Here is a 56,597-nt window from a genome sequence, read left to right as displayed (position 1 = left end):
GCAAGCAGAAGGCAATCGCCGCCAAGGCGCCGGAGCGCCCGGCCAGCGACCAGGCAAAGCTCTCCTACGACACCGGCGCCTCGGCGCTGACATCGGCCGATGCGCTGCTCAAGGATGAAGATTACGAAAAGGCGCTTCCGGGCTTCCAGACGGCAGCCATCAACCTCGGCAATGCGCTGATCGGCATCTCGAAGGAGAATGCCGAGAAGGCGAAGGCTGCCGCTTCGGCCGCAGGTGGCGACAAGGCGCCAGGTTTTGCCGAGGCCGACGCCAAGATGAAGACTGCTGCCGACGCCGCCACCGCCAAGCAGATGCATGCTGCCGTCGACGCCTATGACGCGTCGAAAACGACGTTCGACGATCTCGCCAAGGCGCTCACCGCGCTGGCGGCGGCCGAAAAGGACGCGGCGGCAAAACGCGAAACGGTCAATCGCATCGGCGCCGGCGACAGCCCCGATGTCGCCAAGGCGAGCGGGCTGATGACCGAGGCCAAGGCCAAGGCCGAGCAATGGCAGATGCCGGCCGCGACGTCAGGCTATGGCGACGCCGCCAAACTGTTCGACGCCGTCATCGCCGACGTCATGGCGGCGAAGGATGAGGCGACGGCGCTGAAGCAGAAAGTTACCGATCTCAGCGCCTCGATCGCGACCCGCGCCGGTGCTGCCGATCCGACGCTTGCGGCACTCGCCCCGAAGATCGGCGAGGCCGACGGCCGCTACACCGCGGAGGCCTATAAGCTCGCCATCGTTGCCTACCAGCCGATCCTTGCCGATCTCGAGGCGCTGTCGGCGCGCGGCTTCTGCCCGGTTTCGCAGACGCTTGCCTTCGAGACCGTGCCGGCGGGAAGTTATTCGCTGGAGAATGTCCGGCTGATGACCTCGTCGATGCAGGAGCTCGGCGGCATGCTTGGCGTTGCCAATGGCGCCGTGAAGATCGACAAGTCCTTCTGCATGCAGACGAAGGCCGTCACCCGTGCCGAGATGGCGGAATATTACACCGCCAATTCCGATCCCGCCGCAGCACAGGCCTATGCCGACAATCCGCAGCAGCCGGCCGACGACGTGCCGCTTGCCGTGGCGCAGAACTATACGGCCTGGCTGTCGAAGCAGTTGAACGCGCCCGTCCACCTGCCGTCGGCGACGGAATGGATGGCAAGTGCGGCGAAGATCACGCCGGAGAAGCTGCCAGACAATGGCGATATCATCCTGCAATGGAGCGCCACCCCCTGCGAAGCCGGCGGCAATGTCGCCTTCATGGCGCAGGAAGGCTCGACCTTCGTCGTCTGCTCCGACGCGTCGGCCGGCGGCATCTTCCGCGTCACCGCCGAATTGCGGTGAGCGCGGCGAAAAATGGGAGCGAACAGGGGAGCGCGTGCGCCCTTTCTGCTTCATTCGGCGGCTCGCGTTCAAGCCGTACGCTTCTACAAATTTCAATTCCAAATTACAAAATACGCGCGTATATTGAACTGGGGACTGCGGTATCCGTGCCTTGAGGGGTCGAGGACAATGTGCTGGAACACATCATCAGCATTCACGCCGGTTGGGTTTGCTTTGCGAGGCCCGGCATCTCGCAAGATCGTATGGACGCTGGGCGACGCGGCGCGTCTCCTGATCAACGACTGGCCTTGTGATGACGGCGAGGAATATGTGGCTGCCGTGAAAGCCTGCGTCGACGCGTTGAGCGGCAAAATTGCCCCGGAACAATTCCGGGAAGCGCTTCTGCGTGCGGCCGATGAGGCGGGTATAGCTGCTCTATCGCTCGTCCGGCAGGGGGTTGGAGAGCGACGACCGGACCTTCCCTCAAGCGCGCAAAGATAGCACGTATTTCGGGGGCTACTCGCCTCTCGACGTCACGTTTGCGCCCCAGCCGCGGACATTAGTCCCAAAGCTAGAAAAGCACAAAATGCAGGATGATGAGGCCGGTCCTAGTTTGTCCCTTGGTCTTTTCAGACTCAGTGGCCTCTTCGCCTGTGTCGTTATCGTCATATATATTTTCTGGGAAATGTTCAGCCAAAGCGCAGCCCTTATTCGGCTTTCGATGACAGCAAAAAATTTCCCTTATGCTGAGAGATGTGATGCTAGCGCCAATCCGATTACTACAGGAGAACCCAATTGCGTCGACCTTGGCTATCAGGTCGTCTACGGCCCTGTCATCAAGGTCTTCCGCAGGGCCTGTTCCGGGAGTGACGGAGCCCCCGAGACGCTCATACTAGACAAGGCGTCGAGGATCGAAATCAGCTTAGGACCGATCGACATTCAGGATTGAACGAAGCCGCTATCGCGGCATTTGGAGCGCGGGATTGCATGATGCGCTTCTGATTTGAAGGATTGGGCTGTTTTAGCCCGACCTTTGAACAGGAGATGACGATGACAGAGATAAGCCCGCTACGCCGGCGCATGATCGATGACATGACGATCCGCAATCTTTCGCCAGCGACGCAACGATCGTATTTGCATGCGGTGACGAAGTTCTCGCGCTATTTCGGGCGATCGCCAGACCGTCTTGGACTGGAAGACGTGCGCGCGTTTCAGGTGCATCTGGTCTCATCGGGCCTATCATGGCCGGCCTTGAACCAGACAGTTTGTGCCCTGCGGTTCTTCTTTGGCGTCACGCTTGGTCATGGCGAGATACCGGAGCGCATTGCTTATGCCCGGACACCCGCCAAGCTTCCGACGATCCTAAACGGCGACGAGATCGTGCGGTTTCTGGAAGCGGTTCCGAGCCTGAGGACCCGCACCGCATTGACGACAGCTTATGCGGCGGGGCTGCGCGCCTCGGAAGCTGTCCATCTCAAGGTCCGCGACATTGATGGCGAGCGCGGCATCATCCGCGTCGAGCATGGCAAGGGCGGAAAGGATCGCAACGTCATGCTGTCAGCGCAGTTGCTCGCGATCCTGCGGGTCTATTGGCGGCTGGCGAGACCCGAGGTCTGGCTGTTTCCGGGCCGGGACGAGACCAAGCCCATTGACGTCCAGGTTCTGTATTCTGCCTGCCGTTCGGCGTGCACTGCTGCCGGCATCGACAAAAGGGTGACGGTACATACGCTGCGTCACAGCTTTGCCACCCATCTTCTGGAAAGCGGAACCGACATCCGCATCATTCAGGTTTTGCTCGGCCACAACAATCTGTCCACCACGGCACGCTACACGAAGGTTTCCAATACGCTGATCCGCAGCACGACCAGCCCGCTCGACCGGCTGACGCTAGAGGTGGTGCCGCCAGGCTGAGCATAGCTTCGCTATGGCGGCGGGACTGCAGGTGGCGGACATTTTTCGCCGCCACGGGGAAAGATATCGCCAAACACACGACGCTCATCTCGGGCGTGTCGAACGCCGGGTCATGAGTGCGGTCGAGATGTGCCGGACCGCTCGCCTGGGCGGGCATGTCCAGCAATGTCAGGACTGCGCGGCGTTCCGCATCGCCTATAATTCCTGCCGCAACCGGCATTGCCCGAAGTGCCAGGGACAGGCGAGCCGTGACTGGCTTGCTGCCCGGCAGGCCGACCTTCTGCCGGTCGGCTATTTCCACGTGGTTTTCACCCTACCGCAGCAGATCGCCGCAATCGCCTTCCAGAACAAAAATGCCGTTTACACGATCCTCTTTCGCGCTGTCGCCGAGACGCTGCGCAGGCTTGCTGCCGATCCCAAGCATCTGGGTGCAGAGATTGGCTTCATCGCGGTGTTGCACTCCTGGGGCCAGACGCTCCATTATCACCCGCATATCCATTGCATCGTGCCGGGCGGCGGATTGTCGGCCGACCAGTCCCGCTGGGTTGCCTGCCGGGCAAACTTCTTCCTGCCCGTGCGGGTTCTGTCACGCCTGTTCCGGCGGCTGTTTCTCGAAGAGCTGAAGCAGGCCTACGACCTGGGCCAGCTTCGGTTCTTTGGCGATATCGCCGGCCTGGCCGATCCGGCCGCGTTCAATCGCATCGTCAAAGAAGCGCGGCGTGTCGACTGGGTGGTCTACGCCAAGCCGCCATTTGCCGGACCCGAACAGGTGCTGGCCTATCTCGGGCGCTATACCCATCGCATTGCCATCTCCAATTCCCGCCTCGTCAGCATCGATGGCGATCGCGTCACATTCCGATGGAAGGATTATCGAACGGGCGGCAGGCAAAAGGTAATGACGCTTGATGCCCACGAGTTCATCCGCCGTTTCCTGCTTCACATCGTTCCGGACGGCTTCCACCGCATTCGTCACTTCGGCTTGCTTGCCAATGGCCATCGGCAACTGAAGCTGGATCTGTGCCGAAGCCTGCTCGACGTCCCGCCGCCGGAACACCCGGTCGAAGAACCGGACGCAAAGCCACCACCCTTGGCGCATCGCTGTCCCTGTTGTGGCGGAGCCATGACAATCATCGGCGCATGGACCCCGCTCCAGCCGGTACGCCGGCCAGCATGGAAAGACAGTTCATGATCATATCACGCGCAGCATCATTGCAACGATCAGCGTCGGCATGCCGGGAGCCGCGAGGCGAGTGTTTTGGCCAATGCGTGCCTGAGCGACGTAAACCGCCACAGAACCAAGGGGTCGGCCGATGCAAACCAGCCGACAGGAGCGTCAAAGACACCGCATACCGGCAAGAATCTCCTTCCAGACCTGTCCAGGTGCTCCGGCAAGGCTCGATTCTGCCAAACGCCATCCACCGCTTCGACTAAATCCCCATAGCGCCAAACAACCCGCGCCTTCGCTCAATCCGGCTTCAATGAGGTCCGATCAGTGAATGCCGCACGCATAGCGAACGGACCTCACAGAACCCTCCAGATTCCCAAATCGGTTGATCACTGATTCATAGGGTACCGTGTGAAGCGCGGAGGCCTTTGATGGGAGTGAAGCGATACGAGTTGAACGAGGCGCAATGGTCGAGAATTGCGCCTTTGTTGCCAGGCAAGGCCAGCGATCCAGGTCGGACGGGGGTAGATAACCGGCTGTTTGTGAACGGGTGTTTGTGGGTGCTGCGCTCGGGCGCACACTGGCGGGACCTGCCGGAGCGCTACGGGAAATGGAAGACGGTCCATCGCCGGTTCAGTCGCTGGTGCCATGCCGGCGTATGGGAGCGGGTCTTTGATGCCCTCACTGCTGACCGGGACAATCAGTACTTAATGATCGACAGTACCATCGTGCGTGCCCATCAACAGGCGGCGAGCGGAAAAGGGGGGCCAAGGATCAGGCGCTGGGGCGTTCCAGAGGTGGACTGACGACTAAGATCCATATGCTGGCCGATGCACTCGGGCGTCCCTTGCGCTTTATCGTGACGGCCGGCCAGGTCGGCGACATCACGCAAGCTCCTGCTCTTCTTCATGACCAGACCGGTCAGGCCGTTCTGGGCGATAAAGCCTATGATAGCAACGCCTTGCGCGCAACAATCGCGAAGATGGAGGCCGAGGCGGTCATACCCTCAAACCGTTCCCGAAAGATCATCATCCCGCATGATCCGATCATCTACAAGCATCGCAATCGCATCGAAAGGTGCTTCAATCGCCTGAAACACTTCCGACGCTTTGCCACCCGCTACGAGCGTCGAACTATCCATTTCACAGGATTCATCCATCTCGCTGCAGTCATGATCTGGATGCAATGAATGTCGATCGGTCCTAGTGGAAAAGTCGTTGAGTTTTCGAGCTCGCAATGAAGTGAGCGTACATTGTATTCCACCTAATCTCAGCCCCGAGCGAAGTAACTAAACTCCTCACCAACGACCGCTTCGGGCCGAACTCCGCCATGGCTCAGATGCACCAAAAGGCAAATCCCCCGGCGAAGTCGGCTGCCATAGGCTTGCGGGCGGTGGAGTTCCGGCAGCCAGCAGAGTCAACCAGTCGCCCGCCCCGGTCAAAGTGGGAGCCGCATCGCGGCCCCCGCGATACAGCACCGTTTCACGATCCGGGTGATGCGTATCGAGAGGCTGGTTCTCATTTTCGCCGGCTACCGACCAGAGCGCGTGGCCGGTAAAATTTCCCCATTCGATCAAGCATTTCGCTTGATTGCCAACCGGCACACTCGGTGTCGCGGAGACCAGGGCTCGGTGACGCAACTTCAAAAGGGTGAACATTATGGACAGACTTTTCTATATTGGCGTGTCGGCCGCTCTCTTTGCGGCCTTTGCCTTTTCGCTCAACTTCGTGGTGCCCTTCATCATCGGTGACTATTCCACCTTTGATTTTGCTCTCATCCGTCACGTCGTCTCGGCACTCGTCGGGCCTTGCATCCTTTTTTCCGAGAAGGGTGTCATGCGCCACCTCACGCTTCGAAACTGCCTGCATGCCATCTGGCTCGCCTTCGTCGGCTATGTCGGCTACTTCCTGACAGTGACGGGAGCGGCCCTCTTTGCCGGCCCAGTCATCGCTCCGGCCTTTCTCGGGCTGGTACCAATCGTATTGATGGTCATTGGCAATCAGGGTCAGGCATCATTGCCATGGCGATCCCTCATGGTGCCTCTGGCACTGGTGCTGGTCGGCCTTGTTCTCGTCAATGGCACGGCATTCACGGCCGAAGGACTGGACTCTGTGCAATCATTGTGGATTGGCGTGCCGCTGGCGCTTGCTGCCGTGGGCCTTTGGGTCTGGTTCGCGCTTTCCAATCAGGCAGCACTCGCCGCACGGCCGGACATGCCCTCCGGAGTGTGGTCGGCGCTGATACTGGTTGGCGGCGGCGTCTTGATGCTGGCCTTCTATCCCATCGGTGCCGCGATGGACCTCTTCCGGCTTCCTATATTGGGTTTCGGCTGGAGCGCTGCCGGCAACCTCTATGTCTGGGGCACAACTCTCGCGCTACTGGCCACCGTGGGCGGCGTCTGGGCCTGGAATATTGCCTCGCGCAGCCTGCCGGTTGCCTTGGCCGCGCAATTGATCGTCTCAGAGACTGCCTTCGGCGTGATCGGCGGACTTTTCGTGCATGCGCGCTGGCCAACGCCGATCGAAGTCGCCGGGGTTGTTGTCCTGATCGCCGGCGTCGTTCTATCGGTTCGGATTTTCTATGATCGCCAATTTGCATCGGGAAAGACAGTGCTTGCGAACGAGTGACCCGCTGGACACAGGCCAAAAAGCAGGCGCAGGCATCAGAGATGCAATCACGATCAACGTAAATCCGCTTTTGACGCAAACATGCGCCTCGCCAGTCCAATGCGTTGTCCGCTTTCAAGCCGCCGCTTGGCTGGGCTCTACGACTGATATGGTTTAGGGCGCAAAGCAGCCTTATCCTTCGGCAACGAAGAAAGTCCGCTTAAGGCCGAACTCCGCCATGGGTCAGATGCACCAAAAGGCAAATTCCCCGGCGAAGTCGGCTGCCACAGGCTTGCGGGCGGTGGAGTTGCGGCGGCCAGTAAAATCAACCGGCCGCCCTTCACATTCAGCACGGGAGCCGAGGGGCCGGCTCCCTGTTCGATACCATGGCGGCGGCGTCCCGGAGTTCGAGCCTTCGCCGCTGTGGGCCGTCTCTCAGGCCTCGGATTTCAGCTTGCCGCCGACCGCCCAGTAATCCTTGGCGATCTCCGTTATCAGGATTTCCAGCGATTCCGGCGGGCACGCCAGGGTTTCGACGGCGGCCTTAGTCGCTTCGCGCGCGAAGGCGCGTTTCTGATCGTCGGTGCGGCCGGGATGCATCTGCAGGTGAAGAATGGGCATGATTTCTCCTTGGTCAGGTTGGTGATGTCCGTCGTCTTGGCGCGGACATGACGACCATGTTGTAAATCTCTTGGTTGATAAATAAGCTGTTGGTATCGTCATTCGAAACCAACAGGTAGGCAATCGTGGACAAGCTGGCCGGCATGGCGATGTTCGTCAGGGTCATCGACAATGGCAGTTTCGCGGCGGCCGCGGAGATCGCGCAAGTGTCGCCTGCTATGGTTGCCAAACACATCAAGACCATTGAGACCCGGCTCGGGGCGAAGCTGATCCATCGCACCACGCGACGCCATCAGCTGACAGAAGTCGGCCAGCTCTATTACGAGCGCTGCAAGCGCGCCCTTTCCGAAGTGGCGCTGGCCGAGGCTTCGGCGAGCGAGCTGCAATCGGCGCCGCGCGGCCGGCTTCGGTTGGTGGCACCCGTCAGCTTCGGGACGCAGGTCCTGGTGCCGACGCTGATCGATTACCAGAACGCCTATCCCGACGTCAGCATCGAGCTATCGCTCGACAACAATGTCCATGACCTCGTCGGCGAGGGGTTCGAGCTCGGTATCCACATCGGCCCGCTCTCGGACAGCAGCCTCGTCGCCCGTCCGCTCACACCCTACCGGCGGATTCTCGCTGCCTCGCCGGACTATCTTGCCCGCCATGGCCGGCCGGCCTCGCCGGAGGCTCTGGCGAACCATCTCTGCCTCGGCCACTCCTATTGGCGCATGCGGGATCGCTGGCACCTAGTCGGGCCGGGCGGCGAAATGCGTGATGTATTGATTTCCGGAAAATTCTCGACCAACCAGGGGGCGGCGCTACGTGTGGCCGCGCTCAGCGGCGCGGGAATTGCACTTCAGCCGGAACTGCTGCTCGCTGCCGATATCGCCGAAGGACGGCTCGAGCAAGTGCTGCCGGAATGGTCCTACAAGCCTGTACCGATGCACCTCATCTATGCGCCGAACCGGCGGCCGACAGCGATGTTGCGGACGGTGATAGATTTCCTGGTGGAAGGGTTTGGCTGACCACGCTCCGTCGTGGCCGACGGCCGCTACACCGCGGAAGCCTATAAGCTCGCCATCGTTGCCTACCAGGCGATCCTTGCCGATCTCGAGGCGCCATCGGCACGCGGCTTCTGCCGGGTTGCGCCGACCCTTGCGTTCGAGACCGTCGGCGGGCGGATTCCAGATGTTCTGCGCATGCTGGGGAGCGTCCCTTTGGGACGCGTGAGGTCTGCTTCGGTTCTGGGCCGGATAGCACCACAAGCAGACATGCCGTTTTGGCGCTGTGCTAGTTGCGGCGCGTCGATGGGTGTAGACTGCCGACACTATTGCATGTTCATGCAAGGCAACGATGATGGGTACCCCCACGCTTGACCGGAAGCTGCTCGCGATCCTAGCGGCGGATATGGTCGGCTACTCGAAGGCGATGGAGGCCGATGAGGCCGGCACCATCAAGCGACTGAAGGCCATCCGCGCCGAACTGATCAATCCCGCAATCTCAGAGCGCCATGGCACCATTATCAAGCTGATGGGTGACGGCACGCTCGTCGCCTTCGACAGCGTGGTTGATGCGGTTGCCTGCGCCGCAGAGTTTCAGAATGCCGTGGCGGCGCGCAACGCCGACCTACCGGAGCCTGAGCGCATCGTATTTCGCGTCGGGATCAATCTGGGCGATGTGGCCTTGGTGGATGGCGATGTCTATGGGGATGGAGTGAATGTCGCCGCGCGGCTGGAGCATTTGGCCGAACCAGGCGGCGTGGTGGTGTCGGGCACGGCATACGATCATCTCCAGGGCAAACTCGACTGGCCGCTCGATTTCGCCGGCGAGCAGCAGGTCAAGAACATCAGCCGCCCGGTACGGATGTATCGGCTGAGACTCGACGGTAAACGGGCGCGTCGGCCCCTTCTCAAAATGATACCGCGCTGGGCTAAAACGGCTGCGGCGTCGATCGTGGCGCTTGCACTGGCGGGCGGCGGGGTCTGGTGGTTCTTGCAGCCCGAACCTTTGAGTGGCAAGCCTTTGTTGGCGGTGCTGCCCTTCAACAATTATGGCGGCGACGAGGCCAGCGGGCGTCTGGCCGACGGCCTGACTGAGGACATCATCACCGACCTCGCGCGGTTTCCCGAATTCGAGGTGGTGGCGCGGAATTCGACGGAAGTTTATAAGGGCAAGCCCGTGGATGCCCGCCAGGTCGCAAGCGCGCTCCATGTCGGCTTTGTAGTGGAAGGCTCGATCCAGCGGCAGAGTGGCCGGGTACGGATCACAGCACAGTTGATCGATGCAAAAACCGGCCACCATCTTTGGTCGGAGAATTGGGACCGGCCCGCTGAGGACGTGTTCGCCGTTCAGACCGAAATCGCAGAACAGGTCGCCAACCGCCTCGGCGGCGGAGTGGGACTGATTCAAGAGGCCGGGCGGGCTGCAGCCAAACGCAAACGGCCTGAAAACCTGAATGCCTATGATTACTATCTTCTCGGGTCCGAGAAGATCGAAAAGCTCACCAAAGCCGATGACGAGGAGGCCATCGCGTTTCTCAACCGCGCCGTCGAGCTGGACCCGGGGCTGGCACGGGCCTGGGTAGAACTTTACCATGCTCATGATCTGATGGGTGTGTTTGGCGTCAATCCCGAGAGCAACCGCAAGGTGGCCGCCGATGTGGCCGAACGCGCGGTGCGGCTTGATCCGAGCGACGCTGAAGCCCATGCGGTGTTTGGTATGAGCCTTGCCAATAAGGGCGATATGGGCCGCGGCAAGTCCGAATTCGACACGGCCCTTCGTCTCGCTCCGGGTTCGTCCGAAATCCTGACTTTTTACAGCGGCTATGCAGCACGGTTCGGCGAACCAGAACGCGGTGCTCAAATGGTCGACAAGGTCATGCGGCTCGACCCGAATTATCCGATGTGGGCGTCCAACTTCTTCGCACCTGCCTATTTTATGGCGGGGCGGTATGAAGACGCGGTGACGATGTTGGAGCGCATGACGCCCAACAACTACCAAAAGTGGACTTGGGTGGTCCGTAGCAGCTCGCTTGCGGCACTGGGTCGAACCGATGAAGCGCATGCTTCAGCTATGGAAACTCTCAAGCAGCACCCCGAGGTGACTGTCGAGAGCATGATCAGTGAACCTGGCCTAAGCATAATCGAGCGCAATCGGTTCTTAGAGACAATGCCGCTCGCTGGCTTCCCGGCATGCGCCAAGCCCGAGGCGCTGGCGAACCTCGCCAAACCTGTGCGACTGCCGGAATGCGAGGCGGGGAAGGCCAAGCCCCTGGAGCAGCCTTAGAGCAGCCCTGTGCAACGCGCGCGCCGCTGATCACCCCGGCACCGGCGAGCATTGCTTGCTACAGGCCTGCGATCAGCGGCGGGCGGGCGGCTTCGTGGCGGCGCGGCGCTGCAGCGCGAAACGCGCGGCTGAGCAGTTGACGTCGGGAACGAGATCGTAGGTCTGCTGGTAGAGGGTCTGCGCCAACGTATTGTTGCCGCGGTTTTCCGAGGCGAGGGCTGCGAGCGCCGTGCGCTTGTAGGCCTCGACGATCGGCTCGGCGGCCTTGGCCAGCGCGGCATCGTCGGATGGTTCGGCTGCCAGCGAAAGCGCGGCATAGGTTGCATCGCCATCCCTGCCGACGCGGCCGCCGACGGCGCCGTTGAAGCTTTGCTCGGAAACCTGGCGCATGCGCCGGGCATTCTTGATGCATGTCGGGATGCGGGCGGCTTCCGCATTGATGCGTTCCGCCGTCGGGCCACTTTCCGCGCTGTCGCTGTCGGACAGGATCACGTAGCCGATGATGCCGACGATGGCGAGGTAGGCGACACCCATGCCGGCGAGGAAGGCCGGCTGCTTGAGGAGCGACTTTTTCGGCTTGTCGTCACTTGCCTTCGAGGTCTCCTTCTTCGGCGCCTCCTTGGCGGCGGCCTTGACGACGAACTGGAATTCGACGTCCTTACCGAGACGGAAGCTGTCGCCAGCCTTCAGCGAGGCCGTCTGCAACAGCGCTTCGCCGCGCAGCATGATCGGGTTCAGCCCCATGCGGCGAATGATGAAGCCGCCGTCGCTCTGCCGCTCGATGCGCGCATGGATCGGCGCCAGGAACGGATCGTCGACGACGATATCGGCATTAGCAGCCCGGCCGATCGACATTTCCGGCCGGTCGAGCACATGGCTGCGGCTCTGGCCGCCGGGACCGGTCTGCAGAAGGCTAGGCTTGTTTCCGCGAAAGAAGGAAAAGACCATGATCAGAACATCCCACTCGACATCATCTCGACAATTGCAGGCGCCAGCACCAGAAGCAGGATCGACACGACGATCATCATCGCCGGCATGACGATCTTGGCCTTCAGCTTTTCACTGGCCCGGTCGGCCTTTTCCCAGCGGCGGAAGCGCAGGTCGCGCGCGTGTTCGCGCAACAGCTCGACGCGGTTGCTGCCCTCGACTTCGCCCTGGATCACCGCGCGGATGACGCGGATGACCTCCTCGGCGGTCATGCGGCGCTCCAGCCGCTGCAACGCCTCGATCATGCCGGTGCCGAGCGCCACGTCCTTCAGCGTCTGTTCGATCTCTTCGCTCATGACGGTGCCGGGTGCGGCTTCGGCATAAAGCCTCAGGCTTTCCGGCAGCGTCGCTTGCGCCTGCTGCGTCATGACGACGAGATCGAGGAAATAGGGGAACTCGCGCGAAATGCGCTCCTTGCGGTCCTGCGCCTTGTCGTCGGCGACGACCCAGAAATAGATGGCGGGGATCAGGCCGAGGATCAGGCCGGCGACGAGCCCTCCGATGACGCTGCCGCTGGCGATGCCGAACAACAGGCCGAGCACGATGAAACCGAAGAGACTGAGAACCACGAGAAGCGCGATATATTCCCGCCCCGTGACGCCGCCGAACGGCCGGCCGCCATAGATCAGCTTCTGCTCGAGCTGCGCGCCGTAATCGGCCAGAAGCGGCTCGAAATGCGTCAGCACGAATTCGACCGGCGTGCGCATGCCGATGCTGTCGACGATATTCGGCGGCGGACCATCGCCGCCGGCGGACCGGCGCACCACCTGAATGCTGCCGAGCATATCGCCGATCCACCAGACGAACAGCGCAGCGGTAATGCCGGCAAAGGTGATGGCGATCGGGGCGAGGGGTATCTCGGACATCATACCGACACCTTCATCATCGAGCGCATCCAGAAGAAACCGGTTGCATAGAGGATGGCGCCGACGATCGCGATGACGATGCCGATGGCGTTGCCGAACACCTTGTCGATCAATTCCGGCTGGCCGAAGAAGATCATCAGGATCATGAACAGCGCGCCGCCATTGACGACGCGGAAGTTCATGCGCGCCTGCGACGACGAGGTGGTGATCTTCTGATCGAGCTTCCAGATTTCCTTGAAGGATTTCGACATTTCCGTCAGCGGCTCGGAAATGTCGCCGCCCTGGCGCGCAAAGAGACCGAGTGCCGCATCGACCATCTTGAAGTGCAGGCTCGGCACGTTGCGGCCGTGGCGGTCGAGCGCCTCGACCAGGCCGATGCCGAGCTTCTGTTCGCGGGCAATGCGCTCGAATTCGCGCGAGGCCGGCATCTGGCCGGTATCGGCGACCGCATTGACTGCGATGGCGAGCGGCTTGCCGGTGCGCACGGCCGAGACGATCTGGTCGACGGCATAGGGAAGCTGCGATTCGATCTGCAGCCAGCGGCGCTGCAGATAATAACGGATCACGCCCTTGGGCAGGAAGATGGCGACCGGGATGGCGATGACGAAGCCGAAGATCGGCCCGAAGATCAGAGAGATCACGATGAAGACGACGATCGCCGTGATGCCGTAGGCGAGGATCATCGTATAGGGCGGAACGGCATCACGCCCGAAGACCTGCGCCGCCTCGCTGGCGAGTGCAATGTCACGCTCGGTGGCGCGCAGCAGCGGCGCCGGCCAGCGCACCGGCGCGCCCCAGACGAGCAGTCCCGCGGTCACCGCCCCGAGGGCGACCGTAAAAATCTGCAGAATGCTGATATCCATGGTTTCCCCCTCAGAGCAATTCCAGGAAAAGTGCGAAGCGGTTTTCCCAGGCAAAGCGCCAAGCGTTTTTGCCGAAGAATTGCGTAAAAACAAAAGCTTAGAGCGGTTCTGGAACCGCTCTAGACGAACATGTCCAGTTTCTCGATCTCGCCGTCGTCGTTGAACTCGACGAGCTCGGCGACGAAGCTCGGCAGGTAGCCGGTGAAGGCATGCACGGCCTGGCCGCCGGCGCGGCCGACGAGATTGAAGATCGGCTCGACGATGATGAGGCCGGTATCCGGATCGATGCCGATCACCTCCGAAATCTCGGTGACCGCGCGCCGGCCATTCGCCAGGCGGTTGAGCTGCACGACGAGCTCGACGGCGGCAACGATCTGCTGGCGAATCGCCATGACAGGCAGCGAGCTCTGGCCCTGCAGCACCATCACTTCCAGGCGGGTCATCATGTCCTGCGGCGTGTTGGCATGCGCCGTCGTCATCGAGCCGGCATGGCCGGTGTTCATCGCCTGCAGCATGTCGATCGCCTCGGCGCCACGGCACTCGCCGACGATGATGCGGTCAGGCCGCATGCGCAGCGCGTTGCGCACGAGGTCGCGGATGGTGACGCTGGTCTCGGATTCTGCCGTCTTCGGCCGCGATTGCAGGTAGACGACATGGATGCCGTCAAGCTGCAGTTCCGACGTGTCCTCGACGGCAACGACGCGCTCGCCGACCGGGATGAATTGCGACAGGCTGTTCAAGAGCGTCGTCTTGCCGGAGCCGGTGCCGCCTGAGACGACGATGTTCTTGCGTGAACGAACCGCAGCCTCGAGGAAGGCGCGCATCGGCTCGCTGAGCGCGCCGGCGGTGACCAGCTTGCCGATATCGAGCCGCGACTTGCCGCCGAACTTGCGGATGGTCAGGCAAGCGCCCTTGACTGCCAGCGGCGGAATGACGGCGTTGACGCGCGAGCCATCCGGCATGCGGAAGTCGGCCATCGCCTCGCTCTCGTTGATCGAGCGGTTGGAATCGACGGCGATGCGCTCGATCACCTTCATCAGCTGCCGTTCATTGGCGAAGGCGAAGGGGTAACGTTCCAGCAGGCCGAATTTTTCGACGTAGATCTCGTCGTAGCGCGTCACCATGATTTCCGAGATGACATCGAGATCCATCAGCTCCGAGATCGTCCCCCAGCGATACATCAGCTCCTCTATGCTGGAGCGCAGGTGCATATGGGCGATCTCATAGCGGTCGCCGGCGTTGAAAAGAGCCTGCCGGGACTGGAAGGCGGCGCTGAACCGGGTATCGAGCTGGGCGAAGTCCGAGCGGGTGGATTCGAAGTTCAGCTTGAGCTGCAAGGCCGATATCAGCGCCTTGCCGACGTCGAACAAGCGGCGATTGTCCTGCTCCTCGCGCGACAGGCTTGCGGCATTCGACGAGGCGTCGCGCCGCCCCGTGCGGGCAATGCGTTTGGCCAGCCACCGATAAACGGCGTTCTTGATGACGAGGATGACGAGATCCTGCGGTGCAGCGTCGAGCGCCTCCTTGATGAACATGTCGAGGCGCTCGCGGATTCGGTTTCGCGTGTCCTCGCGGCCGAAATCGGCGGATTTCACCAGCCGGTCATACTGCGTGTCCTTCAGCAGGCGCTCGTGGATTTCCATCTGCAGGGCGAGCACGCGTTCCTGGTCGGGAAATTGCGTGACCGCTTCGGCGGCCGCTGCCGGCTCGACGAGCTCGATCGTGACGTTCGGCACCCAGATCGACATGCCGGCCGAGACCGCGACCGGCGTGCCGGCCCGAAGCGGCTGATCGTCGACGCGCGTCGGGTTGCGGCCGTGATGCTGCACCGACCAGCCCTGGCCCGACTTTCGCAGCACGAATTGCGGCGAGGAGACGTGGCTGCCGCGCAGCCGCACGACCCCCGCGCCGGCGGGCAGTGTCAGCGTGCTGCTTTCGCCGACGAAATAGGTCTCGTTCGCCGAGAGCGGGATGACCTCCCGACCGCTGCCGTCCTCATAGGAAATCTTCAACAGCATGGCTCATTCCCCCGCGGCGGTCACATGCGCGTCCAATTGATGCTCGGCAGGTCCTCGACGGTATTGTCGGCCGGATTGCGCAGCACGAGGTTCAGGCTGCCGTTCGACTGGCCCATGGCAAAAATCAGCATTTCAGCCTCCGACGGCGTCACTTCGACGGTGACATTGTTGTAGGTGCTGTTGGCCTTGGTGACCGCACCCTCCGCCGTCGTCGCCGCGCCGACGGCCAGAACCTTGACATTCTGCAGGAAGGTGCGGGTGACGACGCGGGTGCGCGAGCTGATGCCGAGTTTATAATCCTGCGCCTGTTTGCGGTAAGCGTTGACATCGTTCTCGTCGGCGCCTGGATACTGGGTGAGATAGTTCTTCAGCATCTGCTCGACCGGCGACTGCGGCTGGGCTGGAGCCGTCGGTTGTCCGGCCACAGCGGGAGGCTGACCCGGCACGGCGGGTGCCTGACCAGGGGCGCCCGGCTGGGTCGCGGCGGCCGGCGCCACGGGCTCGACCGGTTCGTCGACCGTGCCGAGGATATCGACATAGCTGCCCGGCTCGACGAAATGGCCGACGGCCGCGGCTGCGTTGACGGGAAGGGTCAGCGCCCGCTTGCCAGGCGCGATCATCGTCGTCAGGCGTCCGCCGTCGGTATCGTCGAAATACTGGAAGAGCAGCACCGAGCCGGCCGGAATGTCGCTCGCAGCCGTCCTGTCCTTCAGCCATTCTTGATAGGCGCTGGCGGCGGGAACCGCGAGTTTGGCGAGCGCCCCGAAGCTTTCCGGCAGCATCACCGGTTCGGCGAGCATGTCGGGCGTAATCGCCTGTCCTCGTGTGACCTTCCTGTCGGGCTGGAGCCGCATGAAGGCATAGGCCGTCTGCTCGTTCTTGACGCTCTCGGTCCAGAAATAGAGCAGAACGCCGGTGATGAGCCCGACGATGACAGCCGCGATGAGCTTCCAGTTCATGGTGTTGTTCCCCCTACGAAGGGTTGCCTGATTTGAATGACCTCGACGGTCCGGCCGTCGGTTTTGCTGCGAGTGTACAAAACGTTGGCCTCGACGCTGCCGCGCCGGCCGTAAAGGGCAGTGACCCCGCCGCGCTGCGCCGGCGGCGTCTCGATGGTGAAGCCGTCGCGGGCAAGCAGATCGGCGCGCTGATCGGACCAGCGCGAGGCCGACAGCGTGCCTTTCGACACGACCGTGCGCGACGTGTGGCCCCTGTCGCGATCGCCGATATCGCTCAGCACCTCGACACCGGCCGGCGGACGCAGCGACATCGGCAGCTTGCTGATATCAGCCGGAGCCGCGAAGGCCGGCAGCGTCGAGGCAACATCCTCGAAGCGGCTCATCAGCACCTCGGTCCTCGGCGCATCGGCGGGACGGCGGATCATGATCGAGACGCCCGGGATCGGCGCTCTTGCCGAAGGATTTTTGGGATCCTGCCGGCGGAGATAGTCGAGGGCCGCCTCGCCGTCGCCGTCGAAGAACCGCACCACCACGGCGAGATCGTCGCGGATGCGGCTCGTCTTCGGGACGATCAGCATGTTGGCGGCAATGACGGCGGTCAGTTCTTCCTTGTTATCGCTCCTGGGCAAGGCCGGCCGTGTATTGGCGGCCAGCACCCGCAGCCATTCGTCGGTGATATCGGAAATGCTGCGGTCGCTCTGGTAGGGCGTGAATTCAAGCGGTTGGCCGTTGATGACGAGATCGCGCGGCGCGCGCTCCGGCGCGCCGAGGATGCCGGCCAGCATCGAATTCAGCGTCACTTTGAAATCCTTGTAGATTTCGGCGCGACCCGGTGTGGCCGTGGCGGCGGCGAGCCCGATGACGAGCAGTAAACCGGTGAGATGGCCGGCGAAACGGAAGGAGATGCGCGAGCCCTGTCTCATCTTATTCCGCTCCCGGAAAGACGCCGTCGAACAGATCGCCCGAATCGTCGGCCACATCGCGGATTTCCCGGCGCAGCGTCGGATCGTAGCCGCGGCTCGTGGTATCGTTGTTGTGGGAGGCAAACAGTGTCGAGTCGTCGACCGTGAAGGCGTCCTTCCAGCGGAGGCTCCGGATCGTGTCGAGATCGTCGGAATCCCTGAATTTGTAGACCCGGTCGGCCGTCGCGGTCACGAGCTGCGGCTTTTCATTGGCGAGGTCGCCGACCATGTCGCCGAAATCGCGGCCGTTCTTTAAGGTATTCTGTACGTCGTCCCAGACAAAGGTGCGCTGAGGGTCGCCGCCGCCTTCATGCGATGGCGTGCGCGAGCAGCTCATGGCGTCGCGTCCGGGCAGTGCCGGCAAGGCCGGGATCGGGAAGACGTTCGAGAAATCCGACGTGCAGTCCAGCCCATTCGCTTCGGCGAAGGCGGCGTTTCGCATGGCAAGCATGGTTCCGACCTTCTTGGTGGAAATCTTGTTCGCATGGATGACGAAAATCACGATCAGCAGGATGACCGGCGCGGCGAGCACGAATTCGATCGAGGCCAGACCGCGCCTGTCGCGGTGCAGCCGCATCAGCAGCCCGCGGCCCGGAGGACCGCTCTTAGGCTCAGTGTGTGTTGACGGCAGCCCAGGCATTGGCTCCTCCTTGATCGAAGACGCGCGTCAAGCCGGTAAAACTATCGGCCGCCGGGCTCTGCTTGATGGTGTTCGAAACTTCGCCGATATCGTCGGCAAGCGTGGCGGGCGCCAGCGATGCCAGCCAGTCCTGCGTGTAGAGGTCGAAGGCCGTGTAATTGTGGACCCAGCTCTGCGCCAAGGCGTAGGCGGACGGTGTCTTGTCCTTGAAGATGCGGATCTGGAGCCTGGCGCGCGGGGCGCGCGAAACGATCGCCAGCGTCTGGTAGTCGTCGAGTTGCTCGCCACCAAAGGGCGTGAAGTTGAAAGGTGTGCGTCCCTTCAGCCAATAAGGCTTCGGGAAGGAGATGACGGGCAGTGCGCCTGCCATCGAAATCGCAGCGCCCGCCGGGCTGCAGACCCCATTCCAGATCGTGTCGAACTTGCGGGTGAAATCGTTCTCGTCTTTTGTCTGCTTGTCGGAATAGCGCGGTGGCTTGTCGATCGGCAGCTGAAAGGGGTTCACGATGCCAAATTCGATGCCGAAGAATTCCTCGGCGATAAAGAAGCTGCCATCGAGCAGCAGTTCCTGCCACCAGCTGAGATCGCCAAATTGCTCGATGATCGCCTTGAATGGGATCTTGCTCAGATAGGCCGGGCCGAAGGCTTCATAAAAGATGTAGAAGTCCACTAAAGCATCGTCGATGCCGCTCTCGTGGTTGACCCAGTCGCGGATATGGCTGCCGTCGACGCCGCCTGCGGTCAACGGACCCTTGCCGTTGGGGAAGCCGCGATTGGCAAACTCGCCGCGCATGAGGAACGGGTCCTGCCCCTGGGTGCCATAGGTCATGGCGAGGCACATTTCAGCATAGGCCGAGGCGGGATTGATGCCGTCGCGATCGACCGGCAGGTTACCCCCGGCTCCCTCTCCGGCGTTATTGCAGGACTCGCACGGCGGATGGAAGACGACGTGATCCGACTTGTTCAGGCGCACCAGATGCAGGGCTTCGTTGCCGACCCGCTGCGGAAAGCTCTCGACGAGGTAGTCGTTGAGATCATTCATGGCGTCGATGATGTCGCTGGACTTCACGATGAGGCCCCAGGGATCATAATCGATCTGTGCTTTTACCGTATATGCAATCGCCTTGGTGGCTCCTATCGCCCGGACCCCCTGGAACGCCAGGCAAGCACCGTAGATGATGCCACCGATGACCGGGATCTTCTGCCAGCCCGGGCAATGCGGCATCGGCGGCATCGGCGGCAGGAGCGACGCCGGGCCGAAGCCATCCGTGAAAGAGTATTCGGCGAGTTTCGCGAGGATGACGCCCGAGCGCAGGGCCAGTTCCGCCGTCGTCAGCTGGAAGGCTACCGAGGTCGCCATGACGACCGTTGCCTGCGAGGAGGCGACGTTGTTCATCGCCATGATGTTGAGATAGCGGGCTTCCCAGTCGGCATGGACGAGTGCTGCGGCATCCGCCGTGTCCTGCGTGCGCTGCTTGTCGTAGATCATCTGTCCCGTATTCAGGATCCAGACGATCATCAACGCGAGCGCGATCGTCATGTAGAGAATGATCGGCGACAGGAAGCCGCGTTCGTCGCGGTGCAGGCGCTTGATAAGGGTCGGTGTCATAGCAGGTTCACCTCCGCCGTCGAGATCGTGTAGTAGCGGCCGTCCTTCCTCTGGCCGCGGGCAAAGACCCAGCCGGCATATTCGAGCAGCAGGAAGCGCGCTTCCACCTTGGCGGTGACCGGCACATGCGGCGAGCGGTTGATGGCGGCATAGAGCGCCATCGGCGCGCGGTCGACCGTCACGGTGACGTTCTGTGGGTCGAACATGTAGCGGGCCTGGTTGCGCATCGCGCGCCAGTTCTTCGAAAGGCCCGAGGCATCGGCAAGGCTTTTCAGCGCATCTTCCGGCGGCTGGCAGGCGCCGACGCATTTCAGCTGGTCGTAGGGTGCGGCCGGGATCAGCGCCAGGCGGGCGGCAAGATCGGCCTTGCCGGCGGCAGCATCGTCATCGCAAGTCTTGACGTCGATGATGCTTCTAAGCGTGATCGGAAAAGCCGGGCAGAAATAGACGCGGGCGCTGCGGGCCGCCGCATAGGCGGCATAATGAGTGAAGAGGTGGTTCTTGGCCAGGATCGTGAACTGGAAGACCACGAACATGAAGAAGACGAAGACCGGTGTCACGAGCACGAAATCCATCATCGTCGTGCTGCCGGACATATCGCCGTGCAGCTCCGATATCCGGCGCCGGCGGGCGGAAAGCCGCGGCAGCAGCAGCATCGAGGCAAGCAGCATCATGGCGATCACAAAGGTACCGAGGAGCGCGCCGTGATCCTGAGGGACCCAGAAGGTCCGCGAGTGCAGGATCGAACTCCAGAATGCACCGTCGAAGATGGGGCGTTCGAGTTCCGCGCGCATTGCCGTTACCTCACGAATGAAAGAGGGGTGAAATCGGGCATGAAAAGGCACCAGAGAAGTCCGAGAGCAGCGGCAACGCCGAAGCGGACGGTATGATGGGTTTCGCGCGGCTTCAGCACCGAAGCGGCATCGCGGAAACCGGCAGGCAGGAGAAGCGCAAACAGTCCGACCGTTCGGGCCAGCACGCTCCACTGAACACGCCGCGCCATGGAGAAAACGGCGATCACGCCGCCGGCCATCAGCGATGCAAGTGTGACGTCGATGGCGGGCCAGAGGCCAAGAATGGCGCCGAGCGCCGCCATCAGCTTGACGTCGCCGCCGCCGCAGCTTCCGGCTGCGAAGGCGATGATGAAGATCAGGCCGGCTGCAAGGAGGCCTGCAAAGGCAAGCCCTATCCCTGCGAGACCGCCGCTGACTGCTGCCAACATGAACCCGCCAAGCAGGCAAGGATAGGTGACGGCGTTCGGGATATGACCGTGGCGATGGTCGAGCACCGCCGCGGTCATGGTGCAGGCGACGGCAAGAGCCGCCGCCGCAGGCATCAGGGTCAGATCATAGGTCGTATCCATGATCCCGACCCGCTTATTGACCCGGCTCAGGAATTCTCTCGGCATCCGAGAGCGCCGTGTTCTTTTCGTTGAACCATTCGCCGATCTGTTTGCCGAATGCGAGCAGGATCAGCATCAGCGGAATGACGATCAGGGCGACGGCCAGGACGATCTGGGCCATGTCGCCGCGTTCGTCCTTGTGAAGTGCAATTGCGAGAGTCTTGAGTTTACCAAACATGTGATTACTCCTCATTCCCAGGTTTGTTTCGGTTCGAAGCCCTGGTGAAGATGAACCAAGCATATGCTATCGATCCGAACGAGCATGTTGCTCGATCCAATGATATTTTCTGCTTCAGCTTATCTTCCCCGGCGGCCAACGTTTGTTGAGCAACACCATTAAGACCCAAGAGTGCGCCCAAGGCCAGCCCTCCGTCAAGCAAACGAAACGAAGGGTTCCAATTGTCTTGGAGGCATCGCCGGCACAATCGCAGTTGACGTCATATTTTTTCAACTAACCGATTGAATAAGCTGCAGTTTTACCTGCATGGCCGAAGTTTTTGTCAACCTTGCAAAGCCTCGTCTACTGCTCCATAATTGGTCAATTCTTTCAAAGCGATAGAAGAAACGGCGCGTGACGATCATAATGACTGCCTCCGCGGGGCCTGGCCATGGCGTTGTTTGGCGATCTGGATTAAGCTTTCGTCAAATGGTGGGTATCGCCCGCCAGTCCATCCGGAGAGAGAACAATGGAAACGATGAGCAGCATCTTAATACTTGGATTGGTCCTCATTCCATTGATGATGTTCTTTCCGACTGCGGTTCAGATGATGGCGACGCTGTTCGGCATGAGCACGGTCCTGGTCGGGATGCCACTCTGATGAAGGCCGTTTCCGACGACGCTGCCGAGCAGGCGACCTTTCAGGTCCTGACCCGTGCGCTGGACAAGCTGCTCGGGCCGATCCGTTTTCTCCTCGATGATCCGAGCGTGTCCGAAATCCTGATCAACGGCACGTCCGATATCTTCGTCGAAAGGCGAGGCAAGCTCGAACGGGCCGATACGCGTTTCGCCAGTCGTGAGGATCTGGAATCGGCCGCGCGCAGCATCGCGCAGTTCTCCGGCAAGCGGCTGACGCCAGAGGAGCCAAGCATCGAGGCGCGTCTGCCGGATGGTTCGCGCGTGCAGATGATCCAGCCGCCCGCCTCCCGCACCGGGCTCTGCATCTCCATTCGCCGCTTTTTGAAGGAACATCGCAGCATTCGCGATCTCGTCACCCAGGGCAGCCTGACCGACCAGTCGCTGACGCTGCTGCAGGCGGCCGTCGGGCTGCAGAAGAACGTCATCATCTCCGGCGGCACCGGCACCGGCAAGACGACGATGCTGAACGCGCTGTCGGAAGCCTTTGCCGACCACGAGCGCATCATCGTCATCGAGGACACGTCCGAACTGCAGATCCGCAAGGAACACGTGGTCTATCTCGAAGTGACGAAGCCTGACCGTTTCGGCCGCGGCGGCGCCAGCATTCGCGACCTGTTCCGCTCGTCGCTGCGCATGCGGCCGGACCGGGTCATCGTCGGCGAGTGCCGCGGCGGCGAGGCGCTCGATATGATCCAGGCGATGACCTCGGGTCACAGCGGCAGCCTTTCGACGGTGCATGCGAACACGCCCTATGATTCCCTGCACCGGCTGGAAACGCTGGCGCTGATGTCTGATATCGACATGCCGCTTCGGCCGCTGCGCGCCCAGATCGCCTCGGCGGTCGACGTCGTCGTGCAGATCGCCCGCTTCAAGCGCACCGGAAGGCGCCGGGTGATCGAGATCTCCGAGATCAAGGGCCTGAACAATGACGGCCAGTATATCGTCGAAAGCATCTACAAGCTCGAGGGTGACGGCCATTCCAATCCCGACGGCGCACTGCTGTGGACCGGTGTCGTGCCGAGCTTTGCCGCCGATGCGCTGGAAGAGCTGCAAGGCGCCGAGCGCCCCGAATGGGTCGGCGCCGCCGCGCTGCATACAGCTTAAAACGATCGAAAGCCGCCTCTAGAATAGGATGCCATCCGAAAACCGCTCACACTTTTCGGCATCATGCTCTGTCAGACGCCGTCCTTTTCGGCGCTGGCAGCCATATGCGTGAGATCGTCCCAGAGGCTTTCGGCAAAACTGCGCAGGACAGTGAGTTCGAAGCTGTCATCGCCGGTGCGGACGATCTGCACGGAGAGATGACCGACCATCGTCATGACCGAATGGCCTTCCGGAAAGACGGAGGGATCGAGATCGACGGCGGTCCCCCTTGAGAGAAGCGCTCGCGAAGAGCGGCCGGAAACGCCGATACGCACGCGCCCGTGGCTCTGGTCCATGACGAAGGCCTTTCCCGCAAGCCCTGCCACGAGAGCATCGAGGCTGGTGGGGACTAGCGGCTCGTCGCCGGCGACGAACCATTGGCGGAAACCGGCCTTGCGGATCGAACTTTTCGCAAAGCCTGCTTTCACCAATTCCGCGGCGAGCACGGATGGCTCGATTGCGCCGAGCACATGCAGGAGATGGCCCTCCGGCAAGGCTTCCAGCCGTACGCCCGCCTCTGAGAAACCGTTATATGCCATGCCGGCCAGAACCGGTCTGTGTTGCGGAAGATCACGCATGCAGCTTCTCGTTATCTGGATCGATGAAGACGGGATGGCAGAGCACCGCATCGGTGAATTCGTTGCGCAGGCCGTTCCAGACCGTCACCTTTTCACCGATGCGCTCCGGCCCACGCCTGACGAGCGCCAGGCCGATCGTATGGCCGAGCCCCGGCGAAAAGGCGCTTGAGGTGACGTAACCCTGGTCGTTTTCGAGCGTCGCTGCAGCACCCTCGGCAAGAATATGCGATCCGGTGCGGAAGCCGCTTGCCGGATTGAGCGGCTTGACGCCGACGAGGCGCGGCCGCTCGGGATCCTGCAACCCTTCCCGGGCAAGCATTGCCTTGCCGATGAAATCCGGCTTGGTTGATGAAACCATGCGGCCGAAACCGAGATCACCAGGCGTCACCGTGCCGTTGATCTCGGCATGGGTGACATGGCCCTTTTCGATGCGCATGACGCCGAGCGCTTCGGCGCCGTAGGCGCAGATGCCATGTTTCTCGCCCGCCGCCATGACCGCATCGGCAACGCTTTCGCCGTAACCTGATGGTACTGCCAGCTCGTAGGCGAGTTCGCCCGAGAAGGAAATCCGGAAGAGCCGGCCTTCAAGTTGGCCGCCGAAGAGGGAGACCTTGCGAGCACTCATGAAGGGGAAGGCCGCATCCGACAGGTCCTCATCGACGATCTCCTGGAGAATCGTACGCGACTTCGGCCCGGCGACGGCCATCTGCGCCCATTGATCGGTCGAGGAGGCGAAGCAGACGTCGAGTTCCGGCCAGAGCGTCTGGGCGCAGAATTCGAGATGGGTCAGCACGCCGGCGGCAAGTGCGGTCGTCGTCGTCATGAAGAAATGGTCGTCACTGAACCGGCTGGCGGTGCCGTCGTCATAGATGAAGCCGTCCTCACGCAGCATGATGCCGTAACGCGCCTTGCCAACGGCGAGCTTGGCGAAGCCGTTGCAATAGATGCGATCGAGGAAGGTCGCGGCATCCTTCCCTGATATTTCGATCTTGCCGAGGGTCGAGACGTCGCAGAGGCCGGCATTCTTCCGGATGTTCAGCACCTCGCGGTCAACGCTGTCGCGCCACGTCGCCTCACCGGCGCGCGGAAACCAGGAGGACCGGTACCACAGGCCGGTTTCGACGAAGACCGCGCCGTTCTTCTCAGCCCAGCCATGCAGCGGCGATTTGCGGGCCGGCTGGAAATGTTTGCCGCGCGATGCCCCGGTCAAAGCGCCGAAGGAGACCGGCGTGTAGAAGGGCCGGAAGGTCGTCGTTCCCACCTCGGCGGGCGACACGCCGCGCGCCTCGGCAAGGATGCCGATGGCGTTGATGTTGGAAAGCTTGCCCTGGTCGGTCGCCATGCCTGATGTGGTGTAACGCTTGGCGAGCTCGACATGGCCATAGCCTTCGCGGACGGCGAGACCCAGATCCTTGAGATGCACGTCATTCTGATAGTCGACGAAAGCCTTGCCCTTCGAACCCTTGACCGACCAGAGCGGCTTTGCCTGTGCAACCGCCTCGGACGCCGGTGCAAAGGCCGGCTCCGCCGCTGCGAAACCGATCGCCTTCAACGCGGCAGCTGCCTTTGCGGCGCCATCACCGAGGCAGGTCGCGGTTTGCACCATGCCGGCGGCCGAGCCGGCAACGGTCAGACCTTCCTGCTGGACAGGCGCCAGAAACGCCGATGCCTCGTCCGACCATTGCGGTTTTGCGCCGCGATGGCAGGCAAGATGAATGATCGGGCTCCAGCCGCCCGACATGGCAAGCGCATCGGCTTCGATCCGGCGGATGCCGCTTGCGGTCTCGACGCTGACGCCGCGCAGGCGCTTGCCGCCAAAAGCATCGATGACCCTGGCGCCCTTTAGCACTTCGGCGCGGCCCTGCCAGCTCGCGGCCGCATCCGCGCGGCTGTCGACGATCGCCGTAACTGCGAGGCCGGCGGCCTCGAGATCGGCGGCGGTGCGATATCCGGCATCGTTGGTGGTAAAGATGACAGTGCTTCTGCCGGGCGCGACCGCCTGCCGATTGAGATAGCTACGCATCGCGCCTGCCATCATCACACCGGGAATATCGTTACCGCCGAAGACGAGCGGACGCTCTTCGGCGCCGGTCGCAAGGATCGCCTGGCGGGCGACGATACGCCACAATCGTTCGACCGGACGTTCCGGATCGGGCATCGCCACATGCTTCTGCACCCGTTCGACGGCGCCGAAGACATTGTCGTCGTACCAGCCGAACACCGTCATGCGCGGCAACCGGCGCACATTCTCCAGGTTCGCCAGCTCGGCAAGCAGCTCGCCGAGAAGCGCGTCCGCCGGCTTGCCGTCAATGGTGCCGCTGTCGGAAAGCAGGCTGCCGCCCAGTTCGGATCCCTCGTCGGCGAGGATGACGCGCGCACCGGCGCGGCCGGCGGTCAGCGCCGCGGCAAGACCGGCGGGGCCGGCGCCGATCACCAGAAGATCGCAATGCGCCCAGCATTTCTCGTAGGAATCGGGGTCGGCCTCGTAGGAGGCCCTGCCGAGGCCCGCCGCCTTGCGGATCACCGGCTCATAGAGCTTTTCCCAAAGCGCCGCCGGCCACATGAAGGTCTTGTAGTAGAAACCGGCGCTGAGGAAGGGCGACAGCAGCCCGTTGACCGCGCCGACATCAAAGCCGAGCGAAGGCCAGCGGTTCTGGCTCTTTGCCGTCAGCCCCTCATGAAGCTCGATCATCGTCGCGCGCGTATTCGGTTCGGTGCGCCCACCGCTGCCCGTCGTCACCAGCGCGTTCGGTTCGGCCGCCCCCGCCGTCAGGATGCCGCGCGGGCGATGATATTTGAAGCTGCGGCCGACGAGCTGGACGCCGTTGGCAAGCAGCGCCGAGGCGAGCGTATCGCCCGGATGGCCTTCGAGCGGCTTGCCGTCGAAGGTGAAGCCGAGCGTCGTGGCGCGGTCGATGCGGCCGCCGGAGGAAAGACGGAAGCTCGTCATGCCGGTTCTCCGCCGAGCTTGGAAAGAGCGGCATCGCGGACGCCATGGACCACATGGGTGACGGTATCGCGTTCGACGATCAGCCAGCGCCGGCATCCGGAAGAGTGGTGCCAATATTCGCTGTGCCGGCCTCTCGGATTGTCGCGCAGATAGACATAATCGAACCAGGCGTCCGCACCGGCATCCGGCGCCGGCCGGCCAAGGCCCGCATCGCCACGGATCGAGAACTCCTCCTTCGGTCGGGCGCCGCAATGAGGACAGGAAATCAGGCTCGCCATCTTAAATGTCCTCAGTGCAGATTGGGCTGGGCGCCGACGCCCTTTTCGTCGATCGGATAGCCGCGCGCGAAGCGGTCGAGCCGGAAGGCGCGGGCGGTCTGATGCGGCGTATCGCGGGCGATCAGATGGGCGTAGCAGAAGCCGGAGGCGGGCGTGGCCTTGAAGCCGCCGTAACACCAGCCGGTGTTGAGATAGAGATTGTCGATATGGGTGCGGTCGATGATCGGCGAGCCGTCCATGCTCATATCCATGACGCCGCCCCAGGAGCGCAGATACCGCACGCGCGACAGCGACGGGATCAGCGCCAGCCCGGCTTCGGCGACATGCTCGACGCAAGCGAGATTGCCGCGCTGGGCATAGGAATTGTAGCCGTCGATGTCACCGCCGAAGACGAGGCCGCCCTTGTCCGACTGGGACGCGTAGAAATGCCCGGCGCCGAAGGTGACGACCGTGTCGATGAACGGTTTTAGCCCTTCCGAAACGAAGGCCTGCAGCACATGGCTTTCGATCGGTAGGCGAAGGCCGGCCATATCGGCGACGACGGTGGAGTTGCCGGCGGCAGCAAGCGCCAGCTTGCCGCAGCCGATGAAGCCCTTACTGGTCTCAACGCCGGTCACCTCACCGTTTTCGCGGCGGATGCCGGTCACCTCGCACTGGGTAATGATGTCGACGCCGCGGCTGTCTGCGCCGCGCGCATAACCCCAGGCGACCGCATCATGGCGCACCGTGCCGCCGCGCGGCTGGAACAGGCCGCCCATGATCGGGAAACGGGCATTGTCGAAGCCGAGAAAGGGCAATTTCCTGCGCACCGCCTCGCGGTCGAGAAGCTCGGCGTCCACCCCGTGCAGCCGCATGGCATTGCCGCGGCGCGTATAGGCGTCGCGCTGGGCGTCGGAATGGAAGAGGTTGAGCACGCCGCGCTGCGAGACCATGGCGTTGAAGTTGAAGTCCTGCTCCAGCCCCTCCCAAAGCTTCATCGACAGCTCGTAGAAGGGATTATTGCCCGGCAGCAGGTAGTTCGAGCGGATGATCGTCGTGTTCCTGCCGATATTGCCGGAGCCGAGGTAGCCCTTTTCGAGGACGGCGACATTGGTGACGCCGAATTCCTTGGCAAGATAATAGGCGGTGGCAAGACCATGGCCGCCGCCACCAACGATGACGACGTCGTAATGCGGCTTTGGGGCCGGGTCGCGCCAGGCCGGCGCCCAGCCTTTGTTGCCACGAAGGCCGTTCAGGAAAATCGAAAGAGCGGAATAGCGCATGGGTCACCCCGGAAAGAACAGCTGCATGATGCCAGAAAGGGGAGGGCGGACTTGCACAGAAGGGACATTAATCGCTAAGAATAAGACATGTCCTCGCTTGATAGCAGAAATGTGCAGACGATCGGCTTCATCCTCATCCCGGGATTTGCGCTGATGTCCTATGCCTCGGCGAGCGAGCCGCTCAGGGCGGCAAATCTTCTGGCCGGACGCGAGATCTATCGGCTGCAGGTCTTCTCGCCGGATGGCGCACCGGCGCTTTCTTCCTCGGGCGTCAGCGTCCCCGCCGAACCTCTTCCCCTCAGAGGCTCGGGTCTCGGAACGGCCTTCGTCTGCGCCGGCGGCTTACCCCGCGACTGGCGGTATCCCGGCGTGCTTTCCTGCTTGCGGCAGCTGTCGCGCGAAGGGGTGAGGATCGGCGGCATCTCGGGCGGGCCTTATCTGATGGCCGCCGCCGGACTGTTCGGCGGCCGCGATTTCACCATCCACTGGGAGCATGCCGCAGCCCTTCTCGAAGCCTTCCCGGACCTCACGCCGCGCCAGGCGCGCTTCCTGATCGACGGCAACCGGATTACCTGCGGCGGCGGCATCGCACCGCTCGACATGATGCATGTGCTGATCGCCGAGCGCATGGGGCCGGATTTCGCCCGCCGGGTCAGCGACTGGTATCTTCATACAGAGGTCAACGAGCCGGCTGCACCCCAGCGCGCCTCGCTGGCGCAGCGTTACGGCGTCCATCATCCCGGTCTGCTCAACGTTCTCGAACGGATGGAGGAGACGATCGAGATGCCGCTGGAGCGTGCCGCCATGGCGCGCATCGCCGGCGTCACCACCCGCCATCTCGACCGGCTCTTTGCGGCTCATCTCGGCACCACCTTCCTTGATCAGTACCGCAGGATCAGGCTGCAGCATGCCCATCGGCTGCTGAAGCAAAGCCCGCTTTCCGTCTCGGAAATCGCGGTGGCCACCGGCTTTTCCAGCCTGAGCCATTTTTCCCGGATGTTCCGTGCCGTCTACGGCATCGCCCCGCGTGAGGCACGGCGGGAATAGGTTTTCTTCACGGTTGAGGAATTTTCACTATGACGATAGGGTTGCCTTTGGACAAAAGAGATGGCGGCAGGGGAAAATCCATGAAATCCAGGCGTGAAGCGGCAGAGCAACCGGAACAGGCGGGCGGACGCGCTCCCTTTTCCCAGGACCCTCACGCCGTCCGCGAGCCAAAGGAAAACAACCTCGAAATGGCGATCGGCCATGAGGTGCGCGCCTACCGCAAGAAACTCGGCATTACGGTCACCGATCTGGCGGCGGCGACCGGCATTTCGCTCGGCATGCTGTCGAAGATCGAGAACGGCAACATCTCGCCGTCGCTGACAACGCTGCAGTCGCTGTCGCGGGCGCTTGGCGTGCCGCTGACGGCCTTCTTCCGCCGTTTCGAGGAACCGCGCAACGCCGTCTTCGTCAAGGCAGGCCAGGGCATCGAGCTCGAACGGCGCGGCACGCGCGCCGGCCACCAATATAATGTGCTCGGTCATATCGACAACAATACCAGCGGCGTCATCGTCGAGCCCTACCTCATCACCCTGACGACCGACTCCGACATCTTCCCGACCTTCCAGCACGAGGGGATGGAGTTTCTCTATATGCTCGAGGGCGAAGTCGTTTACCGTCACGGCGACCAGCTTTTCCAGATGCAGCCGGGCGACAGCCTGTTCTTCGACGCCGATGCGCCGCATGGGCCGGAGCAGCTTGTGAAATTGCCGAGCAAATACCTCTCGATCATCAGCTATCCACAGCAGAGCTCGAAAAGCTGACTTGCCTTAAAAGAAAAAATCTTTCTTCCGAGTTGAAAAACCAAAACAGACCTGCTAGTCCTTTCTCAACACGAACGGAGGTCTGGTCATGTGCGGAATTGTGGGTCTCTTCCTCAAGGATAAAAGTCTCGAACCGGAGCTCGGGGCACTGCTGTCCTCGATGCTGGTGACGATGACGGATCGGGGGCCGGACAGCGCCGGTATCGCGATCTATGGCGACGCCAGCGGCAACAATGCCAAGATCACCATCCAGTCGGCCAATCCGAAGAAGGATTTCGCCGGCCTCGAGGCCGAGCTCGGCCAGGCGGTTGGCGCATCGGTCGCCATCCAGGTGAAGAGCACGCATGCCGTCATCACGCTTGCGAAGGATCTGCTCGACGCGGGCAAGGCAGCCGTTGCCGAACTGCGTCCGAACATCCGCATCATGAGCAGCGGCGACGCCATCGAGATCTATAAGGAAACCGGCCTGCCGAAGGATGTCGTCTCGCGCTTCGCGGTCAATTCAATGGCCGGCACCCACGGCATCGGCCATACCCGCATGGCGACGGAATCAGCCGTCACGACGCTTGGCGCCCATCCTTTCTCCACCGGCTCCGACCAATGCCTGGTGCATAATGGCTCACTGTCCAACCACAACAATCTGCGCCGCGAACTGAAGCGCGAAGGCATGACCTTCGAAACGGAAAACGACACCGAGGTCGCCGCCGCCTATCTGACGGCAGAGATGGCCAAGGGCAAGAATCTCGGCCAGGCGCTGGAAGGCGCGGTGGATGACCTCGACGGCTTCTTCACCTTTGTCGTCGGCACGAAGTCCGGCTTCGGCGTCGTGCGCGATGCGATCGCCTGCAAGCCCGCCGTCATGGCCGAAACCGACCAGTATGTCGCCTTCGGTTCGGAATACCGGGCGCTCGTCAATCTGCCCGGCATCGAGAATGCCCGGGTCTGGGAGCCGGAGCCTGCAACCGTCTATTTCTGGGATCACCAGAAGGTCGCTTGACCGGCGCCTCATGTGCATTCTCCAAGGGTTATCGAAACATGCCTGTCATTGATCTTGCCACTACGCCGTTGCGTGAACTCAACAGCGCCCTGCACAACATCCAGAACGGTTCGAACGATCTTTCCTTCGAAGTCGTCAATCCGCGCGGCAGCCATTCGGTTGCCGTCGGTATCGATGCGCCCGTCACGGTCGATGTGAAGGGGTCGGTCGGCTATTACTGCGCCGGGATGAACGACGGCGGGACCGTCACCGTTCACGGTTCGGCAGGTCCGGGTGTTGCGGAAAACATGATGTCTGGAACAGTCGTCATCGAGGGCGATGCCAGCCAGTATGCCGGCGCAACCGGCCGCGGCGGCCTCCTTGTCATCAAGGGCAATGCGGCATCGCGCTGCGGCATCTCGATGAAGGGCATCGACATTGTCGTTCATGGTAATATCGGCCACATGTCCGCCTTCATGGGCCAGTCCGGCCACCTCGTGGTGCTCGGCGATGCCGGCGATGCGCTTGGGGATTCACTCTACGAGGCAAAGCTCTTCGTGCGCGGTTCGGTCAAGAGCCTGGGTGCCGATTGCATCGAAAAGGAGCTGCGTCCCGAGCATCTGACCAAGCTGGCCGAACTTCTCGAAAAGGCGGGCGTGACGGAAGTGAGGCCCGAGGAATTCAAGCGTTACGGCTCCGCCCGCAAGCTCTACAATTTCAATATCGACAACGCCGACGCGTATTAAGGCGAGGGACCATCATGAGCTATCACAACCCCTATACCCCGCCGCGCAAGTCCGCGACCTTCGACGATTACACGCTGGCGGAAATCCGCCGTGCCGCGGCGACCGGTATTTACGACATCCGTGGCGCCGGCACCAAACGGAAGGTACCGCATTTCGATGACTTGCTGTTTCTCGGTGCATCGATCTCGCGCTATCCGCTCGAAGGTTACCGCGAGAAGTGCGACACGTCGGTCGTCCTCGGTGCGCGCTTCGCCAAAAAGCCCATTCACCTGAAGACGCCGATCACTATTGCCGGCATGAGCTTCGGCGCCCTCTCCGGCAATGCCAAGGAAGCGCTCGGACGCGGCGCAACGATTGCCGGAACCTCCACCACGACAGGCGACGGCGGGATGACCGATGAAGAGCGCGGCCATTCCCAGACGCTGGTCTACCAGTATCTGCCGTCGCGATATGGCATGAATCCCAAGGACCTGCGTCGCGCCGACGCGATCGAAGTGGTTGTCGGTCAAGGCGCAAAGCCCGGCGGCGGCGGCATGCTGCTCGGCCAGAAGATCTCCGATCGCGTCGCCAATATGCGCAATCTGCCGAAGGGCATCGACCAGCGCTCGGCTTGCCGCCATCCGGATTGGACTGGCCCGGACGACCTCGAAATCAAGATCCTGGAACTGCGCGAGATCACAGACTGGGAAAAGCCGATCTATGTGAAGGTCGGCGGCGCGCGTCCCTATTACGATACAGCGCTTGCCGTGAAGGCTGGGGCCGACGTGGTGGTGCTCGACGGCATGCAGGGCGGAACCGCGGCAACGCAGGATGTCTTCATCGAGAATGTCGGCATGCCGACGCTCGCCTGCATCCGCCCCGCGGTCCAGGCGCTGCAGGACCTCGGCATGCATCGCAAGGTGCAACTGATCATCTCGGGCGGCATCCGCTCGGGCGCCGACGTGGCCAAGGCACTGGCGCTGGGTGCCGATGCCGTTGCCATCGGCACGGCAGCACTCGTTGCGATCGGCGACAACGATCCGCATTGGGAAGAAGAATACCAGAAGCTCGGCACGACGGCCGGCGCCTATGACGACTGGCACGAAGGCAAAGACCCGGCTGGCATCACGACGCAGGACCCGGAACTGATGAAGCGCCTTGATCCGATCGCCGCCGGCCGCCGTCTCGCCAACTATCTGAAGGTTATGACGCTGGAAGCCCAGACCATCGCGCGCGCCTGCGGCAAGAACCACCTGCATAACCTGGAACCGGAAGATCTTTGCGCGCTGACGATGGAGGCCGCCGCCATGGCCCAGATCCCGCTCGCTGGCACAAACTGGTATCCCGGCAAGGGAGGCTACTGATTTCTACCGGCCGGGCAAACGTCCCGGCCGTCTCGCATCCATAACCAAAGTGTCTCCAAGAAATCCAAAGGGGAACGAGAATGACACTGGACCTTGCTGCTTTTGCCAGAGACAAAGGCATCAAATATTTCATGATCAGCTATACCGATCTGTTCGGCGGCCAACGTGCCAAGCTGGTCCCCGCAGAAGCCATCGCCGATATGCAGAAAGATGGCGCCGGCTTTGCGGGCTTTGCAACCTGGCTCGATTTGACGCCAGCCCATCCCGACCTGTTCGCGCTTCCCGATGCTTCCTCCGTCATCCAGCTACCCTGGAAGAAAGACGTTGCATGGGTTGCTGCCGACTGCGTCATGGACGATCAGCCCGTCGAACAGGCACCGCGTGTGGTGCTGAAAAGGCTGGTCGCTGAAGCTGCGAAAGAAGGGCTCCGGGTGAAAACCGGCGTGGAGCCCGAGTTCTTTCTCATCTCCACCGACGGCTCGGTGATTTCGGACCAGTTCGATACAGCCGAAAAGCCCTGCTACGATCAGCAGGCCGTGATGCGTCGCTATGATGTCATCGCCGAGATTTGCGACTACATGCTCGAGCTTGGCTGGAAGCCCTATCAGAACGACCACGAGGACGCGAACGGCCAGTTCGAGATGAACTGGGAATATGACGACGCTCTTCAGACAGCAGACAAGCACTCCTTCTTCAAGTTCATGGTCAAGTCGGTCGCCGAAAAGCACGGCCTTCGCGCCACCTTCATGCCGAAGCCCTTCAAAGGCCTGACCGGAAACGGCTGCCATGCCCATATTTCGGTCTGGGACATCGATGGCAAGGTCAACGCCTTCGCGGACAAGGAAATGCCATTTGGGCTCTCGGCTCAGGGTAAAACCTTCCTCGGCGGCATCATGAAGCACGCCTCCGCGCTTGCCGCGATCACCAATCCGACGGTCAATTCCTATAAGCGCATCAACGCGCCGCGCACCACATCGGGCGCGACCTGGGCGCCGAACACCGTGACCTGGACGGGCAACAACCGCACCCACATGGTGCGCGTGCCGGGACCGGGCCGCTTCGAGCTGCGCCTGCCTGATGGTGCGGTCAATCCGTACCTGCTGCAGGCGATCATCATCGCGGCCGGCCTCGACGGCATCCGCAGCCAAGCCGATCCCGGCCGGCACTACGATATCGACATGTATGCCGAGGGGTATCTCGTGAAGGACGCGCCGCGCCTGCCGCTCAATCTGCTCGACGCGCTGCGCGCCTATGATGCCGACGAGGGCTTGAAGCAGGCGATCGGGGCCGAGTTTTCCGCCGCCTATCTCAAGCTCAAGCATCAGGAATGGAATGCCTACTGCTCGCATTTCACCCAGTGGGAACGCGACAGTACGCTCGACATCTGAGTGGTTGGACGCCTCCAATAACTGACGCGCCGGGGCGAACAAGCTCCGGCGTGATCGCGCTCTCTGCACTTGATATGGCAAAGAAAGTGACAGCATGAAGAACTTCGTACTCACCGTATCCTGCAAATCGACACGCGGCATCGTCGCGGCGATTTCAAGCTATCTTGCCGACAAGGGCTGCAACATCATCGACAGCTCACAGTTCGACGATCTCGATACCGGCAAGTTCTTCATGCGCGTCAGCTTCATTTCGGAAGAAGGGCTTTCGGGCGCCGATATCGACACCGGTTTTGCAGCCGTCGCCGCTCCCTTCGAAATGGATTACGATTTTCACGACAGCGAGAAGCGCATGAAGGTGCTGCTGATGGTGTCGCGTTTCGGCCATTGCCTCAACGACCTGCTCTACCGCTGGAAGATCGGCGCCCTGCCGATCGATATCGTCGGCGTCGTCTCCAACCATTTCGACTACCAGAAGGTCGTGGTGAACCACGACATTCCCTTCCACCATATTCCGGTCACCAAGGCCAACAAGGTGCAGGCCGAGGCCCGCATCATGGAGGTGGCCGAGCAGACCGGCACCGAACTGATCGTGCTCGCCCGCTACATGCAGATCCTGTCGGACGAGATGTGCCAGAAAATGTCCGGGAAGATCATCAACATCCACCATTCCTTCCTGCCGAGCTTCAAGGGCGCCAATCCTTACAAACAGGCCTACGGCCGCGGCGTGAAGCTGATCGGCGCGACGGCGCATTACGTCACCGCCGATCTCGACGAAGGCCCGATCATCGAGCAGGATACGGCGCGCATCACCCATGCACAGTCACCCGACGACTATGTCTCGATCGGCCGCGACGTCGAAAGCCAGGTGCTGGCGCGTGCCATCCACGCCCATATCCATCACCGCACCTTCATCAACGGCAACCGCACCGTGGTCTTCCCGGCAAGCCCCGGCAGCTACGCCTCGGAACGCATGGGTTAGAGACGGGTTGGGGACGGCAAAAACGTAGCCGCATCCGTCATTCATTCGTTGAGGGCTACAGCAAAGGCGCCGAAAGTTTTGGGAAATCCATGTCGGGCGGGCTTGCCACGGCGCGAAAGACGAATATAGTCAGGAAATAAATATTCCGTAGAGGAAACAAAAGGGAACGGACAATGGCTTTATCATGGCGTTTCTCCGTCTTGGCGGATCGGCATCGCGCTCTGGGATCGAAGCTCGAGGACTGGAGCGGCATGGGCACCGCCTGGACCTACGACAAGGACATGTCGGAAGAACATGTCGCCGTCCGCACCAAGGCCGGCATCATGGATGTCTCGGGCCTGAAGAAGGTGCACCTGGTCGGCCCGCACGCCATCGCCGTGCTCGACTCCATCACCACCCGCGACCTGACGAAGATCTACCCCGGTCGCTCGGTCTATGCGACCATGCTGAACGAGCGCGGCCACTTCACCGACGATTGCATCGTCTATCGCACCGGCCCGAATTCCTGGATGCTGGTGCACGGCTCCGGCTCCGGCCACGAGGAGCTCGTCAAGCAGGCGGCAGGCCGCAATTGCGCGGTCCTCTTCGACGACGACCTGCACGACCTGTCGCTGCAGGGCCCGCTCGCGGTCGACTATCTCGCCAAATATGTGCCCGGCATCCGCGATCTCAAATATTTCCACCACATGCAGACGACGCTGTTCGGCGCACCGGTGATGATCTCGCGCACCGGCTATACCGGCGAACGTGGCTACGAGATCTTCGTGCGCGGCCAGGACGCCGTCATGGTCTGGGACCGGATCGTCGAGGAAGGCAAGGAGATGGGCATCATCCCCTGCTGCTTCTCCGTTCTCGACATGCTGCGGGTCGAAAGCTACCTGCTCTTCTACCCTTACGACAATTCGCAGATGTATCCCTTCGCCGACCAGGCGCCCGGCGACAGCCTCTGGGAACTCGGCCTCGACTTCACCGTCAGCCCCGGCAAGACGGGCTTCCGTGGCGCCGAGGAACATGCCCGTCTCAAGGGTAAGGAACGCTTCAAGATCTTCGGCATGCTGATCGACGCCGACGGACCGGCCGATCTCGGCGACGAAGTCTTTGCCGACGGCAAAAAGGTTGGCGTCATCACCTGCCCGAGCTATTCATCGCTGACGCAGAAATCCATGGCGATTGCCCGTCTGGACGTTGACAAGGCGGTGCATGGGACGAAACTCGAAGTCCGCGGCAAGACCGTGAAGGCGGGCGCTACCGCCCACACGCTTCCTTTCGACGATCCGGAGAAGAAGAAGAGGACCGCCGTAGGTTAAGGAGCACGCCAATGCTCGTTGCAGGCATCAAGAGCCGACCAGTCTACACGGGCCTGACCATCCAGCCCAACGCCCGGCGGCACATTTTCGCGCTCGAAGGGGAGGGTGCCAGGGCTCTGCTCGACCAGCAGCCGGCGCTTGACGAAACGGCTCTTTCCCGCAGCGAGATCCTCTATGTCGCCCGCGGCTCGCAAGGATCCGGCCTGGACGATGCGCTGCGCCGCCTCGGCGCCGACATGTTCTTCACGGCGCCGACGATCGCAACGCTGCTCTTCCGATTGAAGGGTTCGCTCGCCACTGCCCATATGGGCACGCGGCTTTATCTCTCGGGCACGGAAGGCTTCATCGGCCAGGCAATGCTGGTGGCGCTCGATTACGGCATGGACCATGCCTCCGTCATAACCGAGCATCGCGGCTCGCTGGCCCGGCGTGTGCAATGCGTCCATTGCAAGGGCGTCACCGACGACGTCACTACCAGCCCCTTCACTTGTAGCCATTGCGGGCTGCCGCTTCTGGTGCGCGACCATTATTCGCGCCGGCTCGCCGCCTTCCAAGGCGTCAATATCGATGCGGAAGAACCGGGCAGCGCGCCTGATCCGGAGGAGTTGTTCCTTTGAGCGGTGGCACTGAAATTCCTGTCCGCGTGACGCGGATCACGCCGATCGCCGAGCGCGTCAAGCGCTTCCGTTTCGAGCGCCTTGACGGCAAGCCGATGCCTTATTTCTCCGGCGGCGCCCACGTCATCGTCTTGATGAACGATGGCGGCCATATGCGCCGCAACGCCTATTCGCTGATGTCGCCGCCGCATGACTGCGCAGCCTATGAAATCAGCGTGCTGCACGTCGAGGATTCGCGCGGCGGCTCCACCTTCATGCATGAGAAGCTCAGCGAAGGCGACGAGCTGAAGGTCAGCTATCCCGTCAACCTGTTTCAGCCGGACTGGCGCGGCCGCAAGCACCTTCTGATCGCCGGCGGCATCGGCATTACCCCCTTCATCGCGATGATGGAGCAATTTTCCCGCGAGGGCGCCAATTTCGAGCTGCATTACGCCATCCGCACGCGCGACCGCGGCGCCTACTGGCAGCAACTCGTCGAGCGCTATGGCGGACATCGTATCAAGATCTATTGCGATGCCGAAGGCGACGCCATCCCCCTGACACGCCTGCTCGGCAGCCAGCCGCTCGGCACGCATCTCTATGTCTGCGGCCCGTCCGGGATGATCGACGGCGTGCTGAAAACAGGCCTTGACGCCGGCTGGCCGGAACAGAATCTGCATTCGGAACGGTTCCTGTCATCTCTACCAGGCAAGCCCTTCGCGATCGAGCTCCTGCGGTCCGGCAAGACCGTGAAGGTCGGCCATCACGAAAGCATGCTGGAGGCGATCGAGGCGGCGGGCGTCGACGCGCCCTTCCTCTGTCGCGGCGGCGCCTGCGGTCAATGCGAGACCGGGGTCGTCACCTGTGACGGCAAGCTGCTGCACCATGACGTCTATCTGACGAGCGAAGAAAAAGCATCCGGCCGCAAGGTGATGATCTGCGTTTCCCGCTTCGAGGGAAACACGCTGCATCTTGATCTGTAGCGGCATCGGAAGCGGAACAAGGAGACCGGACATGGCAATCGTCTTCAAGCAGGAAACCTTCCGGAACGATTTCAGCTATCGGAACAGCCCCGAGAATATCCGGCGTTTCCCGTTTCCCTTCGACCGCGACGAATACATGTATTCCGTCAACATGGAACCGCATGTGCACGGCCGGGCGGGAACCGTCTACGAAAGCCTGATCGACGTCGACGAGCATTATGTTGCCGAGATGCACGACCGGGCGCTGGTCCTGAAGGAAGATCCGCTACGCTATCAGGCCCTGCCGCACATGATGAGCGCGCAATGGGATACGCTCGAACTTTTGATGGAAGAGCAGGCGGCAGGTTACCCAGACCATTTCACGCTGATCCGCAACGGTGACCAGTGGCGCTGGATCAATCGCCCGCTCGGCATCGACGACAGCTTCACCTTTGGCGATGCCTCGACGCTGCCCTATGAGCCCTTCGAATATATCACCCGTCAGGCCCAGGGCGATTTCTGCATCGTCGACCAGCGCGACAGCAATCTCTGGATGGATGCCGGCATGGTGACGACGCAGGCCGACTGGTCGCTCGATTTCGACATCGGCATGAACTTCATGGAGTGGCACGGGCCGGTGCCGCTCGCCCACCAGATCGGTGTCTTCGACCGGGCGCTGAAATTCCTGTTGAACCTGCAGCAGGGCAAGCCGACACGGCGCTTCAACTGGACGATGACGATCAATCCTCGGCTCGACACCAGCCCGGAGAATTATCACAAATGGGGTCCTGACCGCACCACGGTGACGCCGGAGAATGTCGGCGAGAAGGTGCATCTGCGCGTCGAATTGCAGAGCCTGTGGCGCCTGCCGCGCTCCAACGCCATCCTCTTCGTCATCCGCTGCTACCTGATGAACATGGAAGAGCTCGTCACCGTGCCGAAATGGGCGCGCCGCTTCCCGCGCGTGCTGAAGACGCTGCCGCCAGAACTTATCGACTACAAGGGCCTCACCCGCTTCCGCGAGACGACGATCGACTGGTTTTCCAAATATGACGACGGGGCGCCGACCAGCGCCGGTATCTATCCGGACTGAGGCGCAGCGATGTGTCAGGCAATGCGAGATAATCAAGAGGGGAATGCTTCATGACTAGAGTAGCCGTCATCGGTGCCGGTCCTTCCGGACTGGCGCAGCTGCGCGCCTTTCAATCGGCCGCCCAGAAGGGCGCCGAAATCCCGGAGATCGTCTGCTTCGAAAAGCAGTCGGACTGGGGTGGGCTCTGGAACTATACCTGGCGCACCGGGCTCGACGAATATGGCGAGCCGGTCCATGGCAGCATGTATCGTTACCTCTGGTCGAACGGCCCGAAGGAATGCCTTGAATTCGCCGATTATTCCTTCGAGGAGCATTTCGGCAAGCCGATCGCCTCCTATCCGCCGCGCGCCGTGCTCTGGGATTATATCAAGGGACGCGTCGAGAAGGCGAATGTCCGCCATTGGGTCCGCTTCAGCACGCCGGTGCGCATGGTCCGCTTCGACGATCAGACGAAGAAATTCACGGTGACGGCGCATAACCGCATCGAGGACCGGATGTATGACGAGGAGTTCGACTATGTCGTCGTGGCATCAGGTCACTTCTCGACGCCGAACGTTCCCTATTTCGAGGGCGTGAAGACGTTCAACGGCCGCGTGCTGCATGCCCACGACTTCCGCGACGCGCTGGAGTTCAAGGGCAAGGACATCCTGCTCGTCGGCCGCAGCTATTCGGCCGAGGACATCGGCTCGCAATGCTGGAAATACGGCGCGAAATCCGTGACGACGAGCTATCGCTCGAAGCCGATGGGCTTCAAATGGCCGGAGAATTTCGAAGAGCGGCCGCTGCTGACCAAGCTCGAAAACCGCACGGCGCATTTCCTCGACGGCTCGACCAAGGAGGTCGATGCGGTAATCCTCTGCACCGGCTACCAGCACCATTTCCCCTTCCTGCCTGACGATCTCCGGCTGAAGACCGCCAACCGCCTCTGGGCTGACAGCCTCTACAAGGGTGTGATCTTCGACAAGAACCCGCAGCTTTTCTATATCGGCATGCAGGACCAGTTCTACACCTTCAACATGTTCGACGTGCAGGCCTGGTGGGCGCGCGACGTGATGATGGGCCGCATCACCCTGCCGCCGGAAGAGGAGTTGAAGGCCAATTTCGACATGTGGCGCGCCCGCGAGGAAACGCTCGAGGATGCCGAGCAGATGATCTGGTATCAGGGCGACTATGTGAAGGAACTGCTTGCCGAAACCGATTATCCGAGCTTCGACATCGAGGGGACCAACCAGACCTTCATGGAGTGGGAACACCACAAGGCCCACAACATCATGGGCTTCCGCGACCATGCCTACCGGTCGCTGATGACCGGCAACATGTCGCCGACGCACCATACGCCCTGGGTCGAGGCGCTCGACGATTCCATGGAGGAATATCTGCGCAACTGATGAGGCGGGCCTGCATTGCCGGAGGAGGGTGTTCGGGCACTATCCTCCGGCATATTGTGAGCCGCGCCTTTGAGCGAGACGACTGCAACTCTTCTCTTCGGATGTCGCCTTCATGGATTTTCAAACGAGCATTCTCGGGCGCATGAGCGGTTTTCTCTATCGCTGCCGTGCCGATGAAAACTACACGATGCTTGAGATGACCAATGGCATCGAGCGCATCTTCGGTTATCCAGCCGACGAGATCATCGGCAATCGCACGCGGACCTTCACCTCGATCATGTACGAGGAAGACGTGCCTCTGATGGACGAGATCGTCGGACGGGCGCTGGAGAAGCGCACGGACTGGACGATGGAGTACCGCATCCGTCACGCCATGGGTCATCTCATCTGGGTCACCGAGACCGGCGGCGGCATCTGGGACGAGAAGGGCGAGCTTCTCTATCTCGAAGGCAGCATCATCAACATCGAATCACTCTACCAGCGAATCGATGACCAAACCGCCGACATGCGCGTCACCGCTTCGAAGACCAATGAGATCCTGCAATCGCTGCGTTACCTCAAGCTGCTGGCCGTCAATGCCGGCATCGAGGCCGCCCGCGCCGGCACGGCCGGATCGGGCTTTGCGGTGCTTGCCGCCGAGATGCGCGCGCTCGCCAACTCCTCGGAAGAGGCCGCACGCGCCATTTCCAACGCACAACGCAAGGCCGAAGGCTGAGCTTTACCCCAAGCAGCGGCAGATTTGCGGCTCAGGTCGAAGCGGCAATATTAACCGTGCAGCGCTTCCAGCGATAGCAACGCTTTTCCAATAACTTGCGGTCATTCTGCGCTTAAAAAATCTCAGGTGATTGTGGGTGATATTAAGGCCGCGTTAACTTTTTGTTAACCATAGCAGCGGTAGACATGGTCAACGATTTCTTCACATAGATGACCAAAGTGCTAACAGACGCTCGCTCTATCCGCATCAAGGGCCGCTCATTCCTCGCGGTCATGCTGTCCCCGGATCTTCCGATCGATGATTGGTTGATCAGGCTGGACGATCTGGCCGCGCGTTCGGCCGGCTTCTTCCTGGGACGGCCTGTCGTGCTCGATCTGACGGACCTGCAAATCGACCGGCCGCAGTTGAAGGACCTGATCGCCGAACTTGCCAAGCGCAATGTCAGCATCATGGGCATCGAGGGCGCGCGGCCTTCGATCCTCGGGTCCGGCATGCCGCCGGCACTCAAAGGCGGTCGTTCGGTTTCCGACATCGAGGTTCAGGCAAAGGAGCCTGTCGACCCGCCCGGTAAATCGGCAGTGGTAGAGACCCGCCCGGCCATGCAATCGATCGTCATCCGGGAGCCGGTGCGCTCGGGGCAATCGGTGATCTTTCCGGAAGGCGACGTCACCGTCATCGGATCGGTCGCCTCGGGTGCCGAGGTCATCGCCGGCGGGTCCGTCCATATCTATGGCGCCTTGCGTGGCCGAGCCATGGCGGGATCCATCGGAAACGCATCGGCCCGGATCTTTTGCCGCAAGCTCGAGGCCGAGCTGGTTGCAATCGACGGCATCTACAAAATGGCGGAAGACATGGCCCCCAATCTTCGCGGACAGGCTGTTCAGCTCTGGCTCGAAGACGACGCGATCATGGCAGAGAAACTGATCTGACGGCAGCGCCGGGCGTCTCTTCGAGAGCCGCAAAGGACGCTTTAACACTTTGAATTACTGGGGCCACGGCAAAGGAGAGACAATGATGGGGAAAGTGATCGTCGTCACGTCAGGCAAGGGCGGGGTTGGCAAGACAACCTCGACCGCCGCATTGGGAGCGGCGCTGGCGCAACGCAATGAAAAAGTCGTCGTCGTCGATTTCGACGTCGGCCTGCGCAATCTCGACCTCGTCATGGGCGCCGAGCGCAGGGTCGTCTACGACCTGATCAATGTCATCCAGGGCGACGCCAAGCTTACCCAGGCGCTGATCCGCGACAAGCGGCTGGAAACGCTGTTCCTGCTGCCGGCCTCGCAGACGCGCGACAAGGACAATCTGACGGCCGAGGGCGTCGAGCGCGTCATCAACGACCTGAAGCGCTATTTCGACTGGATCATCTGCGACAGCCCCGCCGGGATCGAGCGCGGCGCAACGCTTGCCATGCGCCACGCCGATGTTGCCGTGGTGGTTACCAATCCCGAGGTCTCGTCGGTGCGCGATTCCGATCGCATCATCGGCCTGCTGGATGCCAAGACCGCCAAGGCCGAACGCGGCGAGCGGATGGAAAAGCACCTGCTGCTCACCCGCTACGACGCCAACCGCGCCGAACGCGGCGACATGCTCAAGGTCGACGACGTCCTGGAGATCCTGTCCATCCCGCTGCTCGGCATCATACCCGAAAGCATGGATGTTCTGCGGGCATCCAACATCGGTGCGCCGGTCACGCTGGCAGACAGCCGCAGCGCGGCTGCGATGGCCTATTTCGACGCTGCTCGCCGGCTCGCCGGCGAAGTTGTGCCGATCGCCATCCCAGAGGAAAAGAGGAATATTTTCGGAAAGATCTTCGGACGGAGGGCGGCATGAATATTTTCCGTCTATTCAACAAGCAGAGAACCGCACCGGCCGCCCGCGAACGGCTGCAGGTCCTTCTCGCCCATGAACGTTCCTCGGCGGGGTCGGACCTGGTCACCCTGCTGCGCGAGGAAATCCTGGCGGTGATCGCAAAGCATGTACAACTCGACCACGACAAGGTGCAGGTGACGATCGATCGCAACGAGTACGTCTCGACCCTTGAGATCGACGTCGAAATCCCGCTGAATGCAGCCGTGCAGGCCGCTTGAAAGAGAGCGCTGCCTGTCCTGACGACAGGCGGCGCTGACGATCAGGACTTCCTGGCTTTGCGATTGGCGTAACGCAGGTCGCGTTCGGCCTTTCGGGCGGCTTCGTCGGCAATCACGCGGGCGATCCGGTCTCTGTCAGCTGCTTCGCGCGCGTCGGCATCGGCGCGTGCTGCGGCCTCGGCGGCAGCCTGACGTTCGGCCTCGGCGGCCTGAGCCCGCTCCAGCTCCTCGAGCTTGACCCGTTCTCGCTGAGCGCGACGTTCTTCCCTGGCCGCGGCAATGGCTTGACGCTCCGCCTGCTTTGCCAGCCTTGTGGGTTCGGCTGAATCCTTGGCGCTGCGATACGCATTGAGGAGAGCCGCCTTGGCTTCGGCAGCGGCGCTGCGGCGATCGGAAAGCTCGTTGTTTCTGGCGTTTTTCAAATCTGTTTCCTGACTGTTTGACTTCGACCCGAGAGCATGATGTCGAAAAGCGTGCGCGGTTTTCGGACCACATCATGCTCTACTCTTTAATTAGAACAGATTGAGTGTCTAGGCCGATCCGGCCTAAAATCATCCTGTTCCAGGGCGCCGCGCGCCATCAGACGCGCGAAGGGCGCTGTATTACGTTGAACTGCCGCATGCTTTATCCTGAAATCGAATCCGATTTAAGGAATTATGCAGTAGGGTCAGATTTTCTTTTTTCGCTTCGCGCCGGGAGCAGTAACCCCTGTCAAGCGATCCTGCAATTCCTTGGCCTCACGCGCTTCGCGTAATCGCAAGGTTTTTTCCTCGCGGGCACGTACGGTCGAATCGATCTCTTCGACCGCGCGGCTTCGCGCCAGGAATTGCGATTGCGCGTTTCCGAAGGCAATCTCCGCCTGCTTGCGTGATTTGCTGTGTGACTCTGTCATATTAATCCTGGATTTGTGAGCCCGCTTGGCGAAAGCAGCAAAAAGGCCAGGCAACTTGCCTGACCTTGATAGTATCATACTTTCGACAGTGCCGGTACATCCGCGGTCAAAGGAAAGCAGATTTCAGTTTAAGCAGCTTGGAGATTGCAAGCGGACATTTTGCCCGACTTGTTATCGCGCTCAAGCTCGTAGCCGATCTTCTGGCCTTCGACGATTTCGCGCATGCCGGCGCGCTCGACGGCAGAGATGTGGACGAAGGCGTCAGCGCCGCCGTCATCAGGCTGAATGAAGCCGAAGCCCTTGGTGGAATTGAACCATTTAACTGTGCCAGTGGTCATAACAAACCCTTTCATAGCAATTGAACGACCGCACGTGCGGAAGCACGACGGATGATGATCTCGATTTTGAAGAGGGAAGTTCGTCCAGGGCACGTTGCCAGCGTGCGATAACAAAAGTCAAACAAGCAATATCGACCACCGAGATATAATCATCAAAGCCGGATATGTCAACTTTTAGTTTTTTTGACTCCCCAATTCGCCATTAGATTGCATCTCGCTGGTCGTGCGCGTCGGCGGCAATATCAACTGCCGATCGCCGTCTCCCGACCTCGAAAGCAGGCACTACGAGCGCGGCCGCGTCTTCTGCGGGTCGTAGTGCGAAAGCGGCACGATCGTCGCCGGCAGGCGCTTCTGGTGGCCGTCGAGCTTACCGATCTCGACCTCGGTGCCGGGGCTTGCATGCATCACGTCGATGCGGGCGAGCGCGATCGTCTTGCCGAGGATCGGCGAGCGGGTGGCGCTGGTGATAACGCCCACCTGGCCCCGGCCGATATGGATGCAATCGCCATGGCCGACGGCCTCGTTGGCCTTGATGTCGAGGCCGACGAGCAGATGGCGCGGATGCTCCTTGCGCCGGATCAGCGCCTCGCGGCCGATGAATTCGTCCTGCTTGGATTTCAGCGGCACGGTGAAGCCGATGCCGGCCTCGAACGGGTCGGTCTGGTCGGTGAATTCGTGATGGGCAAAGATCAGGCCCGCCTCGATGCGAACCATATCGAGCGCCTCCAGCCCCATCGGCTTCAACCCGTGCGGCTGGCCCGCCTCCCAGACGGCGTCGAACACCGTCAGCGCATCCTTCGGATGACAGAAGATCTCGTAACCGAGCTCACCCGTATAACCCGTGCGCGAGACGACGATTGGGGCACCCTCGAAGCCGCCGATACGGCCGACGGTGAAGCGAAACCATTCGAGCTCGCCGATATCAGGCTGACGCGGCGCCGTCCAGATGATTTCCTTGAGGATATCGCGGCTTTTCGGCCCCTGCAGGGCGATGTTGTGCATCTGATCGGTCGAAGAGCGGACCCAGGCCTTGAAGCCCTTTTTCTCGGCCTGCTGACGCAACCATATGCCGCTGAAATCATCGCCGCCGATCCAGCGGAAGTTCTTGTCGCCGAGCCGGAACAGCGTGCCGTCGTCGATCATGCCGCCGTTTTCGTAGCACATGGCGGAATAGACGACCTGGCCGGTCGACAGTTTGCGCACGTCGCGCGTCAGGCAATATTGCAGCAGCTCTTCGGCATCCGGCCCCGTCACCTCGAATTTCCGCAAGGGCGAGAGGTCGATGACGGCGGCGCGCTCGCGGCAGGCCCAGTATTCCTGGACTGGCCCTTCGCTGGAAAAGCGGTTCGGCAGCCAGTAGCCGCGATATTCGGTGTAGTCCCGCGTCAAGGCGGAGAGGCGGGGATGGAAGGCGGTTTCGCGCGTCAGTTCGGCGTCTGCATCTGGGGTCATGCGATAGGCCACCGCTCGTGAGAATTTCTCTTTTCCGGAAAAGGTGCGGACATGGATATCCGTCGGATCCCAGCCGTTCGCAGCGTCGATATCGTCAGGGCAGGACGAGGAGACACAGACGAGATCGGTCAGCGCCCGCATCAGCACGTAATCGCCCGGACGCGACCAGGGCTCGTCGAGATAGAGCTGGTTGTTGTGGTCGATATTGGTGTTGTAGAAATAGTTCAGCGCTTCCCAGCCTTTGCGGCCGGCAATGCCGTAGGGCGCCAGCGCAGCGTTGAAATTGTCCGTGCAGTTGACGTGGCCGGGATAACCCATGTCGTCGTAATAGCGCGAATTGCAGGCGGTCGCGAAAGCGTCGTGACGCCCGACCGTATCCTGGACGATTTCGACCAGCGGCTCGAAGTCGCGGTCGAAGGCCTTGGAGGGGAGACCCGGCATCGGATAGCTGCGGCCGAGCAGCGTGCGGGTGACGGTGGAATCAAGCGCGAGGTCCAGACCCTTGTCGATCTTTCGGGCAGCAAAAGCCTGGAAATCGGTGCACTGGCGTCCATAGACGTCGATGATCTGGATGAATTCGCCGGCACGCACGAAATAGGCCGCGGCGGTCGCCGCGCGGATGCGGATATCCTCGACCGGATCGGCCGCCGGTTCCGGCAAGGCGGCGGCATAGTCGCGGATCAGCAGGCTGCGCTGGATCCTGATCTCGATCGGCGTCGCCGTATCCTGCGCCTCCGGCGACATGGCGCTGGCGGGTGCTGCGACGATCAGCAGGCCCTTCATGGAAATCGTGAAATCCGCCCGGCTGCCAGGCGTCGATCCCGCCCCGAAGATGCAGAGCGCGCCGGCCGTTGCCAGATCGGCGCCGCGACGCTGAAGCGCTGCACGCGTGCGGGCAGCGCTCTCATCCTCCGCTTGAAGAATAGCCTTCAAACCATCGGCTGAATTGCTGAATGCCGTCCCGAGACCGGCCGCGAGGAAACGCCCTTTCTCGTCGAGAAAGGAGATTTCGCAGAGCTGACCGCCCTCGCTGTCGATGACGCTGACACGATCTCCCGGCTCGACGCGCATGACGACCGATCCGCCGCCCTTTGCCCTGTAGCGCTCGGTTCCCTCCGGCAGGGTGGGAATGCCGGGATAATGCACGAGGCTCGGAGCGGCCGGCCGTAGGCCTGTCATAGCAGGATGAAGTTCTCGCATACTGCCCTCATGGGAGGATCGGGCGTCCTCGGACACCCACCCATGCAGGTTACAAAATGCCCCGGGAAAGTAAAGTGATGTTGACTAAAAAGAAAATATCTTCACTATGCATAAAGAGTTGAGACTCGGGAATCCGTCGGGAACACGGATCGCCAAAATCATCCGGGCGGGCTTGAGACTGTCAGGGAGACACGTTCAGGGAGACGTACAAAGATACGTCCGGAACAAATAGAATGGGGAATTTCACCGATGACAGACGTTGTGGAGGCCGGGATTGCATCCGGCACCGAAGGTAAGCTTGTACGCGCGCTCGACTGGAAGGGCGCATTCTGGGTGGCTGCGGGCGTGCCGCCGCTCGTTCTTTTCTCCATTGGCGGCATCGCAGGCACGACGGGTAAGCTCGCCTTCGTCGTCTGGATCATCTCGATGGTGATGGGTTTCCTGCAATCCTTCACCTATGCCGAAATCGCCGGCATGTTCGCCAACAAATCCGGCGGCGCCTCGGTCTATGGCGCCACCGCCTGGCTGCGTTACTCGAAATTCATCGCGCCGCTGTCCGTCTGGTGCAACTGGTTTGCCTGGTCGCCGGTGCTGTCGCTCGGCTGCGCCATCGCCGCCGGTTACATCCTCAACGCATTCTACCCGATTCCGGCAGCGGATTCGCAGATGGTCCTCGATTGGATCTCAGCGCATGCCGCTTCCATCACGGCCGACAGCCCCCGCGTCGCCGAATATATCGCCGCCCATGCCGGCACGACGCCGGATGACGCCGTCAAGGCGTTGCTCAGCACCGACGGTATCGCCGCCCTGACGCCCGCGATCCGCAGCTGGTCGCTCTTCAGCTTCAACATTCCCTTCCTTGCCACCGCCAATATCAATGCCACCTTCTTCATCGGCGGCATCCTGATGCTGATCATCTTCGCCATCCAGCATCGCGGCATTTCGGAAACGGCAAGCGTGCAGAAGTGGCTGGCCATCATCGTGCTGGTGCCGCTGCTGATCATCGGCCTCTATCCGATCGTCAGCGGCCAGATCCTTGCCACCAACGTCACCGGTCTCGTGCCGCCGACAGCCGCCTATGCCGCTGCCGACGGCACCTGGAGCAACGGCGGCTGGACACTCTTCCTCGGTGGCCTCTACATCGCCGCCTGGTCGACCTACGGCTTCGAGACGGCCGTCTGCTACACCCGCGAACTCAAGAACCCGAAGACCGACACCTTCAAGGCGATCTTCTATTCCGGCCTTGCCTGCTGCCTGTTCTTCTTCCTCGTGCCCTTCGCCTTCCAGGGCGTTCTCGGCCATGCAGGCATGCTGGCCCCCGGGATCGTCGATGGCACCGGTGTTGCCGAAGCTCTCGGCGGCCTGATCGGCGCCGGCCGCGTCGTCACCCAATTGCTCGTCGTGTTGATGATCATGGCGCTCTTCCTCGCCATCATGACGGCGATGGCCGGCTCCTCGCGCACGCTCTACCAGGGCTCGAAAGACGGCTGGCTGCCGAAATATCTCGACCACGTCAACGAACACGGCGCGCCGACGCGGGCGATGTGGACCGATTTCGCCTTCAATCTCTTCCTGCTGGCGATCGCCTCGGATGTCGGCGGCTATTTCTTCGTGCTCGCCGTCTCGAATGTCGGCTACATCATCTTCAACTTCCTGAACCTCAATTCCGGCTGGATCCACCGGATGGATTCGGGCCATATCGAACGCCCCTGGAAGGCGCCGACCTGGCTGATCGGCCTCAACACCGTGCTGGCCTTTGTCAACGCGCTCTTCCTCGGTGCGGGTGCCAAGGTCTGGGGTTATTCCAATGCGCTCTGGGTCGGCTTCATCTTCGCCGCCCTGATCCTGCCGGTCTTCGCCTATCGCCACTATGTGCGCGACGGCGGCAAATTCCCGGCCGGCGCGATGGAAGATCTTGGCCTCGTCGGCCAGGATCTCGGCGTCAAGAAAGCCGGCATCCTGCCCTATCTCGCACTCGCCGGCGGCCTGGCGATCGTCCTGATCGCCAACGTGATCTTCCAGCTTCCGGCCTAAAATCGCCTCCCAAGCAGAAAGGCCGAAAAGCCGCCGTGGAAACACGGCGGCTTTTTACATGGAGGCGGGCGTCGAGCTATAGTCACGCCACCATCAACGGAGATCTGTCCTCTTCGCGAGAAGCGGACAGGGTTTGTTCGGAGACAGAAGGAAGGCTCAGCGGCCGCCCTCGATCTTGCGATGGCGCTGGTTGATGCCGCCCTTGCCGTAGGGATAGTCGAAAGGCTGGGGCGCACTCACTTCGTTCAACCGCGCCATGTCGTCGTCGGAGAGCTTGAGTTTCATGGCGCCGAGATTGTCAGCGAGCTGTTCCGGCGTGCGGGCGCCGAGGATGACGGAGGTGATCGCCGGCTGCGCCGCCGTCCAGCCGAGCGCCACCTGCGCCATGCTGACGCCATGCGCCTTGGCGATCTCCTCGACGACAGCGATGATCGCCCAGGTTCTCTCCATCGCATTGCGCGGCGCATAGGATTCACCGCCGCGATTGGGGTTTTCGCCGAGGCGAGTGGCGCCGGTCGGCATCTCGTCGCGCTTGTACTTGCCGGTCAGCCAGCCGCCGCCGAGTGGCGACCACGGCAACAGACCCATGCCGGCATCCTGGCAGGCCGCGACAATCTCGAGCTCGATGTCGCGCACCAGCAGGTTATATTGCGGCTGCAGCGTCACCGGACGGGTATAACCCCGCGCCTTGGCGATCTCCGAGGCCTTGGCGATATGCCAGCCGACATAATTGGAGAAGCCGTAATAACCGATCTTGCCGGAGGAAACCGCATCGTCAAGGAAACGCAGCGTCTCCTCGATCGGCGTCAGCGCGTCCCAGGCGTGCATCTGGTAGAGGTCGATCTGCTCGAGGCCGAGGCGGCGGAGCGAATCGTCGAGCGCCTGGCTAAGATGCCGGCGCGACAGGCCGATATCGTTTGGGCCGTTGCCCATCGGAAAGCGCCCTTTGGTGGCGACGATCGCCTGGCGGGCCTCGGTCGGGCGCGCCTTCAGCCAGCGTCCGATGATCTCTTCCGACTTGCCGGCGCTGTAGACATCGGCGGTATCGATGAAATTGCCGCCCCAGGCGAAATAATCGTCGAGCAGCTTGTGCGAGGCGGCCTCATCGGCCTCCGCGCCGAAGGTCATGGTGCCGAGGCAATAGGCGGTGACGACGGTCCCGCTGGGACCGAGCTTGCGATAATCCATTTCTTCCTCCTCATGCGGATACCCGCAGCCGACGTGCAAACGTCGGGGTAGAAGCCGGGGCTCCTGCAATCAATGACAATGACAATATTGTGCTTGAGGCGGCCGCTTGCCGCCGGATGACGTATAGCGCCCTGGGCTGGGAGCACAGAGGCGAGGGGGAGCATAACCAATCCCGCCCGCTCCACCAAGTGAGAAAAAAATATTCCTGCCTGCCGCCGCAGCTGACGAAGGCACGGATTTTACGACAACGAGCCGGCGATCCGATCGGCTGCGGCGACGCCGGTCTCATAGGCGCCATGCGCCGTCGAATAACGCGACTTCGAACAGGCTTCGCCGGCAAAGAAGATCCGTTCGTCATGCGGCGCGGCGAGACGGCCGCGTTGGTCGGAGGCACCGGGTTCGGCGTAGGAATAGGAGCCGCCGATATGGGGCGCTGCCGCCCAGGCCGACATTGTCGCGACCGACAGCTCCTTGCGGATGTCCGCGCCGAAGTGTGCCGCCAGTTCGTCTCCGGCGAAGGAGAAGGCAGCCTCTCTGCCTTGCCCCTCCAGATCATGCGCGAGGTCGCCGGCAAAGTAGGCTTCGACGACGGGCGCGCCGAACGGCCGGAGCTGATAGGTGCCGGTCGCACCGCGACGGGTAGAGCCGAGCATATGCGTGTCCGCCGGCAGCGCCTCCCGATTTGCGAGCCTCAAGAAGAGCTTGTCGGCGAGCCCGAGCGGTAATTGGGCCGCTGCCTCGATCTTGTCAGGCAAAGGCGGGTCGAAGGCGATCTTGCCGGCCGCAAGCACATTCGTCGAAACCGTCACCAGCACCGTGCGGGCACTGAGCACACCCTGGTTCGTCTCGATGCCGATACGGCCGGCATGATGATGGTCGATGCGCGTGACCTCGGCGCCGAGCCTTGCCCGAACCGGCTTGCCGTAGAGCGAGACCAGCGTTCCATAGCCCTCACGCACCCGCCAGTCAGGGCCAGGGCCAGGATCGTATCTGTTGTAATCGACGACCGACGACCGCTCCAGTTCGGCGCCGGTGATATAGGTGCCGACCGCCCGGATCTGGCCGTTCCAGGGATTGCCGGGCTCGAGCATATCGGCCATGGCTGCATCATTCCCCGTGTGGCTCTCGAGGCGCTCGAAATAGGCGCCGATCGCCTGCCTTGCGGCACGCGCCGCCGCGTCATCCCGCTGAAGCCGCCGTCCGCCATCGTTCCAGGGCGCCGGCGTGTGGTCGACCGTCACTCCGACCTCGCCGGCGATCGCAGTCCAGGCATTGGTCCGCGCGCCATGCAGCCAGCCGCAGCCGAGATCGAGCCCGATATCAGCGGCCTCAAGTAGTGCGACCGTCCAGGCGCGACCGCCGAGACGATCGCCGGCTTCAAGCAGGAGGATGGAGAGATCCGGGCGGATTGCCTGCAGGCGGCGGGCGGCGGCAATGCCGGCGGCACCGGCGCCGATGATGACGACGTCCTCGTCGGTACCTTTGCTGTTGTCACCAGGCATACATTCTCCTTCGGTCGCGCGACGGTTAAGTGGAAAGGGTCGCTCTCATGCCAGCCCGCTTTGCTATTGCAGCTGTTCCAGCAGCCGCCGGAGTGCTGTCCGCAGATCTTCCATCTGCTGCTGGCTGGTCAGGGCGGCCCAGCTTTCATCGACGCGCCGGCCCGCCGCCATCGCTATCGGCCTGACCCCCTGGCCTTTTTCCGTCAGAAACACCAGTCGGCCGCGCCGGTCATTCGGATCGGGCCGGCGCTCGACATAACCCAGGCGCTCGAGTTCTTCCACGGCCTGCGTCATGGTCTGCTTGCGAACACGGGCGAGCTTGGTCAGCTCGCTGACCTGGATGCCCTCCGGCCGCGCGAAAGTGAAGACATTGGCATGCGGCGGGCGGATATCGCCGTAGCCGGCCTCATCGAGTGCCGCTTCGACGGCCTGCGTCCAATGCTGATGGACCAGACGCAACAACAGGCCAAGGGAAGACGACGGCATGAAACCCCGCGCAGCGATATAGACAGTTACCTGTCTATATGATAAATGGACAGTCGCCTGCCTATATAACACAAAAGCGCGGAGCTCCATATGCCGACCATCGATACCCTCGCCTCGTTCATCTCCTACGAGGAGCTGGGGGAGGGCGACCCGATCGTCTTCCTTCACGGCAATCCCACCTCATCGCATCTCTGGCGGAACATCATGCCCGGCATCGGGCCCGGCCGCTGCCTGGCGCCCGATCTCATCGGCATGGGGCGCTCCGGCAAACCCGATATCGGCTATCGCTATGGCGATCACATCGCCTATCTCGACGCCTGGTTCGATGCGCTTGACCTCGACGGCGTCGTGCTCGTCGGCCACGACTGGGGCGGCGCGCTGGCATTCGATTGGGCCTCCCGCCAACCCGGGCGGGTACGCGGCATCGTCGTCATGGAAACCATCCTCAGGCCGATGAGCTGGGAGGATCTGCCCGGCGGCGGAAAGGCGCGTTATGAACTGTTGCGGGGTGCGGGAACCGGCGAGGCCAAGGTCCTCGACGAAAATTTCTTCATCGAACAGGCCTTGCGCGCGACCACGCTGAAAGGGCTCAGCGATTTCGACTGGGATGTTTACCGCGCACCCTATCCGGACCGCGACAGCCGCCGCCCATTGCTGGAATGGCCGCGCGCCATGCCGATCAACGGCGAGCCAGCCGATGTGGTCGCCAGGATCGAGGCCTATGACCGGTGGCTTTCCGCCAGTCCTGAGGTTCCCAAGCTGCTGCTGACCTTCGAAGGGCCCTCTGAGACGCTGTTGATCGGCAGCGAGATGATTTCGTGGTGCCGCGACAACATCGCAGGCCTGGAGATCAAGGGTTGTGGACCGGCGCGCCACATTGCCCCCGAGGACCAGCCCGAGGCGATTGCCGCGGAAATCAAAAGCTGGATCGACAGGAGGGGGCTCAGAGCAACGCACCGGAAGGTCGCGTCTCAGGCATAAAAATCTGCGTCTGCGTTACCGTGACTGCGACATGACAGACTGTTGCAATGTTGAGCCGGTTCATAGGTGGGATCAATCAGCCACTGTGAGGGCCAATGGGCGTTTCGATCGACCACCGAGTAGCGCTGCGCGTCACTCCGTTGCGAGGCGGCAATCTTTTACTCGACGCGCGACAGAGCACCGCAGACTTGCTTGATGGTGATATGGTTTCACCTGTGGACCGGCGAGTCCCCGATAGGAATGTGAGATGCGCATATTACTGATCGAGGATGAACCTCAAATGGCCGTGGCGCTCCGGGGCGCCCTGACCAGGCACGACATGGTGATGGACCACGTTTCGACCCTATGCGACGCCGAACTGGTGATCGGCGACGGCGCTTACGACGCCGTCCTCCTGGATCGGCAACTGCCCGACGGCGATGGCCTCGAACTCATTCCGAAGATCCGCAAGAAGGGGCTGACGCTGCCAATCATCGTCATCACCGCCAAGGGAGAGGTTCCAGACAGGATCACCGGCCTTGAGACCGGCGCCGACGATTACCTTGCCAAGCCCTTCGTCTTCGACGAACTTCTGGCGCGGCTGCGTGCCGTCATGCGCCGCTCCGAAACCTTGCGCCCGGCGCTGATCTCGATCGGCCGGCTTTCGTTCGATCCGACCTATTGCGACATCATCGTCTCCGGCCTGCGTCTTGAAATGCCGCGCCGGGAGGCGTTGGTGCTCGAATGCCTCATGCGCCGTGCCGGCCGCATGGTGCCGCGACCGGCCTTGATGGAAGCGGTCTTCGGCTTCGACGACGAGATCCAGTCGAACGCGCTCGATTCCCATATATCGCGGCTGCGGCGCAAGCTGGCAGCATCGCAGGCAGGCGTGGTCATCAACGTTATACGGGGCGTGGGCTATCTCCTGCGTGAAGCATCATGAGCAAACGATGCTCCTATTCGCTGCGCAAGCGCCTGTTCTGGCGCCTTCTTGCCGTGCAATCGGTCGTGCTCATCCTGGTGATGATCGTGCTGATTTCGGTTGGCAAGATATCCGAATTCAGATCGACGGAGGGCACGATCGAGATCCTGCGCCAGGCCGTCTTCCGCCAGCCCACCGGAGAATTGAGCCTGAGGGAGACCGAGGATCTGCGACAGCTGCGCAAGGACGCGCCCGATCTCTGGTACGCTGTTCGCGACATGCAGGGACATGTTTTGACCGAAGGCCGGATCCCGGAAGAATATGCCACAATCGGCAACACACTCGATCATGTCGGCCAAGCCAAGTTCGGCTTGAATCTCGGCGACCACGATCGTCCGGCTGCGCTGATGAAGTGGGTAGCGACGGATTGGGGACAGGTGCAGTTTCTGACGGGCACCGACGGCCCCAACTCCTCCACCTTCATCCTGCTCAAGCTTTCGCTGGTCCTTGCGAAAATTGTCATTCCCATCGTCGCGGTGATGGCGTTGGGTGCACTGATCGCGACGCCGCTCGTCGTGCGAAGGTCGCTGGTCGGGATCGATCAGGCCGCGCTCCAGGCCGATACGATCGATATCGACCAGCGCGGCGGCCGGCTGTCTGAAACCGATACTCCGGAAGAGATCGCGCCGCTGGTGCACGCCGTCAATCGCGCGCTCGGCCGTCTCGACGAGGGTTATGAACGGCAGGAACGGTTTCTGACCGACGCCGCCCATGAGCTGCGCACGCCGATCGCCATTCTGAATACGAGAATTGGATCCCTGCCGCACAGTTCGATCAAGACCGACCTCTTGGAAGATGCCGCAAGGCTTGCCGTTCTCACCGAGCAGATGCTCGATCTTCAGCGACTGAAACAGGGCAAGGTCCAGTTCACCAAGGTCGATCTCGGCCAGTTGGCGAGGAAGGTCATCATCGAGATGGCGCCGCTGGCCTTTGCCGCCGGTTATACGGTGCAGTTCGATGTCGATGGCGCCGGCGAGATCGAGGGCGATCCTCTGGCGCTGCAGCGCGCCCTGATGAACATCCTGCAGAACGCGATCAACCACGGCGGCAGGAAAGGTATCATCTCGCTGACCGCCGGCTGCCACTGGATCGAGGTCAACGACGAGGGACCGGGTATCCCCACCGATATGCGGGATCGCATATTCGAGCCGTTCTTCAAGCGCCATCACGACGGACGCGGCGCCGGCCTCGGCCTCAATCTCGTTCGCGACATCCTGCGCATGCACGGCGGCGAGGTGACGATCGACAACCGCAGTCCCGGCGCGGTCTGCCGGCTGAGCTTCCCACCGGACAAAACCGCAGGCGTTCACACGCCGCCACGCCTGGCGACTGCATAATTCAAAGGGCTACAGCGTCCTTTGCGCCTCTCGAAAAGACGTGCGGCGTTGTCATGCGATGGATTAAATCGCGTCTCCGTGACATATAGATTCGATGAGCGTGCACAGAGATTCGCAACTCGACATGTTTGCCAAGGCATCGCCCGCGACGGCCAAGGCACGCGGTCCATCGCACCGGCGGCCATCGCAGCCGGTCGTCCACTCCGATGAAGACATGGCGCGGGCGCTCGAAGAGAGCGGCAACTATCGCATCTTGAGAAAACTGGCCGCCCGGCCGATTGCGTCAGTCAGACAACCGGGGTTTTCGCGGCTCGGCGTCATCCTCGATACGGAGACCACCGGTCTCAACCACCGCAACGACGAGATCATCGAAATCGGCGCCGTCGCCTTTACCTTCGACGATGACGGCGCGATCGGCGATATCGTCGGCATTTACGGCGGCCTGCAACAACCGTCCCGGCCGATCCCGCCCGAGATCACCCGGCTGACGGGTATCACCGATGCGATGGTCGAAGGGCAGCTCATCGATATCCAATCGCTGAGAACTCTGATCGAGCCAGCGGATCTGATCATTGC

General features: G+C 61.8%; 55 protein-coding genes (2 of these 55 only partly in view). 32 read left to right on the top strand and 23 right to left on the bottom strand.

Annotation, left to right across the window (positions count from 1 at the left end):
- From RL_RS32715 to RL_RS32685, 7 genes are all read left to right on the top strand, one after another.
- Positions 1–1,337, top strand: the 3' portion of a protein-coding gene (locus tag RL_RS32715; RefSeq protein ID WP_011655310.1) for a protein kinase domain-containing protein. Its footprint begins 1,069 nt before the window's first position; the window shows 1,337 of its 2,406 coding nt (coding positions 1,070–2,406); its start codon lies beyond the left edge, outside the window; it ends in the stop codon at positions 1,335–1,337.
- Between the two features lie 168 nt (positions 1,338–1,505).
- Positions 1,506–1,817 (top strand): DUF982 domain-containing protein, encoded by a 312-nt coding sequence (locus RL_RS38715; RefSeq protein WP_011655309.1) that lies wholly within the window; start codon positions 1,506–1,508, stop codon positions 1,815–1,817.
- Positions 1,818–1,902: 85 nt separating this feature from the next.
- On the top strand, positions 1,903–2,265 hold the full coding sequence (locus RL_RS32710; protein WP_122330927.1) for a hypothetical protein: 363 nt from the start codon (positions 1,903–1,905) through the stop codon (positions 2,263–2,265).
- 101 nt (positions 2,266–2,366) lie between these two features.
- Positions 2,367–3,227: a tyrosine-type recombinase/integrase gene (locus RL_RS32705; protein ID WP_011654197.1), complete on the top strand. Its 861-nt coding sequence runs from the start codon at positions 2,367–2,369 to the stop codon at positions 3,225–3,227.
- Positions 3,228–3,240: 13 nt separating this feature from the next.
- Positions 3,241–4,416, top strand: coding sequence for an IS91 family transposase (locus RL_RS32700; RefSeq protein ID WP_011654196.1), 1,176 nt, complete (start codon positions 3,241–3,243; stop codon positions 4,414–4,416).
- A 413-nt stretch (positions 4,417–4,829) separates the two neighbouring features.
- Positions 4,830–5,581 (top strand): IS5 family transposase gene (locus tag RL_RS38705; RefSeq protein ID WP_122330932.1). Its coding sequence is split into 2 segments (ribosomal slippage): positions 4,830–5,148 and positions 5,148–5,581, totalling 753 coding nucleotides; the frame shifts between segments, so codons are not numbered across the junction.
- A 469-nt stretch (positions 5,582–6,050) separates the two neighbouring features.
- Positions 6,051–7,019 carry a DMT family transporter gene (locus RL_RS32685; RefSeq protein ID WP_011655304.1) on the top strand — a complete coding sequence of 323 codons (969 nt, stop codon included), beginning with the start codon at positions 6,051–6,053 and terminating at the stop codon, positions 7,017–7,019.
- Positions 7,020–7,433: 414 nt separating this feature from the next.
- Here the strand turns inward: RL_RS32685 and RL_RS32680 are convergent, their stop codons facing one another.
- Positions 7,434–7,619, bottom strand: coding sequence for a 4-oxalocrotonate tautomerase (locus tag RL_RS32680; protein WP_011655303.1), 186 nt, complete (start codon positions 7,617–7,619; stop codon positions 7,434–7,436).
- A gap of 125 nt (positions 7,620–7,744) precedes the next feature.
- Here RL_RS32680 and RL_RS32675 point away from each other — a divergent pair, with 125 nt between their 5' ends.
- Positions 7,745–8,629 carry a LysR family transcriptional regulator gene (locus tag RL_RS32675; protein WP_011655302.1) on the top strand — a complete coding sequence of 295 codons (885 nt, stop codon included), beginning with the start codon at positions 7,745–7,747 and terminating at the stop codon, positions 8,627–8,629.
- A gap of 331 nt (positions 8,630–8,960) precedes the next feature.
- Complete coding sequence (locus RL_RS32665; protein ID WP_041936940.1) at positions 8,961–10,889, top strand: adenylate/guanylate cyclase domain-containing protein; 1,929 nt, start codon at positions 8,961–8,963, stop codon at positions 10,887–10,889.
- Between the two features lie 72 nt (positions 10,890–10,961).
- On the opposite strand, the gene RL_RS32660 is transcribed toward RL_RS32665, so the two are convergent.
- The 11 genes from RL_RS32660 to RL_RS32610 form a co-directional block, all read right to left on the bottom strand.
- Positions 10,962–11,837 carry an FHA domain-containing protein gene (locus tag RL_RS32660; RefSeq protein ID WP_011655300.1) on the bottom strand — a complete coding sequence of 292 codons (876 nt, stop codon included), beginning with the start codon at positions 11,835–11,837 and terminating at the stop codon, positions 10,962–10,964.
- Between the two features lie 2 nt (positions 11,838–11,839).
- The gene (locus RL_RS32655) at positions 11,840–12,745 is read right to left on the bottom strand and encodes a type II secretion system F family protein (protein ID WP_011655299.1); all 906 of its coding nucleotides are present in this window, start codon (positions 12,743–12,745) and stop codon (positions 11,840–11,842) included.
- Positions 12,742–13,605, bottom strand: coding sequence for a type II secretion system F family protein (locus RL_RS32650; protein WP_028741888.1), 864 nt, complete (start codon positions 13,603–13,605; stop codon positions 12,742–12,744). The genes RL_RS32655 and RL_RS32650 overlap by 4 nt, the downstream gene beginning before the upstream one ends.
- Positions 13,606–13,724: 119 nt before the next feature.
- Positions 13,725–15,623 carry an ATPase, T2SS/T4P/T4SS family gene (locus RL_RS32645; protein ID WP_011655297.1) on the bottom strand — a complete coding sequence of 633 codons (1,899 nt, stop codon included), beginning with the start codon at positions 15,621–15,623 and terminating at the stop codon, positions 13,725–13,727.
- 20 nt (positions 15,624–15,643) lie between these two features.
- Entirely contained in the window at positions 15,644–16,582 is a 939-nt protein-coding gene (locus tag RL_RS32640) for a Flp pilus assembly protein CpaB (protein WP_003548181.1), read from the bottom strand.
- A complete protein-coding gene (locus tag RL_RS32635) occupies positions 16,579–17,505 on the bottom strand; it encodes a hypothetical protein (RefSeq protein ID WP_011655296.1) in 927 nt (308 codons plus the stop codon). Before RL_RS32635 ends, RL_RS32640 begins: the two co-directional genes overlap by 4 nt.
- Position 17,506: 1 nt before the next feature.
- Positions 17,507–18,184: a TadE/TadG family type IV pilus assembly protein gene (locus tag RL_RS32630; protein WP_003548177.1), complete on the bottom strand. Its 678-nt coding sequence runs from the start codon at positions 18,182–18,184 to the stop codon at positions 17,507–17,509.
- Positions 18,156–19,793: a Tad domain-containing protein gene (locus tag RL_RS32625; protein ID WP_011655294.1), complete on the bottom strand. Its 1,638-nt coding sequence runs from the start codon at positions 19,791–19,793 to the stop codon at positions 18,156–18,158. The genes RL_RS32630 and RL_RS32625 overlap by 29 nt, the downstream gene beginning before the upstream one ends.
- The gene (locus tag RL_RS32620) at positions 19,790–20,587 is read right to left on the bottom strand and encodes a TadE/TadG family type IV pilus assembly protein (RefSeq protein ID WP_011655293.1); all 798 of its coding nucleotides are present in this window, start codon (positions 20,585–20,587) and stop codon (positions 19,790–19,792) included. Before RL_RS32620 ends, RL_RS32625 begins: the two co-directional genes overlap by 4 nt.
- Before the next feature lie 5 nt (positions 20,588–20,592).
- Positions 20,593–21,156 carry an A24 family peptidase gene (locus tag RL_RS32615; protein WP_011655292.1) on the bottom strand — a complete coding sequence of 188 codons (564 nt, stop codon included), beginning with the start codon at positions 21,154–21,156 and terminating at the stop codon, positions 20,593–20,595.
- A 13-nt stretch (positions 21,157–21,169) separates the two neighbouring features.
- Positions 21,170–21,373: a hypothetical protein gene (locus tag RL_RS32610; RefSeq protein WP_003548168.1), complete on the bottom strand. Its 204-nt coding sequence runs from the start codon at positions 21,371–21,373 to the stop codon at positions 21,170–21,172.
- 508 nt (positions 21,374–21,881) lie between these two features.
- On the opposite strand from RL_RS32610, the gene RL_RS41075 reads away from it, so the two are divergent.
- Entirely contained in the window at positions 21,882–22,013 is a 132-nt protein-coding gene (locus tag RL_RS41075) for a hypothetical protein (protein WP_012763633.1), read from the top strand.
- A complete protein-coding gene (locus RL_RS32605; RefSeq protein ID WP_041936939.1) occupies positions 22,013–23,155 on the top strand; it encodes a CpaF family protein in 1,143 nt (380 codons plus the stop codon). The genes RL_RS41075 and RL_RS32605 overlap by 1 nt, the downstream gene beginning before the upstream one ends.
- 71 nt (positions 23,156–23,226) lie before the next feature.
- Here RL_RS32605 and RL_RS32600 read toward each other — a convergent pair whose 3' ends face one another.
- From RL_RS32600 to RL_RS32585, 4 genes are read right to left on the bottom strand one after another with little or no spacing between them, the layout of a single operon-like run.
- Positions 23,227–23,772, bottom strand: coding sequence for a sarcosine oxidase subunit gamma (locus RL_RS32600; protein ID WP_011655289.1), 546 nt, complete (start codon positions 23,770–23,772; stop codon positions 23,227–23,229).
- Positions 23,765–26,722: a sarcosine oxidase subunit alpha family protein gene (locus RL_RS32595; RefSeq protein ID WP_011655288.1), complete on the bottom strand. Its 2,958-nt coding sequence runs from the start codon at positions 26,720–26,722 to the stop codon at positions 23,765–23,767. The genes RL_RS32600 and RL_RS32595 overlap by 8 nt, the downstream gene beginning before the upstream one ends.
- The gene (locus tag RL_RS32590; RefSeq protein WP_011655287.1) at positions 26,719–27,000 is read right to left on the bottom strand and encodes a sarcosine oxidase subunit delta; all 282 of its coding nucleotides are present in this window, start codon (positions 26,998–27,000) and stop codon (positions 26,719–26,721) included. Before RL_RS32590 ends, RL_RS32595 begins: the two co-directional genes overlap by 4 nt.
- Positions 27,001–27,011: 11 nt before the next feature.
- Positions 27,012–28,262 carry a sarcosine oxidase subunit beta family protein gene (locus tag RL_RS32585; RefSeq protein ID WP_011655286.1) on the bottom strand — a complete coding sequence of 417 codons (1,251 nt, stop codon included), beginning with the start codon at positions 28,260–28,262 and terminating at the stop codon, positions 27,012–27,014.
- A gap of 87 nt (positions 28,263–28,349) precedes the next feature.
- On the opposite strand from RL_RS32585, the gene RL_RS32580 reads away from it, so the two are divergent.
- The 16 genes from RL_RS32580 (at position 28,350) to minE (ending at position 43,650) form a co-directional block, all read left to right on the top strand.
- Positions 28,350–29,309, top strand: a complete 960-nt coding sequence (locus RL_RS32580) for a GlxA family transcriptional regulator (RefSeq protein WP_011655285.1) — start codon at positions 28,350–28,352, stop codon at positions 29,307–29,309.
- A gap of 80 nt (positions 29,310–29,389) precedes the next feature.
- Positions 29,390–30,070: a helix-turn-helix domain-containing protein gene (locus tag RL_RS32575; RefSeq protein ID WP_028741877.1), complete on the top strand. Its 681-nt coding sequence runs from the start codon at positions 29,390–29,392 to the stop codon at positions 30,068–30,070.
- A gap of 88 nt (positions 30,071–30,158) precedes the next feature.
- Positions 30,159–31,067 carry a class II glutamine amidotransferase gene (locus RL_RS32570; protein WP_011655283.1) on the top strand — a complete coding sequence of 303 codons (909 nt, stop codon included), beginning with the start codon at positions 30,159–30,161 and terminating at the stop codon, positions 31,065–31,067.
- 38 nt (positions 31,068–31,105) lie between these two features.
- Positions 31,106–31,792 carry a GXGXG domain-containing protein gene (locus tag RL_RS32565; RefSeq protein WP_003548139.1) on the top strand — a complete coding sequence of 229 codons (687 nt, stop codon included), beginning with the start codon at positions 31,106–31,108 and terminating at the stop codon, positions 31,790–31,792.
- Positions 31,793–31,806: 14 nt separating this feature from the next.
- Positions 31,807–33,135 carry an FMN-binding glutamate synthase family protein gene (locus RL_RS32560; RefSeq protein WP_003548137.1) on the top strand — a complete coding sequence of 443 codons (1,329 nt, stop codon included), beginning with the start codon at positions 31,807–31,809 and terminating at the stop codon, positions 33,133–33,135.
- A gap of 80 nt (positions 33,136–33,215) precedes the next feature.
- A complete protein-coding gene (gene glnT, locus RL_RS32555; protein ID WP_011655281.1) occupies positions 33,216–34,523 on the top strand; it encodes a type III glutamate--ammonia ligase in 1,308 nt (435 codons plus the stop codon).
- Positions 34,524–34,617: 94 nt separating this feature from the next.
- Entirely contained in the window at positions 34,618–35,502 is an 885-nt protein-coding gene (gene purU / locus RL_RS32550) for a formyltetrahydrofolate deformylase (protein WP_003548134.1), read from the top strand.
- Positions 35,503–35,675: 173 nt separating this feature from the next.
- Complete coding sequence (locus RL_RS32545) at positions 35,676–36,809, top strand: aminomethyltransferase family protein (protein ID WP_011655280.1); 1,134 nt, start codon at positions 35,676–35,678, stop codon at positions 36,807–36,809.
- An 11-nt stretch (positions 36,810–36,820) separates the two neighbouring features.
- A complete protein-coding gene (locus RL_RS32540; RefSeq protein ID WP_011655279.1) occupies positions 36,821–37,426 on the top strand; it encodes a dimethylamine monooxygenase subunit DmmA family protein in 606 nt (201 codons plus the stop codon).
- Positions 37,423–38,388 carry a PDR/VanB family oxidoreductase gene (locus RL_RS32535; protein ID WP_011655278.1) on the top strand — a complete coding sequence of 322 codons (966 nt, stop codon included), beginning with the start codon at positions 37,423–37,425 and terminating at the stop codon, positions 38,386–38,388. The genes RL_RS32540 and RL_RS32535 overlap by 4 nt, the downstream gene beginning before the upstream one ends.
- Positions 38,389–38,419: 31 nt before the next feature.
- On the top strand, positions 38,420–39,460 hold the full coding sequence (locus RL_RS32530; RefSeq protein ID WP_011655277.1) for a heme-dependent oxidative N-demethylase family protein: 1,041 nt from the start codon (positions 38,420–38,422) through the stop codon (positions 39,458–39,460).
- A 50-nt stretch (positions 39,461–39,510) separates the two neighbouring features.
- Entirely contained in the window at positions 39,511–40,848 is a 1,338-nt protein-coding gene (locus RL_RS32525) for an NAD(P)-binding domain-containing protein (protein ID WP_011655276.1), read from the top strand.
- Between the two features lie 112 nt (positions 40,849–40,960).
- The gene (locus RL_RS32520) at positions 40,961–41,563 is read left to right on the top strand and encodes a methyl-accepting chemotaxis protein (protein ID WP_011655275.1); all 603 of its coding nucleotides are present in this window, start codon (positions 40,961–40,963) and stop codon (positions 41,561–41,563) included.
- A gap of 209 nt (positions 41,564–41,772) precedes the next feature.
- Positions 41,773–42,492, top strand: a complete 720-nt coding sequence (gene minC, locus RL_RS32515; protein WP_011655274.1) for a septum site-determining protein MinC — start codon at positions 41,773–41,775, stop codon at positions 42,490–42,492.
- Positions 42,493–42,577: 85 nt separating this feature from the next.
- Positions 42,578–43,393, top strand: coding sequence for a septum site-determining protein MinD (gene minD, locus RL_RS32510; RefSeq protein WP_025397600.1), 816 nt, complete (start codon positions 42,578–42,580; stop codon positions 43,391–43,393).
- Positions 43,390–43,650 carry a cell division topological specificity factor MinE gene (gene minE / locus RL_RS32505; protein ID WP_003548116.1) on the top strand — a complete coding sequence of 87 codons (261 nt, stop codon included), beginning with the start codon at positions 43,390–43,392 and terminating at the stop codon, positions 43,648–43,650. The genes minD and minE overlap by 4 nt, the downstream gene beginning before the upstream one ends.
- 41 nt (positions 43,651–43,691) lie before the next feature.
- Here minE and RL_RS32500 read toward each other — a convergent pair whose 3' ends face one another.
- From RL_RS32500 to RL_RS32485, 4 genes are all read right to left on the bottom strand, one after another.
- Positions 43,692–44,072: a DUF6481 family protein gene (locus RL_RS32500; RefSeq protein ID WP_003548114.1), complete on the bottom strand. Its 381-nt coding sequence runs from the start codon at positions 44,070–44,072 to the stop codon at positions 43,692–43,694.
- Positions 44,073–44,317: 245 nt separating this feature from the next.
- On the bottom strand, positions 44,318–44,542 hold the full coding sequence (locus tag RL_RS32495; RefSeq protein WP_003548112.1) for a hypothetical protein: 225 nt from the start codon (positions 44,540–44,542) through the stop codon (positions 44,318–44,320).
- Positions 44,543–44,670: 128 nt separating this feature from the next.
- Entirely contained in the window at positions 44,671–44,880 is a 210-nt protein-coding gene (locus RL_RS32490) for a cold-shock protein (RefSeq protein ID WP_003548109.1), read from the bottom strand.
- A gap of 282 nt (positions 44,881–45,162) precedes the next feature.
- The gene (locus tag RL_RS32485; RefSeq protein WP_011655272.1) at positions 45,163–47,532 is read right to left on the bottom strand and encodes a DUF1989 domain-containing protein; all 2,370 of its coding nucleotides are present in this window, start codon (positions 47,530–47,532) and stop codon (positions 45,163–45,165) included.
- 249 nt (positions 47,533–47,781) lie between these two features.
- Between RL_RS32485 and RL_RS32480 the strand changes: the two genes are divergently transcribed.
- Positions 47,782–49,566, top strand: a complete 1,785-nt coding sequence (locus RL_RS32480) for an APC family permease (protein WP_011655271.1) — start codon at positions 47,782–47,784, stop codon at positions 49,564–49,566.
- A 156-nt stretch (positions 49,567–49,722) separates the two neighbouring features.
- On the opposite strand, the gene RL_RS32475 is transcribed toward RL_RS32480, so the two are convergent.
- The 3 genes from RL_RS32475 to RL_RS32465 form a co-directional block, all read right to left on the bottom strand.
- Complete coding sequence (locus tag RL_RS32475) at positions 49,723–50,754, bottom strand: aldo/keto reductase (RefSeq protein ID WP_011655270.1); 1,032 nt, start codon at positions 50,752–50,754, stop codon at positions 49,723–49,725.
- 239 nt (positions 50,755–50,993) lie between these two features.
- A complete protein-coding gene (locus RL_RS32470) occupies positions 50,994–52,256 on the bottom strand; it encodes a flavin monoamine oxidase family protein (protein ID WP_011655269.1) in 1,263 nt (420 codons plus the stop codon).
- 63 nt (positions 52,257–52,319) lie between these two features.
- Positions 52,320–52,832 (bottom strand): MarR family winged helix-turn-helix transcriptional regulator, encoded by a 513-nt coding sequence (locus tag RL_RS32465; RefSeq protein ID WP_028741871.1) that lies wholly within the window; start codon positions 52,830–52,832, stop codon positions 52,320–52,322.
- Here RL_RS32465 and RL_RS32460 point away from each other — a divergent pair, their 5' ends adjacent.
- The 4 genes from RL_RS32460 to RL_RS32445 all read left to right on the top strand — a co-directional run.
- Positions 52,833–53,723, top strand: a complete 891-nt coding sequence (locus RL_RS32460) for a haloalkane dehalogenase (protein WP_011655267.1) — start codon at positions 52,833–52,835, stop codon at positions 53,721–53,723. It abuts the gene before it with no gap.
- A gap of 247 nt (positions 53,724–53,970) precedes the next feature.
- A complete protein-coding gene (locus RL_RS32455) occupies positions 53,971–54,645 on the top strand; it encodes a response regulator transcription factor (RefSeq protein WP_011655266.1) in 675 nt (224 codons plus the stop codon).
- The gene (locus RL_RS32450) at positions 54,642–56,021 is read left to right on the top strand and encodes an ATP-binding protein (RefSeq protein ID WP_011655265.1); all 1,380 of its coding nucleotides are present in this window, start codon (positions 54,642–54,644) and stop codon (positions 56,019–56,021) included. Before RL_RS32455 ends, RL_RS32450 begins: the two co-directional genes overlap by 4 nt.
- A 94-nt stretch (positions 56,022–56,115) precedes the next feature.
- Positions 56,116–56,597: the start of a 3'-5' exonuclease gene (locus tag RL_RS32445; protein ID WP_011655264.1), read on the top strand. The gene runs 499 nt beyond the window's last position; 482 of the gene's 981 nt are visible here — the first part of the coding sequence; the start codon lies at positions 56,116–56,118; the stop codon falls past the right edge of the window.

It is taken from the genome of Rhizobium johnstonii 3841 (assembly GCF_000009265.1).
In the GTDB taxonomy this organism is placed as follows: domain Bacteria; phylum Pseudomonadota; class Alphaproteobacteria; order Rhizobiales; family Rhizobiaceae; genus Rhizobium; species Rhizobium acaciae.
This window is presented reverse-complemented; position numbering and strand designations above follow the sequence as displayed.

What these genes read in the sequence shown, in the direction of transcription:
- RL_RS38715 (WP_011655309.1), top strand. Translation starts at nt 1,506, where the DNA reads ATGTGCTGGAACACATCATCAGCATTCACGCCGGTTGGGTTTGCTTTG.
- RL_RS32710 (WP_122330927.1), top strand. Translation starts at nt 1,903, where the DNA reads ATGCAGGATGATGAGGCCGGTCCTAGTTTGTCCCTTGGTCTTTTCAGA.
- RL_RS32705 (WP_011654197.1), top strand. Translation starts at nt 2,367, where the DNA reads ATGACAGAGATAAGCCCGCTACGCCGGCGCATGATCGATGACATGACG.
- RL_RS32700 (WP_011654196.1), top strand. Translation starts at nt 3,241, where the DNA reads ATGGCGGCGGGACTGCAGGTGGCGGACATTTTTCGCCGCCACGGGGAA.
- RL_RS32685 (WP_011655304.1), top strand. Translation starts at nt 6,051, where the DNA reads ATGGACAGACTTTTCTATATTGGCGTGTCGGCCGCTCTCTTTGCGGCC.
- RL_RS32680 (WP_011655303.1), bottom strand. Translation starts at nt 7,619, where the DNA reads ATGCCCATTCTTCACCTGCAGATGCATCCCGGCCGCACCGACGATCAG.
- RL_RS32665 (WP_041936940.1), top strand. Translation starts at nt 8,961, where the DNA reads ATGGGTACCCCCACGCTTGACCGGAAGCTGCTCGCGATCCTAGCGGCG.
- RL_RS32660 (WP_011655300.1), bottom strand. Translation starts at nt 11,837, where the DNA reads ATGGTCTTTTCCTTCTTTCGCGGAAACAAGCCTAGCCTTCTGCAGACC.
- RL_RS32655 (WP_011655299.1), bottom strand. Translation starts at nt 12,745, where the DNA reads ATGATGTCCGAGATACCCCTCGCCCCGATCGCCATCACCTTTGCCGGC.
- RL_RS32650 (WP_028741888.1), bottom strand. Translation starts at nt 13,605, where the DNA reads ATGGATATCAGCATTCTGCAGATTTTTACGGTCGCCCTCGGGGCGGTG.
- RL_RS32645 (WP_011655297.1), bottom strand. Translation starts at nt 15,623, where the DNA reads ATGCTGTTGAAGATTTCCTATGAGGACGGCAGCGGTCGGGAGGTCATC.
- RL_RS32640 (WP_003548181.1), bottom strand. Translation starts at nt 16,582, where the DNA reads ATGAACTGGAAGCTCATCGCGGCTGTCATCGTCGGGCTCATCACCGGC.
- RL_RS32635 (WP_011655296.1), bottom strand. Translation starts at nt 17,505, where the DNA reads ATGAGACAGGGCTCGCGCATCTCCTTCCGTTTCGCCGGCCATCTCACC.
- RL_RS32630 (WP_003548177.1), bottom strand. Translation starts at nt 18,184, where the DNA reads ATGCCTGGGCTGCCGTCAACACACACTGAGCCTAAGAGCGGTCCTCCG.
- RL_RS32625 (WP_011655294.1), bottom strand. Translation starts at nt 19,793, where the DNA reads ATGACACCGACCCTTATCAAGCGCCTGCACCGCGACGAACGCGGCTTC.
- RL_RS32620 (WP_011655293.1), bottom strand. Translation starts at nt 20,587, where the DNA reads ATGCGCGCGGAACTCGAACGCCCCATCTTCGACGGTGCATTCTGGAGT.
- RL_RS32615 (WP_011655292.1), bottom strand. Translation starts at nt 21,156, where the DNA reads ATGGATACGACCTATGATCTGACCCTGATGCCTGCGGCGGCGGCTCTT.
- RL_RS32610 (WP_003548168.1), bottom strand. Translation starts at nt 21,373, where the DNA reads ATGTTTGGTAAACTCAAGACTCTCGCAATTGCACTTCACAAGGACGAA.
- RL_RS41075 (WP_012763633.1), top strand. Translation starts at nt 21,882, where the DNA reads ATGGAAACGATGAGCAGCATCTTAATACTTGGATTGGTCCTCATTCCA.
- RL_RS32605 (WP_041936939.1), top strand. Translation starts at nt 22,013, where the DNA reads ATGAAGGCCGTTTCCGACGACGCTGCCGAGCAGGCGACCTTTCAGGTC.
- RL_RS32600 (WP_011655289.1), bottom strand. Translation starts at nt 23,772, where the DNA reads ATGCGTGATCTTCCGCAACACAGACCGGTTCTGGCCGGCATGGCATAT.
- RL_RS32595 (WP_011655288.1), bottom strand. Translation starts at nt 26,722, where the DNA reads ATGACGAGCTTCCGTCTTTCCTCCGGCGGCCGCATCGACCGCGCCACG.
- RL_RS32590 (WP_011655287.1), bottom strand. Translation starts at nt 27,000, where the DNA reads ATGGCGAGCCTGATTTCCTGTCCTCATTGCGGCGCCCGACCGAAGGAG.
- RL_RS32585 (WP_011655286.1), bottom strand. Translation starts at nt 28,262, where the DNA reads ATGCGCTATTCCGCTCTTTCGATTTTCCTGAACGGCCTTCGTGGCAAC.
- RL_RS32580 (WP_011655285.1), top strand. Translation starts at nt 28,350, where the DNA reads ATGTCCTCGCTTGATAGCAGAAATGTGCAGACGATCGGCTTCATCCTC.
- RL_RS32575 (WP_028741877.1), top strand. Translation starts at nt 29,390, where the DNA reads ATGAAATCCAGGCGTGAAGCGGCAGAGCAACCGGAACAGGCGGGCGGA.
- RL_RS32570 (WP_011655283.1), top strand. Translation starts at nt 30,159, where the DNA reads ATGTGCGGAATTGTGGGTCTCTTCCTCAAGGATAAAAGTCTCGAACCG.
- RL_RS32565 (WP_003548139.1), top strand. Translation starts at nt 31,106, where the DNA reads ATGCCTGTCATTGATCTTGCCACTACGCCGTTGCGTGAACTCAACAGC.
- RL_RS32560 (WP_003548137.1), top strand. Translation starts at nt 31,807, where the DNA reads ATGAGCTATCACAACCCCTATACCCCGCCGCGCAAGTCCGCGACCTTC.
- glnT (WP_011655281.1), top strand. Translation starts at nt 33,216, where the DNA reads ATGACACTGGACCTTGCTGCTTTTGCCAGAGACAAAGGCATCAAATAT.
- purU (WP_003548134.1), top strand. Translation starts at nt 34,618, where the DNA reads ATGAAGAACTTCGTACTCACCGTATCCTGCAAATCGACACGCGGCATC.
- RL_RS32545 (WP_011655280.1), top strand. Translation starts at nt 35,676, where the DNA reads ATGGCTTTATCATGGCGTTTCTCCGTCTTGGCGGATCGGCATCGCGCT.
- RL_RS32540 (WP_011655279.1), top strand. Translation starts at nt 36,821, where the DNA reads ATGCTCGTTGCAGGCATCAAGAGCCGACCAGTCTACACGGGCCTGACC.
- RL_RS32530 (WP_011655277.1), top strand. Translation starts at nt 38,420, where the DNA reads ATGGCAATCGTCTTCAAGCAGGAAACCTTCCGGAACGATTTCAGCTAT.
- RL_RS32525 (WP_011655276.1), top strand. Translation starts at nt 39,511, where the DNA reads ATGACTAGAGTAGCCGTCATCGGTGCCGGTCCTTCCGGACTGGCGCAG.
- RL_RS32520 (WP_011655275.1), top strand. Translation starts at nt 40,961, where the DNA reads ATGGATTTTCAAACGAGCATTCTCGGGCGCATGAGCGGTTTTCTCTAT.
- minC (WP_011655274.1), top strand. Translation starts at nt 41,773, where the DNA reads ATGACCAAAGTGCTAACAGACGCTCGCTCTATCCGCATCAAGGGCCGC.
- minD (WP_025397600.1), top strand. Translation starts at nt 42,578, where the DNA reads ATGGGGAAAGTGATCGTCGTCACGTCAGGCAAGGGCGGGGTTGGCAAG.
- minE (WP_003548116.1), top strand. Translation starts at nt 43,390, where the DNA reads ATGAATATTTTCCGTCTATTCAACAAGCAGAGAACCGCACCGGCCGCC.
- RL_RS32495 (WP_003548112.1), bottom strand. Translation starts at nt 44,542, where the DNA reads ATGACAGAGTCACACAGCAAATCACGCAAGCAGGCGGAGATTGCCTTC.
- RL_RS32490 (WP_003548109.1), bottom strand. Translation starts at nt 44,880, where the DNA reads ATGACCACTGGCACAGTTAAATGGTTCAATTCCACCAAGGGCTTCGGC.
- RL_RS32485 (WP_011655272.1), bottom strand. Translation starts at nt 47,532, where the DNA reads ATGCGAGAACTTCATCCTGCTATGACAGGCCTACGGCCGGCCGCTCCG.
- RL_RS32480 (WP_011655271.1), top strand. Translation starts at nt 47,782, where the DNA reads ATGACAGACGTTGTGGAGGCCGGGATTGCATCCGGCACCGAAGGTAAG.
- RL_RS32475 (WP_011655270.1), bottom strand. Translation starts at nt 50,754, where the DNA reads ATGGATTATCGCAAGCTCGGTCCCAGCGGGACCGTCGTCACCGCCTAT.
- RL_RS32470 (WP_011655269.1), bottom strand. Translation starts at nt 52,256, where the DNA reads ATGCCTGGTGACAACAGCAAAGGTACCGACGAGGACGTCGTCATCATC.
- RL_RS32465 (WP_028741871.1), bottom strand. Translation starts at nt 52,832, where the DNA reads ATGGAGCTCCGCGCTTTTGTGTTATATAGGCAGGCGACTGTCCATTTA.
- RL_RS32460 (WP_011655267.1), top strand. Translation starts at nt 52,833, where the DNA reads ATGCCGACCATCGATACCCTCGCCTCGTTCATCTCCTACGAGGAGCTG.
- RL_RS32455 (WP_011655266.1), top strand. Translation starts at nt 53,971, where the DNA reads ATGCGCATATTACTGATCGAGGATGAACCTCAAATGGCCGTGGCGCTC.
- RL_RS32450 (WP_011655265.1), top strand. Translation starts at nt 54,642, where the DNA reads ATGAGCAAACGATGCTCCTATTCGCTGCGCAAGCGCCTGTTCTGGCGC.